59 protein-coding genes, 2 tRNA genes and 1 riboswitch (1 of these 62 only partly in view) are annotated in these 54,756 nt (G+C 70.4%); of the genes, 26 read left to right on the plus strand and 35 right to left on the minus strand.

What is annotated here, in order from left to right; translation table 11 throughout:
• The first annotated feature begins 177 nt into the window (after positions 1-177).
• Complete coding sequence (locus ACQ0O7_RS12290) at positions 178-441, plus strand: Uma2 family endonuclease (RefSeq protein WP_430782143.1); 264 nt, start codon at positions 178-180, stop codon at positions 439-441.
• 256 nt (positions 442-697) lie between these two features.
• On the opposite strand, the gene ACQ0O7_RS12295 is transcribed toward ACQ0O7_RS12290, so the two are convergent.
• The 3 genes from ACQ0O7_RS12295 to ACQ0O7_RS12305 form a co-directional block, all read right to left on the minus strand.
• Positions 698-771: transfer RNA gene (locus ACQ0O7_RS12295), tRNA-Ile, on the minus strand.
• A 228-nt stretch (positions 772-999) separates the two neighbouring features.
• Complete coding sequence (locus ACQ0O7_RS12300; protein ID WP_430782144.1) at positions 1,000-2,265, minus strand: NAD(P)/FAD-dependent oxidoreductase; 1,266 nt, start codon at positions 2,263-2,265, stop codon at positions 1,000-1,002.
• A gap of 130 nt (positions 2,266-2,395) precedes the next feature.
• Positions 2,396-2,468 (minus strand) — tRNA-Asn (locus tag ACQ0O7_RS12305).
• A gap of 206 nt (positions 2,469-2,674) precedes the next feature.
• On the opposite strand from ACQ0O7_RS12305, the gene ACQ0O7_RS12310 reads away from it, so the two are divergent.
• Positions 2,675-2,977 carry a hypothetical protein gene (locus ACQ0O7_RS12310; protein WP_430782145.1) on the plus strand — a complete coding sequence of 101 codons (303 nt, stop codon included), beginning with the start codon at positions 2,675-2,677 and terminating at the stop codon, positions 2,975-2,977.
• Between the two features lie 104 nt (positions 2,978-3,081).
• Here ACQ0O7_RS12310 and ACQ0O7_RS12315 read toward each other — a convergent pair whose 3' ends face one another.
• The 8 genes from ACQ0O7_RS12315 to ACQ0O7_RS12350 all read right to left on the minus strand — a co-directional run bounded on the left by ACQ0O7_RS12315 (position 3,082) and on the right by ACQ0O7_RS12350 (position 12,749).
• Positions 3,082-3,981 (minus strand): sugar phosphate isomerase/epimerase family protein, encoded by a 900-nt coding sequence (locus ACQ0O7_RS12315; RefSeq protein ID WP_430782146.1) that lies wholly within the window; start codon positions 3,979-3,981, stop codon positions 3,082-3,084.
• 408 nt (positions 3,982-4,389) lie between these two features.
• On the minus strand, positions 4,390-5,517 hold the full coding sequence (locus ACQ0O7_RS12320) for a YihY/virulence factor BrkB family protein (RefSeq protein ID WP_430782147.1): 1,128 nt from the start codon (positions 5,515-5,517) through the stop codon (positions 4,390-4,392).
• Between the two features lie 118 nt (positions 5,518-5,635).
• Entirely contained in the window at positions 5,636-6,409 is a 774-nt protein-coding gene (locus tag ACQ0O7_RS12325; RefSeq protein ID WP_430782148.1) for an ABC transporter permease, read from the minus strand.
• A 10-nt stretch (positions 6,410-6,419) separates the two neighbouring features.
• Positions 6,420-7,178, minus strand: coding sequence for an ABC transporter permease (locus tag ACQ0O7_RS12330; protein WP_430782149.1), 759 nt, complete (start codon positions 7,176-7,178; stop codon positions 6,420-6,422).
• 1 nt (position 7,179) lies between these two features.
• Positions 7,180-8,103 carry an ABC transporter ATP-binding protein gene (locus tag ACQ0O7_RS12335; protein WP_430782150.1) on the minus strand — a complete coding sequence of 308 codons (924 nt, stop codon included), beginning with the start codon at positions 8,101-8,103 and terminating at the stop codon, positions 7,180-7,182.
• 38 nt (positions 8,104-8,141) lie between these two features.
• Complete coding sequence (locus ACQ0O7_RS12340) at positions 8,142-8,666, minus strand: hypothetical protein (protein ID WP_430782151.1); 525 nt, start codon at positions 8,664-8,666, stop codon at positions 8,142-8,144.
• On the minus strand, positions 8,663-11,494 hold the full coding sequence (dnaG, locus tag ACQ0O7_RS12345) for a DNA primase (RefSeq protein WP_430782152.1): 2,832 nt from the start codon (positions 11,492-11,494) through the stop codon (positions 8,663-8,665). The genes ACQ0O7_RS12340 and dnaG overlap by 4 nt, the downstream gene beginning before the upstream one ends.
• Positions 11,495-11,537: 43 nt before the next feature.
• Positions 11,538-12,749: a deoxyguanosinetriphosphate triphosphohydrolase gene (locus tag ACQ0O7_RS12350; protein ID WP_430782153.1), complete on the minus strand. Its 1,212-nt coding sequence runs from the start codon at positions 12,747-12,749 to the stop codon at positions 11,538-11,540.
• A 97-nt stretch (positions 12,750-12,846) separates the two neighbouring features.
• Between ACQ0O7_RS12350 and ACQ0O7_RS12355 the strand changes: the two genes are divergently transcribed.
• The 7 genes from ACQ0O7_RS12355 to ACQ0O7_RS12385 all read left to right on the plus strand — a co-directional run bounded on the left by ACQ0O7_RS12355 (position 12,847) and on the right by ACQ0O7_RS12385 (position 18,191).
• The gene (locus ACQ0O7_RS12355; RefSeq protein WP_430782154.1) at positions 12,847-13,353 is read left to right on the plus strand and encodes a DUF4388 domain-containing protein; all 507 of its coding nucleotides are present in this window, start codon (positions 12,847-12,849) and stop codon (positions 13,351-13,353) included.
• 99 nt (positions 13,354-13,452) lie between these two features.
• A complete protein-coding gene (locus tag ACQ0O7_RS12360) occupies positions 13,453-13,836 on the plus strand; it encodes a hypothetical protein (protein WP_430782155.1) in 384 nt (127 codons plus the stop codon).
• 23 nt (positions 13,837-13,859) lie between these two features.
• Positions 13,860-14,885 carry a DUF4388 domain-containing protein gene (locus ACQ0O7_RS12365; RefSeq protein ID WP_430782156.1) on the plus strand — a complete coding sequence of 342 codons (1,026 nt, stop codon included), beginning with the start codon at positions 13,860-13,862 and terminating at the stop codon, positions 14,883-14,885.
• Positions 14,886-14,923: 38 nt separating this feature from the next.
• On the plus strand, positions 14,924-15,412 hold the full coding sequence (locus ACQ0O7_RS12370) for a roadblock/LC7 domain-containing protein (RefSeq protein ID WP_430782157.1): 489 nt from the start codon (positions 14,924-14,926) through the stop codon (positions 15,410-15,412).
• Between the two features lie 53 nt (positions 15,413-15,465).
• The gene (locus ACQ0O7_RS12375; protein WP_430782158.1) at positions 15,466-15,837 is read left to right on the plus strand and encodes a hypothetical protein; all 372 of its coding nucleotides are present in this window, start codon (positions 15,466-15,468) and stop codon (positions 15,835-15,837) included.
• Positions 15,838-15,962: 125 nt separating this feature from the next.
• Positions 15,963-17,042: a DUF2786 domain-containing protein gene (locus ACQ0O7_RS12380; RefSeq protein WP_430782159.1), complete on the plus strand. Its 1,080-nt coding sequence runs from the start codon at positions 15,963-15,965 to the stop codon at positions 17,040-17,042.
• A gap of 54 nt (positions 17,043-17,096) precedes the next feature.
• On the plus strand, positions 17,097-18,191 hold the full coding sequence (locus tag ACQ0O7_RS12385; protein WP_430782160.1) for an MFS transporter: 1,095 nt from the start codon (positions 17,097-17,099) through the stop codon (positions 18,189-18,191).
• On the opposite strand, the gene ACQ0O7_RS12390 is transcribed toward ACQ0O7_RS12385, so the two are convergent.
• The gene (locus ACQ0O7_RS12390) at positions 18,188-19,075 is read right to left on the minus strand and encodes a hypothetical protein (protein ID WP_430782161.1); all 888 of its coding nucleotides are present in this window, start codon (positions 19,073-19,075) and stop codon (positions 18,188-18,190) included. The genes ACQ0O7_RS12385 and ACQ0O7_RS12390 overlap by 4 nt on opposite strands.
• A 102-nt stretch (positions 19,076-19,177) precedes the next feature.
• Between ACQ0O7_RS12390 and ACQ0O7_RS12395 the strand changes: the two genes are divergently transcribed.
• Positions 19,178-20,254, plus strand: coding sequence for an SPFH domain-containing protein (locus ACQ0O7_RS12395; protein ID WP_430782162.1), 1,077 nt, complete (start codon positions 19,178-19,180; stop codon positions 20,252-20,254).
• A complete protein-coding gene (locus ACQ0O7_RS12400) occupies positions 20,251-21,309 on the plus strand; it encodes a hypothetical protein (RefSeq protein WP_430782163.1) in 1,059 nt (352 codons plus the stop codon). Before ACQ0O7_RS12395 ends, ACQ0O7_RS12400 begins: the two co-directional genes overlap by 4 nt.
• Positions 21,310-21,366: 57 nt before the next feature.
• On the opposite strand, the gene dusB is transcribed toward ACQ0O7_RS12400, so the two are convergent.
• Both dusB and ACQ0O7_RS12410 read right to left on the minus strand, forming a co-directional pair.
• On the minus strand, positions 21,367-22,485 hold the full coding sequence (gene dusB, locus ACQ0O7_RS12405; protein WP_430782242.1) for a tRNA dihydrouridine synthase DusB: 1,119 nt from the start codon (positions 22,483-22,485) through the stop codon (positions 21,367-21,369).
• 62 nt (positions 22,486-22,547) lie between these two features.
• On the minus strand, positions 22,548-22,940 hold the full coding sequence (locus ACQ0O7_RS12410) for a hypothetical protein (RefSeq protein ID WP_430782164.1): 393 nt from the start codon (positions 22,938-22,940) through the stop codon (positions 22,548-22,550).
• 140 nt (positions 22,941-23,080) lie between these two features.
• Between ACQ0O7_RS12410 and ACQ0O7_RS12415 the strand changes: the two genes are divergently transcribed.
• Positions 23,081-23,569 (plus strand): XdhC family protein, encoded by a 489-nt coding sequence (locus tag ACQ0O7_RS12415; protein ID WP_430782165.1) that lies wholly within the window; start codon positions 23,081-23,083, stop codon positions 23,567-23,569.
• Between the two features lie 22 nt (positions 23,570-23,591).
• Here ACQ0O7_RS12415 and ACQ0O7_RS12420 read toward each other — a convergent pair whose 3' ends face one another.
• The 4 genes from ACQ0O7_RS12420 to ACQ0O7_RS12435 form a co-directional block, all read right to left on the minus strand.
• A complete protein-coding gene (locus tag ACQ0O7_RS12420) occupies positions 23,592-23,972 on the minus strand; it encodes a hypothetical protein (RefSeq protein ID WP_430782166.1) in 381 nt (126 codons plus the stop codon).
• Between the two features lie 38 nt (positions 23,973-24,010).
• A complete protein-coding gene (locus tag ACQ0O7_RS12425) occupies positions 24,011-25,390 on the minus strand; it encodes a glycine--tRNA ligase (protein WP_430782167.1) in 1,380 nt (459 codons plus the stop codon).
• A 69-nt stretch (positions 25,391-25,459) separates the two neighbouring features.
• The gene (locus ACQ0O7_RS12430) at positions 25,460-25,951 is read right to left on the minus strand and encodes a hypothetical protein (RefSeq protein WP_430782168.1); all 492 of its coding nucleotides are present in this window, start codon (positions 25,949-25,951) and stop codon (positions 25,460-25,462) included.
• Positions 25,952-25,968: 17 nt separating this feature from the next.
• Positions 25,969-26,310: an antibiotic biosynthesis monooxygenase family protein gene (locus ACQ0O7_RS12435; protein WP_430782169.1), complete on the minus strand. Its 342-nt coding sequence runs from the start codon at positions 26,308-26,310 to the stop codon at positions 25,969-25,971.
• 34 nt (positions 26,311-26,344) lie between these two features.
• Here ACQ0O7_RS12435 and ACQ0O7_RS12440 point away from each other — a divergent pair, with 34 nt between their 5' ends.
• The 7 genes from ACQ0O7_RS12440 to ACQ0O7_RS12470 are packed head-to-tail and all read left to right on the plus strand — an operon-like array spanning position 26,345 to position 30,595.
• Positions 26,345-26,596, plus strand: a complete 252-nt coding sequence (locus ACQ0O7_RS12440; protein ID WP_430782170.1) for a DUF6703 family protein — start codon at positions 26,345-26,347, stop codon at positions 26,594-26,596.
• Between the two features lie 49 nt (positions 26,597-26,645).
• The gene (locus ACQ0O7_RS12445; protein WP_430782171.1) at positions 26,646-27,581 is read left to right on the plus strand and encodes a metal ABC transporter substrate-binding protein; all 936 of its coding nucleotides are present in this window, start codon (positions 26,646-26,648) and stop codon (positions 27,579-27,581) included.
• A gap of 5 nt (positions 27,582-27,586) precedes the next feature.
• Positions 27,587-28,372, plus strand: a complete 786-nt coding sequence (locus tag ACQ0O7_RS12450) for a metal ABC transporter ATP-binding protein (protein ID WP_430782172.1) — start codon at positions 27,587-27,589, stop codon at positions 28,370-28,372.
• On the plus strand, positions 28,372-29,238 hold the full coding sequence (locus tag ACQ0O7_RS12455) for a metal ABC transporter permease (protein ID WP_430782173.1): 867 nt from the start codon (positions 28,372-28,374) through the stop codon (positions 29,236-29,238). The genes ACQ0O7_RS12450 and ACQ0O7_RS12455 overlap by 1 nt, the downstream gene beginning before the upstream one ends.
• A 30-nt stretch (positions 29,239-29,268) precedes the next feature.
• Positions 29,269-29,571, plus strand: a complete 303-nt coding sequence (locus tag ACQ0O7_RS12460) for an ArsR/SmtB family transcription factor (RefSeq protein WP_093621506.1) — start codon at positions 29,269-29,271, stop codon at positions 29,569-29,571.
• Entirely contained in the window at positions 29,568-29,969 is a 402-nt protein-coding gene (locus ACQ0O7_RS12465; protein ID WP_430782174.1) for a Fur family transcriptional regulator, read from the plus strand. The genes ACQ0O7_RS12460 and ACQ0O7_RS12465 overlap by 4 nt, the downstream gene beginning before the upstream one ends.
• A gap of 17 nt (positions 29,970-29,986) precedes the next feature.
• Entirely contained in the window at positions 29,987-30,595 is a 609-nt protein-coding gene (locus ACQ0O7_RS12470) for a hypothetical protein (protein WP_430782175.1), read from the plus strand.
• Here the strand turns inward: ACQ0O7_RS12470 and ACQ0O7_RS12475 are convergent.
• Positions 30,575-31,084 carry a DUF6328 family protein gene (locus tag ACQ0O7_RS12475; protein WP_430782176.1) on the minus strand — a complete coding sequence of 170 codons (510 nt, stop codon included), beginning with the start codon at positions 31,082-31,084 and terminating at the stop codon, positions 30,575-30,577. The two genes, ACQ0O7_RS12470 and ACQ0O7_RS12475, sit on opposite strands and share 21 nt — an antisense overlap.
• Positions 31,085-31,115: 31 nt before the next feature.
• On the minus strand, positions 31,116-31,931 hold the full coding sequence (locus ACQ0O7_RS12480) for an alpha/beta fold hydrolase (protein WP_430782243.1): 816 nt from the start codon (positions 31,929-31,931) through the stop codon (positions 31,116-31,118).
• 140 nt (positions 31,932-32,071) lie between these two features.
• Positions 32,072-32,176, plus strand: a riboswitch (TPP riboswitch).
• A 74-nt stretch (positions 32,177-32,250) separates the two neighbouring features.
• Between ACQ0O7_RS12480 and ACQ0O7_RS12485 the strand changes: the two genes are divergently transcribed.
• The 4 genes from ACQ0O7_RS12485 to ACQ0O7_RS12500 are packed head-to-tail and all read left to right on the plus strand — an operon-like array spanning position 32,251 to position 35,580.
• Positions 32,251-32,838: an ECF transporter S component gene (locus tag ACQ0O7_RS12485; RefSeq protein WP_430782177.1), complete on the plus strand. Its 588-nt coding sequence runs from the start codon at positions 32,251-32,253 to the stop codon at positions 32,836-32,838.
• 2 nt (positions 32,839-32,840) lie between these two features.
• A complete protein-coding gene (locus tag ACQ0O7_RS12490) occupies positions 32,841-34,271 on the plus strand; it encodes an ABC transporter ATP-binding protein (protein ID WP_430782178.1) in 1,431 nt (476 codons plus the stop codon).
• The gene (locus tag ACQ0O7_RS12495; protein WP_430782179.1) at positions 34,268-35,071 is read left to right on the plus strand and encodes an energy-coupling factor transporter transmembrane component T family protein; all 804 of its coding nucleotides are present in this window, start codon (positions 34,268-34,270) and stop codon (positions 35,069-35,071) included. Before ACQ0O7_RS12490 ends, ACQ0O7_RS12495 begins: the two co-directional genes overlap by 4 nt.
• A gap of 29 nt (positions 35,072-35,100) precedes the next feature.
• A complete protein-coding gene (locus ACQ0O7_RS12500; protein ID WP_430782180.1) occupies positions 35,101-35,580 on the plus strand; it encodes a hypothetical protein in 480 nt (159 codons plus the stop codon).
• 304 nt (positions 35,581-35,884) lie between these two features.
• Here the strand turns inward: ACQ0O7_RS12500 and ACQ0O7_RS12505 are convergent, their stop codons facing one another.
• From ACQ0O7_RS12505 to recO, 8 genes are all read right to left on the minus strand, one after another.
• Positions 35,885-36,559, minus strand: coding sequence for an HAD family hydrolase (locus tag ACQ0O7_RS12505; RefSeq protein WP_430782181.1), 675 nt, complete (start codon positions 36,557-36,559; stop codon positions 35,885-35,887).
• A complete protein-coding gene (locus ACQ0O7_RS12510) occupies positions 36,556-36,849 on the minus strand; it encodes an MTH1187 family thiamine-binding protein (RefSeq protein WP_430782182.1) in 294 nt (97 codons plus the stop codon). The genes ACQ0O7_RS12505 and ACQ0O7_RS12510 overlap by 4 nt, the downstream gene beginning before the upstream one ends.
• 771 nt (positions 36,850-37,620) lie before the next feature.
• Complete coding sequence (locus ACQ0O7_RS12515) at positions 37,621-38,538, minus strand: methylenetetrahydrofolate reductase (RefSeq protein WP_430782183.1); 918 nt, start codon at positions 38,536-38,538, stop codon at positions 37,621-37,623.
• Positions 38,539-38,622: 84 nt separating this feature from the next.
• The gene (locus ACQ0O7_RS12520; RefSeq protein ID WP_430782184.1) at positions 38,623-39,189 is read right to left on the minus strand and encodes a hypothetical protein; all 567 of its coding nucleotides are present in this window, start codon (positions 39,187-39,189) and stop codon (positions 38,623-38,625) included.
• Positions 39,186-40,901: a PHP domain-containing protein gene (locus ACQ0O7_RS12525; protein ID WP_430782185.1), complete on the minus strand. Its 1,716-nt coding sequence runs from the start codon at positions 40,899-40,901 to the stop codon at positions 39,186-39,188. Before ACQ0O7_RS12525 ends, ACQ0O7_RS12520 begins: the two co-directional genes overlap by 4 nt.
• A gap of 173 nt (positions 40,902-41,074) precedes the next feature.
• A complete protein-coding gene (locus tag ACQ0O7_RS12530; RefSeq protein ID WP_430782186.1) occupies positions 41,075-41,608 on the minus strand; it encodes a histidine phosphatase family protein in 534 nt (177 codons plus the stop codon).
• Positions 41,605-42,387, minus strand: coding sequence for an isoprenyl transferase (locus ACQ0O7_RS12535; RefSeq protein ID WP_430782187.1), 783 nt, complete (start codon positions 42,385-42,387; stop codon positions 41,605-41,607). Before ACQ0O7_RS12535 ends, ACQ0O7_RS12530 begins: the two co-directional genes overlap by 4 nt.
• The gene (gene recO, locus ACQ0O7_RS12540) at positions 42,384-43,160 is read right to left on the minus strand and encodes a DNA repair protein RecO (RefSeq protein ID WP_430782188.1); all 777 of its coding nucleotides are present in this window, start codon (positions 43,158-43,160) and stop codon (positions 42,384-42,386) included. The genes ACQ0O7_RS12535 and recO overlap by 4 nt, the downstream gene beginning before the upstream one ends.
• Before the next feature lie 144 nt (positions 43,161-43,304).
• Here recO and ACQ0O7_RS12545 point away from each other — a divergent pair, with 144 nt between their 5' ends.
• Positions 43,305-44,126, plus strand: coding sequence for a DUF4097 family beta strand repeat-containing protein (locus ACQ0O7_RS12545; protein ID WP_430782189.1), 822 nt, complete (start codon positions 43,305-43,307; stop codon positions 44,124-44,126).
• On the opposite strand, the gene ACQ0O7_RS12550 is transcribed toward ACQ0O7_RS12545, so the two are convergent.
• The 7 genes from ACQ0O7_RS12550 to ACQ0O7_RS12580 all read right to left on the minus strand — a co-directional run bounded on the left by ACQ0O7_RS12550 (position 44,113) and on the right by ACQ0O7_RS12580 (position 51,908).
• Positions 44,113-45,345, minus strand: coding sequence for an acyltransferase family protein (locus tag ACQ0O7_RS12550; RefSeq protein ID WP_430782190.1), 1,233 nt, complete (start codon positions 45,343-45,345; stop codon positions 44,113-44,115). The two genes, ACQ0O7_RS12545 and ACQ0O7_RS12550, sit on opposite strands and share 14 nt — an antisense overlap.
• Before the next feature lie 83 nt (positions 45,346-45,428).
• Positions 45,429-46,322: a GTPase Era gene (era, locus tag ACQ0O7_RS12555; protein ID WP_430782244.1), complete on the minus strand. Its 894-nt coding sequence runs from the start codon at positions 46,320-46,322 to the stop codon at positions 45,429-45,431.
• 629 nt (positions 46,323-46,951) lie between these two features.
• The gene (locus tag ACQ0O7_RS12560; RefSeq protein WP_430782191.1) at positions 46,952-47,299 is read right to left on the minus strand and encodes a cytidine deaminase; all 348 of its coding nucleotides are present in this window, start codon (positions 47,297-47,299) and stop codon (positions 46,952-46,954) included.
• Positions 47,292-48,641 carry a hemolysin family protein gene (locus ACQ0O7_RS12565; protein WP_430782192.1) on the minus strand — a complete coding sequence of 450 codons (1,350 nt, stop codon included), beginning with the start codon at positions 48,639-48,641 and terminating at the stop codon, positions 47,292-47,294. The genes ACQ0O7_RS12560 and ACQ0O7_RS12565 overlap by 8 nt, the downstream gene beginning before the upstream one ends.
• A 2-nt stretch (positions 48,642-48,643) precedes the next feature.
• Positions 48,644-49,114, minus strand: a complete 471-nt coding sequence (gene ybeY / locus ACQ0O7_RS12570) for an rRNA maturation RNase YbeY (protein WP_430782193.1) — start codon at positions 49,112-49,114, stop codon at positions 48,644-48,646.
• A gap of 24 nt (positions 49,115-49,138) precedes the next feature.
• Positions 49,139-50,218, minus strand: coding sequence for a PhoH family protein (locus tag ACQ0O7_RS12575; RefSeq protein WP_430782194.1), 1,080 nt, complete (start codon positions 50,216-50,218; stop codon positions 49,139-49,141).
• A gap of 307 nt (positions 50,219-50,525) precedes the next feature.
• Positions 50,526-51,908 carry a serine hydrolase domain-containing protein gene (locus tag ACQ0O7_RS12580; protein ID WP_430782195.1) on the minus strand — a complete coding sequence of 461 codons (1,383 nt, stop codon included), beginning with the start codon at positions 51,906-51,908 and terminating at the stop codon, positions 50,526-50,528.
• Positions 51,909-52,034: 126 nt separating this feature from the next.
• On the opposite strand from ACQ0O7_RS12580, the gene ACQ0O7_RS12585 reads away from it, so the two are divergent.
• Positions 52,035-54,431: a beta-glucosidase family protein gene (locus tag ACQ0O7_RS12585; RefSeq protein WP_430782196.1), complete on the plus strand. Its 2,397-nt coding sequence runs from the start codon at positions 52,035-52,037 to the stop codon at positions 54,429-54,431.
• 22 nt (positions 54,432-54,453) lie between these two features.
• Positions 54,454-54,756, plus strand: the 5' end (the start) of a protein-coding gene (locus tag ACQ0O7_RS12590; protein WP_430782197.1) for a class I SAM-dependent methyltransferase. The gene runs 486 nt beyond the window's last position; 303 of the gene's 789 nt are visible here — the first part of the coding sequence; its start codon is at positions 54,454-54,456; the stop codon falls past the right edge of the window.

The following is a 54,756-nucleotide window of genomic DNA, read 5'->3' on the forward strand; positions in this document are numbered from 1 at the left end:
CCACGAGGTCTCCGGTGGTCTCCGGTTTTGCTTGGTCGCTAAACCAACTACCGGAGACCTCGCCGTCTATCGATCAACGACGCGCGTGATCTCCCTCAACCCGCCACCGCCGACTTCGATACACGGCCTAGCCCCGCCATCGTGCCGCTCCGCTCTGATGGTGAGCCCGCGCCGAACATGAGCCACCAGCGTCTCTCCCGCCGGCTAGCGAACGCGCTGGACGAAGGAGCCGAGCCCGCCGGGTTCTTCGTATACGAGGCGATCAACGTCCGGCTGGATACCGGCCGCGTCGTCATTCCCGATCTGGCCGTGGTGGACCCAGACGAAGAGGCGGTCACGGCAGACGCTTCCCGGGTGCTCCTGATCGGCGAGATCGTGCCGCCGAGAAACGCCACCATGGACCGCGTGCTCAAGATGCAGCTCTACGCCGGTAGTCGCTGAGCAGATCGAGATCGGTGCTGCCCGGCGACAGGTCGACATGCCAGCCGGCCAGGTGCTCGAACGCCACCACCAGCCAGCCGCCCACCTCGAAGTGCCACAGAACCGCGGGAGCACGTGATCCGGCTTTACTTCACGGTGCGGGCATCACGAAGACGTACACAAGCGAAAGGCCCCGGCCAAGGGGAGACCGCGACCGGGCCGCCTGCCGCCACCACCGTGACGTGGGGTCTGGGGGTCGCCCCCAGGTTGGTAACGGTGGGCCGGGCGGGACTCGAACCCGCGACCGAGGGATTATGAGTCCCCTGCTCTAACCCACTGAGCTACCGGCCCGTACCGGCGGCGATACTATCCCGTGCTCGGCTCCCAAGCCTAGCGATCTATCGCTGCACCAGGGATTTCGGGCAGAAGGACGATCCGCGGCCGGGGATCTCCGACCATGCCGGGTGGTTGGAGATCCTCTACCCGGAGGGTTTCCTCGTCACCGGGACCGTCCTGGGTGGTGAACTCAGCGTAGTTCTCCGGGTTGACATCGCTCATCGAAAACCCCTAAAACGGTCGTTAAATGCCGACTCGTGCGCCCAGTGACGCGAGGACCGCTCCAGCCGTACGCCACCCTCCGGCCATCGCTCCCTGGATCGACGGACTGTCGCGATGGTCACCCGCCACGAAGAGGCCGTCGCCGAGGTTGACGGGCTGGCGGAGCCGCGCCTGGGGTGGGCGGGCGGCCGGCAGCGCCTGCGGGATGTTGATCACTTCGAGGAGTTCCCAGTCGTCGGTGGGCCGGCCGTAGATCCGGGACAGTTCGACCCGCATGACGGTTTCGGAGGCGCTGGACGGGGCGGATGTCCCGACGACGCTGGCGGCGATGAGGCTCTTGCCGGCGGGGGCGTATTCGGGGGCCGCGTTGCTCATCACCACGGTGTTGGCGATGATCTCGCGCCGGTCGCCGTCGAGCAGCAGGATCGGCTCGTCGATGGGGGCCCGGTCGGCGCCGAAGTAGAACGTGGTGAGGCTGTGCACGTCCGGCCGTGGCATCCGGCCGGGCAGCAGGGCGGCGGCTCCGAGCGGGTCGGTGGCGACGATCACGGCGCGGCAGCGCACTTCGCCACCTTCGGTGACGACCATTCCGGGTCCGACCGATAACGTACGGGCACCGATGAGCAGCTGTGGGAACGGCAGGGGTCCGGCGATCGCGGCGGGCAGCGCGGCCATGCCGGCGGCGGGCACGCCGATGCGCCCGCGGGCGAACGAGCGCAGCACCATGGCGGCGACGTGACTGGACGTCTCCAGGGAGCGGTCGGCGAAGACTCCGGAGAAGAACGGCCGGAGCGCCTCTTCGATGATCCGGTGGGAGAGCCCGGCGGCGCGCAGCATGTCCTGGGTGGTGGTTTCCGGGGCTTCCAGCAGCCGGGTGACCGGCATGGTGGCGCAGCGGGTGGCGAGGGCGGCGAATTTGAGCCGGTCGCTGAGGGTGCCGATCCCGGACATCAGGGTTTTCGGGGTGGTGAGGGGTTCCCGGAGCGGGTTCTCCAGCCGGTGCAGTTCGCCGCCGCGCCGGACGAGGACACCGGAGGTGAACCAGCGCATGTCGAGCGCGTCCACGTCGACGAGTGCCGACAGCCGCGGGTAGGCGGTGTTGAGGACCTGGAAGCCCCGGTCCAGATGCCATCCGTCGATGACGTCGGTGGCGACGCGCCCGCCGAGCCGGTCGGAGGCTTCGACGAGGAGCCATTCGACTCCGGCGCGATCGAGCCGGCGCGCGGCTGACAGTCCGGCGAGCCCGCCGCCGACGATGACGACGTCCACTTCTACCGGCTGCGACATGTCCACCTCACAGAATGCAATCAGGGCGATTCACAGCGTAACCAGACGCTCGCACCCTCGGTGCTGAAAGAGCTGCCCCGTGGAGGAAAACAGAAAACCCCAGGCCTGAGGCCTGGGGTTTGACGGTCTGCTCCCCGAATTGGACTCGAACCAATAACCTGCCGGTTAACAGCCGGCTGCTCTGCCAATTGAGCTATCGGGGATAGTCTCACCGCTTGCCACCCGGTCTCCCTGGCGACGTGGAACAGCCTACATGACCACCGGGACACCTCACCAACGGGATACCCCCGAACCCACCGGGGGTCTCACACCGGGGCCGAAAACGCCGATGGAGTGAGTATCCAACCGGCAGGATGGGTATGCCCCGAGCAGACGCACGTGCGTCGAACTGACGGAAGGAGCCGCCAACATGCGCGGAAAGCTTATGTTCTTCACCGGTCTCGCGGCGGGCTTCGTCCTGGGCAGCCGCGCCGGCCGGGAGAAGTACGAGGAGATCCGGGCCACCGCTCAGAAGGCCTGGCAGCACCCGACGGTGCAGGAGGCCGCCGGAGTGGCTCAGGCGCAGGCCAACAAGCTCTACACCGAGGGCAAGGACAAGCTGCAGTCGTCGAAGCTCGGCGAGAAGATCAACTCGACCGGCAGCGGCGCGGACGACACCACGGACGAGCTGACCACCCCGGGCACTGCCAAGAGCACCGGCACCACGTACTGACATCGCCCGGTTTTCGGCGCCGCTCCGGTCTCCGGGGCGGCGCCGGAGCGTTTCCGGGGCGGCGCCGGAGCGTTTCCGGGGGCGGCTGGAGGGACGGGGAGGGATCAGGGGACGGCCGGGCAGGGTTCCTGCTCCGGCACCAGCCCGAGGCCGGTCAGTTCGTCCAGGACGTACGCCAGCGCCTCGCACCGTGACTCGTCCCCGCCGTCGACGTCGACGTCGACGTACTCGGTCCGGGCGGTGTCGGCGGCCAGCAGATGGCGCAGCACGGGCTGCCAGCCGGCCGCCGGGTCGGCTATCCGGGCGGTTATCACCGACAGGCCGGCGTCGGTGAGGCGGTCGATGCCGGCTTCCGGGGTGGGCCAGTCGCGGAGCACCGTGGCCAGGTCCAGGCAGATGCCGAGGCGGTCCTTGTCGACGCGGCTGAGTGCGGCGACGATCTGCTCGGGGCTGTCCAGGACCTGGCCGGGGCCGGGCTGGAAGCCGGCCCGGACGGCGCGGCCGACCCGCCAGGCCAGGTCGGCGAGGCCGCCGGAGAGCCGGGACAGGTGGCGGGCGCCGTCGCGCTGCCGGTCCTCGTCCCAGTCGCCGGCGCGGCCGAGGCCGCCGGTGGTGAGCGCGCCGCGGACCTCCTCGGCGGGGAGCAGGTCGACGAGGACGCGGGCGAGGTCGAGGGTGTGCCGCAGGCGGGCCGGCTCACTCCAGTCCGGGGGCACCTGCTCGCCGCCGCCCCCGGGGGCGCCGCTCAACGTGACGACTTCGAGGCCGCGGGCGTCGAGTTCGGCACGAAGCCGGGTGCGGGCGCGTATCCCGGCGGCGAGGGCGGCGGCGAGACGGTACGGCAGCCGGAGCGCGACACTCAGCGGTCCACTGCCGAAGTGACCACGCAGAACGGTGTTGGCGGCGTCGAGTCGTTCGACGGCCGCGGTCACGTCTTCGGCGTGGTCTAGGCTGATTCCGCAGCTGAGGTGCACGGTCCGGCCGGAGGGATGTCGAAGCCGCATCAATATCCTCCCCGGACGAGGTCTCCCGTGCAGGTGCACGTGCATTCGCACGCGCTGACGCCTCCAGTATGGACCATGTCGAAGCTGTCACCGGAACGGCCGAGCACGTGCCTTCGGGGTGCCATCGACGCCTCCATCCGCGGATCGCATGTCCTCGGGTACGAGCCTGCGGCGTACGACGGATCAGCGACACACCTTGCGTGCGACGCGGCCACCAGGGACAACATGATCGAAAGCGGCCCGGACCATCGATCCTTGTTGATGCACGTGCCCCTGGTGACCAGCGAGTAGCCCTTTCTGGACGGTCACGAACAGGCAACTTCGGTCAGCCTCGATGTTCAGACTATGCATAAATGGACATGCAATCGTCGGCTGCTCGTGCGTACGCCGCGTGCCGAAGCACGCTGGTCAGTGCTGACTGAGACCGTGCTCGCTACCCTTCTTCAACTTCCGGGTGTCCCGCAGCTCCAGGAACGGCTCGTCGTCGGCCGGGTGGCCGGCCGCGATCGCCCGCCCCCGCTCCAGCTCGGCATCCAGCTCGGCGCCCAGCAGGATCGCCATGTTGGAGATCCAGAGCCAGACCAGGAACGCGATGACACCACCGAGCGTGCCGTACGTCTTGTCATAGTTCGCGAAGTTGGCCAGGTAGATCGCGAACCCGGCCGACGCGGCCACCCACAGCAGCACCGCGAAGATCCCACCCGGCGTGATCCAGCGGAACCCACCGGTCTTGGCGTTCGGCGAGGCCCAGTAGAGCAGCGCGAACATCAGGCTCACCAGGATCACCAGCACCGGCCACTTGGCGATGTTCCACACCGTGACCGCCACCCCGCCGAAGCCGAGCCGCTCGCCGACCACCCGGGACAGCTCACCGGTGAAGATCACGATGGTCGCCGACAGGATCAGCATCAGGCCGATCGCCGCGGTGACACCCACCCGGATCGGCAGCGTCTTCCAGATCGGCCGGCCCTCCGGCACGTCGTAGACGGCGTTCGAGGCCCGCATGAACGCCGCCACATAACCGGACGCCGACCAGAACGCCACCACCAGACCGATGATCGCCGCGAACCCGGCCGCACCGGAGTCACCCACCTGGGTCAGCACCGTGTCGACCAGGGTGCGCAGCTGCGCGTTCGGGGTGAGGTCGTTGACCGCCTCGGTCACGGTGTTCTTGCCGTCGGTGCCGAGCAGGCCGAGCAGCGAGATCAGCACCACCACGGCCGGGAAGATCGACAGCACGCCGTAGTACGTCAGAGCCGCCGCCCAGTCCGAGATGTTGTCCTCGTCGAACTGCTTGAAGGTCCGCTTGACCGCCGCGAAGATCCCCTTACCCCGCAGCTGGGAGGGCTTGTCCGGCCCGGCGTCCGGCCCCGGCGCGCCCAGATCCCGCTCCCGCTCCTCCGGAGTCCGGGAGGTGGCCGCCGCGGCCACGTCGTAGTCGGCCGACCCCTGACGGCGCGCCGAATCGGCCGCCCCGGAGCCGGAGGAAGCCGAATCGTGCGACGGCTGGTCGTCAGCCTTGTGTCGAAGTCTCATGGCGGTGTCCCCTCCGGGCGGATGCTGATCCCAGCCGATCTACGCACCCGTGACCTGCGCAGACGACCTGAGAGAAGGGTTCCCGCCCCGGGCTCCGGCTAATCTCCCCGGAAAGAGGTCACTTGCAGAGCAGCCGCTCCATCCGCCGGCCCGCCACGAACAACCCGGCCGCCGTCAGGGCCAGCAGATAGACCACGTCGAGCACCTGGATCAGGCCCGGCTCGCCCAGGGTGACACCCCGGATCAGATCAACCGCCCGGTACAGCGGGGTGACCTCGACCAGCCAGCGCAGCACGTGCGGATAGGCGGTGGCCGGGACGAACGTACCGGAGAACAGGAACAGCGCGAACTGCCCGGCCACGATCAGGTCGAAGTCCTGCCAACTCCGGATCAGCGTGGAGATCGTCATGCCCAGCGCACCGAAGGCGAAGCCCACCAGGACGCTGGCCGGCAGCGCGAGCAGCGCCCGCGCGGCGGTGGTCAGATCCATCGCCACCATGATCACCAGGAAGGCCGCCGAGTAGACCGCACCCCGGAGCATCGCCCAGCTCAGCTCACCCAGGGCGATCTCGATCGGGCGGACCGGGGTGGCGAGGATCCCCTCGTACAACCGCCAGAATTTCATCTTGCCGAAGAAGTTGAACGTCGTCTCGGACAGCGCCCCGCTCATCGCCGACGCGGCCAGCATCGCCGGGGCGACGAACTCGGCATAACCCACCACCCGGCCGCCGGGCAGCGGAACGTCGCCGACCAGCGCGCCCACCCCGACCCCGATGGAGAACAGGTAGAGCACCGGCTCCAACAGCCCGCCCAGCACGACCAGAAGATAGACACTGCGCAGCGCCGCCACGTTGCGCCCGGCGACCGCCGCCGAGCGCTGGACCACGGACATCGTCAGCACGTCACACCGCCAGCCTGCGGCGGTACCGCCAGAGCGCCAGCGCCCACCCGGCGACACCCCAGAGCGCCAGATAGAGCACCTGACCGGCGGCGCCGGCACCGGGATCGAGGCCGAGCGTCGCAGCCCGGGTCAGGTCCACCGCGTGCGACAGCGGCAACGCGTAGGCCACCCAGCGCAACACCTCCGGCAACGACTCCACCGGGAAGAACACCCCGGAGAACAGCGACATCGGCAGCACGACGAAGCGCAGCACGATCGGCAGATAGGTGTCGCTCGGGATGCTCGCCGTGTAGGCCGCGACCGGACCGGCCACCGCCAGCCCGACCAGCACCGCGATCAACGGCACGGTCAGCGACCAGGCCGAGCGCAGCGTGCCGAACGCCAGCGCCACCAGCAGGAACGCGACCACGCTCAGCAGCACCCGGAACATCATGAAAGCCAGGTGCCCGGCAAGCACGTCGGCGATCCGCAGCGGAGCGGCCACTTGCGCGAAATATCCCCGCACCCACTCGAAACAGCTCATCACCGGCCACGACGACTCGCCGACCGCGGTCTGCAGGGCGGTGGAGGCGATCAGGCCGGGCACCATCCACTCCAGGTACGGGTGGCCCTCCACCCCGCCGGTGACGTAGGCGCCGACTCCGACCCCGAACCCGAGCATCGTGAGCAGCGGCAGCACCAGCGAGGACAGCGTGCTGGACCGCCAGGTGCGGCGGTAGTTGACCAGGTGGTACTCGAAGACGGGCAGCATCGCGATCATCTCAGTCCACCAGCGTCCGGCCGGTGAGACGCAGGAACACGTCCTCCAGGCTGCTGCGGCGGACCAGCGCGCCGGACGGGCTCAGCGACCGCCGGTGCACCTCGGCCAGCGCGCCGTCCCCGTCACCCACGTAGAGCAGCACCCGGTCCGGCAGCACCTCCAGGCGCTCGGCGACCCCGGCGAGCTTCTCCGCATACGCCCCCTGATCCTCGGTGTCGAACCGCAGCTCGACCACCTCACGTGTCGAAAACCGCTCGATCAGGGCGCGGGGTGAGCCCTCGGCCACGATCCGGCCGCCGTCCATCACCACCAGACGGTCGCAGAGCTGCTCCGCCTCATCCATGTAGTGCGTGGTCAGCACCAGCGTCACACCCTGCTGCTTGAGCCGGAACAGCCGCTCCCAGACCAGATGACGGGCCTGCGGGTCGAGACCGGTGGTCGGCTCGTCGAGCAGCACCAGATCCGGCTCGTTGATCATCGCGCGGGCGATGGTCAACCGCCGTTTCATCCCACCGGACAACGGCTCCACCCGGCTGCCGGCCCGCTCCCCCAGCTGGACGAAGTCGAGCAGCTCCAGCGCACGCTCCCGGGCCGTCCGGCGGGAGACCCCGAAGAAGCGGGCGTACGTCGTCAGGTTCTCCAGGACCGTCAACTCGGGATCGAGATTGTCCAGCTGCGGGCAGACACCGAGCCGGGCCCGGATCCGCGGGCCGTCCCGCCGGGGGTCCAGCCCCAGGATGCGCAGCACCCCGTCGGTCGGTGGGGAGACACAACCGATCATGCGCATGGTGGAGCTCTTGCCCGCCCCGTTCGGCCCGAGGAACCCGAAGGCCTCACCCGGGCGCACGTCGACATCGATGCCGTCGACGGCGGTGAAGTCACCGAACCGCTTGATCAGCCCACGGGCGTGAATGAGAGAGTCCACGCCGCCGACCCTACGGAGCGGGTACGACAGAAATCCGGTCAGTCGGCCGGTTCGGTCGAGGACCGGGCGGCACCCACCAGCTCATCGGTCGCCACCACGATCGACTCCTGGTTCACCGGGGTCCCCGAGTCGTACCGAACCGCCCAGGTCAGCCCGTCACGCCCACTGACCCGGCGGCCGACCACCCGCACCGCCCCCTCGGGCAGCTCGTGATGTGTGGTGTACGCCACCGACCGGGTCACCCGGGCCCGCACCTGATCCGGCAACTCCCCCGGCTCCAGCAGCAGGAACGACACCACCGGCCCGTCCACCAGCACGGTGTAGCCATCCCGGTCCTCGGCCACCTCGGCCGGGGTGATCCGCAGCTCCCGCCCGGACCACGCCGCCTTGTGGATCTCGTGCCAGCCCAGCCGCTGCGCACCGGGCAGCCAGAGACCGTGATTGGTGGCCACGACGACATCAGCCGTCTCGGCCACCGCGGACCACGCCACCACCCGTTCCTCCGGCCCCAGCGGGGGCCTGGACGCGGCCGGGAGTCTGGGTCGCCGCCGGAAGAGCCTCACATCTCACCTGCCGCCTGACTACGCAGGGCACGCGCCTGCTGTTCGAGGGAGAAAAGCTCACCGGCCAGCGCGAGGTACTGATCCTTGTGCGCCACCGGATTGAGCCGTTGCACCTTGGACTTGAGATCACGGATCCGGGTGGCCAGCGCCCCACCCTGCAACCGGGCCAGAGTCACCTGCACATAGCGCGGATCCACCGACCCGTCCACGTAGAGCGGCTCCACCGCCAGCTCGCTGACCAGCATCTGCCCGCCCATGTCGGCGCAGGAGTCCCGGACCTTCTCGATCCAGACCACCCCGCCGGTCGCCGACTGCACCCCACCGGCCTGGGCGATCGCCTCCCGGACCGACTGCAGCACCACGTCGCCGTAGTTCTCCGCGCCGACCGCGTCGAACATCGGCCCGGCCAGCACCGGCTCCTGCAACGCCAGCTTCAGCGCCTCCCGCTCGACCAGCCGCTGCGGCGAGTCGGCGGCCCCCCGCGATCGTGGGGCCTGCTGCTGGGCGGCCTCACCCCGCAACGCGTTGTTCACCGCCCGCTGCACCGGCTCCAGGTCCATGCCCAGGTCACCGGCGAGCTTGCGGGCGTACTCCGGGCGCTTCTCCCGGTCCTTGATCTTGGCCACCAGTGGCGCCGCCTTGCGCATCGCCTCCACCCGGCCCTCGACCGAGTCCAGGTCGAACCGGCCGATGGTGTGCCGCAGCGCGAAGTCGACGAGCGGCTCCCGGCCGGCGATCATGTCACGCACCGCCAGGTCACCCCGGGCCAGCCGCAGATCACACGGATCCATGCCGCCGGGCGAGACCGCGATGAACGTACGCCCGACGAACCGCTGATCCTCCTCGAACGCCCGCAACGCCGCCTTCTGCCCGGCCGCGTCCCCGTCGAAGGTGTAGATGATCTCGCCGGTGAAACTGTCGCTGTCCATCAGCAGCCGCCGCAGCACCTGGATGTGATCCACCCCGAACGCCGTGCCACAGGTCGCCACCGCGGTCGGCTCCCCGGCCTCGTGACAGGCCATCACATCGGTGTAGCCCTCCACGATCACCGCCCGGCCCCGCTTGGCGATCTCCCGCTTGGCGTGGTCCAGGCCGTACAGCACGTGCGACTTCTTGTAGATCGGCGTCTCCGGGGTGTTCAGGTATTTCGGGCCGTCGTCGTCGTCGAACAGCTTCCGCGCGCCGAACCCGATCACGTCACCGGTCACGTCCTTGATCGGCCAGAGCAGCCGCCGCCGGAACCGGTCGATCAGCGACCCGGACCGGGCGTGCTTGGACAGCCCCGCGGTGACCAGTTCCTCGGCGGTGAACCCCTTCAGCCGCAGATGCTTGCTCAGCGCGTCCCAGCTGTCCGGGGCGAAACCGCACTGGTACCGCTCCGCCGCGTCCCGCCCGAACCCGCGCTCGGCCAGGAACTCCCGGGCCTTGCGCGCCCCCGGCGTGCCCAGCTGCTCCCGGTAGAACTCGACGGCGGTGGCGTGCGCGGCCAGCAGCCGCTGCTTCTGCCCCGCCTGCGGCCGAGGCCCGGACGGCTTGCTGTCGTCGGTGTCGTACCGCAGCTGGATCCCGGCCTTGCCGGCCAGCCGCTCCACCGACTCGATGAACGTCAGATGCTCCGCGTCCATCAGGAACTTGATCGCGTCCCCACCCTGACCACACCCGTGGCAGTTGCCGGTGAGGATGTTGTCCTCGAGCACGAACGCGTGCGTGCCGTCGACGACGGGGCAGAAGACCTCCTCGACCTCGCCGTGGTCCTCGATCGCCTCGACGACCCAGCCCCGGCGCTCGTACTTCTTGCGGGCCGCCAGGAAACGATCACGATGTGCCGTGATCAGGAAGAATTCCTCGGGAATGTCCGAGCCCATGAGGGTGAGGCGGTAGACCGGGGTGGTGTAACCGGTCTCCCCGTTCGGCCGTTGCGCGTCCGGAAAACCGGTGCGGACGTACTCGCGGATCCCGTAGGTACCGATGCCGATCCGGGTGCAGAGGTCCCGGACGTACTCCAGGTTCTCCCGGCGAGCCGAGTTCAGCGAGATGCAGCCGTCCGCGGCCACATCGCCGTCGGCCGCGAAGTACCCGGCCAGCCAGCCGTACAGGTATGAGAGCGACTCGCCGAGCGGCGGCTTGTCGGTCTTGAAGTACGCGGGCATGTCGGTGACCGTGATCCGGTCGTCACTGACATAGGTGGCATTGAGCGGGAACCACTTGAGAAGGTCCCGGTCCTTGTTCCCATAGAGCAGCGCGACACTGCCGCGGTTGAACACTGTGCCGTCACCGAAGACGATGCCGCGCGCGACACCGAACGGGGACGGGCTGAGCGTGTGCCCACCGTCACGGGTCGTCAGGGCACGGGGGAAGACATGCGCCAGCCGGTCGCCGGGCCGCAGGTCGGTGGTGACGCGCTCGATGCGCTTCCCCTCCGTGCGCCCCCGGACGAACCATCGGTGGTTGCCGGTCGCCCGGATCACCTTCTTCTGCCCGTTCCGAGACAGTTTCAGGTGTAGGAGTGGTTGTTCCCCGAACGAGAGGAACGGCGCCTCCACGAAACGGCCGTGTGTCGTGATGACACGGTGCCGTCCACCGGCGAGATCCCGGATCTCCCGGATCCCCTGATCGGTGATGACCCGCGTCTCGCCCGCCAGACAGAAATACACATTTCTGGCTGGTGACACGTTGAACGACGGAGTCTTCTCGTCGTGGAAGGGGCACAGCCCCTTCATGTTGCCGCCGCCGGCCGACCGGAGTGTCACCGTCTCGCTGATCACGTCGACGATCGAGGTCCGGTCGCGGACCACGGCGATGTCCTCGTCCTTGACCCTGCCCGCCACGGCATACATCCTGCCTCGTCCGGCCGGGGACCCGCCAGCAGGGTCAGTGGCGTTTCCCGATCAGCTCCCGGTGCCAGGTCACCGCGGCCGGGTCGGTCAGTGACGCCACCTGGTCGATCACCACCCGCAGGGCCGCCGCGTCGTCCGCCGCCGCCGCGTGCAGTGGGCGGAAGAGCGGGTCCAACCTCTCCGGGGTACGGGTGAGGACCTCCACCAGCTCGGTCAGGATCGTGCGCTGCTGCTCGTACCAGCTCTCGGCGGCCCGGGAGCGCATCACGTACCGGAAGGCCATGCCCTTGAGCAGCGCGCACTGATCCCGGACGGTCCGTGGCACGATCAGGTCGGCCTGGTAGCGGCGCAGCGGTTCGGTGCCGTGGTGGCTCTGGGTGGCGCCGACCGCGGAGGCCACGAACCGGCCGGTCAGCACACTGGTCAGGCGTTTCAGGGCGACCAGGGAGTGGTAGCCGCCGTCGTATCCGGCGACCGCGGTGACGGCCGGGTCGGCGAGCAGCTGGTCGAGGGCGTGGCACAGGTCGTCGCGGGATTCGCCGGAGTAGGTGGCGGCCACGTCGGCACAGAGTTCGGCGCGTTCACCGGCGTCGTTCAGCAGGTCACGGAAGGTGATGTAACCGCCGTGCACGCCGTCCTCGACGTCGTGCACCGAGTAGGCGACGTCGTCGGCCCAGTCCATCACCTGGGCCTCCAGGCACCGGCGTTCGTCGGTGCGGCCGTCGCGCAGCCAGGTGAAGACCGGGCGGTCGTCGTCGTACACCCCGAACTTGCGTTGCCCCGGCCTGCGGAACCACGGGTATTTGGCGCAGGCGTCCAGGGCGGCCCGGGTCAGGTTGAGGCCGGCGCCGGGCACCTTGGCCTCCAGCCGGGTGAGCACCCGCAAGGTCTGCGCGTTGCCCTCGAAGCCGCCGCAGGGTCCGGCCACCGCGTCCAGGGCCGACTCTCCGTTGTGCCCGAACGGCGGGTGGCCCAGGTCGTGGGCGAGGCCGGCGACGTCCACCACGTCCGGGTCGCAGCCGAGGCGGGCGCCCATCTCCCGGGAGATCTGGGCCACCTCCAGGGAGTGGGTGAGCCGGGTGCGCAGGAAGTCGTCGGATCCGGCGGTGTGCACCTGGGTCTTGGCGGCGAGGCGGCGGAACGCGGCGGAGTGCAGCACCCGGGCGCGGTCGCGCTGGTACGGGGTGCGGCCGTACCCGCTGTCCTTGGCGGGTTCCGCGGTCCATCTCTGAGCGTCGGCCGTCATGATCTCCACACTAGGGTCCCGAGTGGGTGACACGGGGACGGACGGCGCACCGGCCGTGCGACGACACCACTCGATACGTGTCCCAGGATGACGATCCGTGATTCCTGGTTCACCGGCGACCGCTTCGATGCGGCGCCTGCTCACCGAACTGGGCGAGTCGGGTCGGACCGGCGCGCTGCACGTCGGTGGCACCCCGGGCGGGGTGCTGTATCTGATCGCCGGCCGCATCGCGTACGCCGAATCGCCCGCCTGTCCCGGGCTCGGTGAGCGCCTGGTCTCCTCGGGCCGGCTCGCCCCGCAGACGTGGCGGGCCGTGTACGCGGAGGGTCGCGGCAGCCACCGGGTCGGCCGGGTGCTGCTGCGGGACGGCCGGCTGGGCCGCAACGAGCTGGCCCTGCGGGTGATGGCGGTCATCGTGGACGCCACCCATGTGCTTCTGCAACAGGCCGACGCGCCGGCCCGGTTCGCACCCGGGGAGCGGCACTGGCTCGGTGAGGTGGGCGGCGTGGAATTCGGCGCGCTGGGTCATCTGACCGCCGCGCGGCTGCGTGCCGTGCCCGGTCCACGGCGACCCCGGGGACGGGTTACGGCCACTCGACCATGACGCACACCACGTGCGACTTGTAGCCGCACGGTCACCGGAGGATGGCCCACGGTGGCGGACGGGAAGCGTCCGACCGGTACCGAAACGCTGAGGAGTGAAGTGCCCGGCGTCGATCACTGTCTACAGGAGGCCATGACGATCCCCGGCGCGGTCGGGGCCAGCATCGTCGACTACACCACGGGCTTTCCGGTCGCCACGACCGGAGCCGCACCCAACTCCGACCACGAGGCCACGGCCGCCGGTACGGCCGAGGTGGTCCAGGCCGCGACCAGCCGTTCGCTGTTCGTCTCGGCGATACCGCACGACCTGCTCGAAGACCTGATCATCACGACCGCCGGGGGTTACCACCTCCTGCGGCTGGTCCAGACCGAGTTCGACAGCCGCCTGGTGCTCTACGTGTGGCTGGACCGGGTTCGCGGCAACCTCGCCGTGGCCCGCCGCAAGATGCAGCGCCTGGCCGACGAACTGGTCGCGCAGAGGTGACCGTGACCACGAAGGAGCTTTCGGTGGCCCCGACGACGACCGCAGCGCCCGGAGACCTGCTCCTGCAGGCCTCCGGTGCGCGGCAGACCGGAGCGCTGATGGTCGGTGGCCATCCCGGCGGTGCGGTCTACGTCGTCGAGGGCCGGGTCATGTACGCCGAGTCACCGGCCGCGCCCGGGGTGGGCGAACTGCTCACGTCGTCCGGGCGGCTGGCCGGGCGTACCTGGCAGCAGGCGCTCGACATCGGCGGCTCGACCGCCCGGGTCGGCCGGCTCCTGGTCGAACAGGGCCACCTCACCCAGGGTGAACTCGAACTGTGTGTGCTCGGTTCCACCTATGACGCGGCGTACTTCGTGCTGGCCGAGTCGTCCGCGCCGGCCGAGTTCCGGGCCGGGGCCACCCACTGGCTGGGCCAGGTGGTGCACATCGACGCCGCCGCCGTCGACCGGGAGGTACGCCGGCGGGTCCACCTGCTCGACGAGATCTTCCCCAACCCGCTGATCGACGTGTCGCCGGTCATCCCGGTGGCCCGGCCGCCCCGGGAGCGGGTCACCATCACCGCACCCCAGTGGGAGCTGCTGGTCCACGCGGACGGCCAGCGCACCCCCGCCGACCTGGCCCAGCTGCTCGGCCGGGCCGGGTACGCGATCATCCAGGAACTACGCCGGATGGCCGCGGCCGGGTTGATCGAACAGCCCGAGATCCGGGCCGTGGACCCGCACGAGTTCGTCCGGCTGCCACTGCCCCGGGGCAGTGCGGCGCCGGTCGCACGGCCCGCCCCGGCGCCCGCCCCGGTCAGCCCGGTGGTGGGCGTACCGCCGGTGGTGTCCGCTCCGGAACCGGCGGCCCGGATCCCCCCGCCCGGCGGTGACCCACCGCCCACGCCGGGCGCGGACCACAACGCCGGGAGCAACCGGCCGCGGCTGGCCCGCCGGAAACCCGGCGCGAAGCTGCCGAAAGAGATGGCGGGCGAGAGCCCGCAGGTGCATCAGGGCACCGACGAGGTCCTGCTCAAGCGCATACGCACCGCATTGAGGGCTCTGCGGTGACGCGCGCACCCCCGACCAGTTAGAAGGAGCGAGGAGAAGTGACGGTGGATCCGGCGGTACTCGAGGAACTCGGTCGCCTGCGCAGCAGGGTGCCGGAGCTGGCCGGCAGCGTCCTCGCCACCGCCGACGGGCTGGTCGTCGCGCACGACTCGCACGGCATCGAGCCGGACACCCTGGCCGCGCTGGCCGCGGCCCACCTGGCCCTGGCGCGCCGGTTCGCGCACGCCGTCAACCACGGCGACCTGCGGGAATCGGTGGTCGAATGCGACGGGGGCTACATCACGTCCTACACGGCGGGGCCGAACGCGCTGCTCACCGTGGTGACCTCGGGTGACGCCAACCTGGCCATGGTCCATCTCGAGGCCCGCCGGTGCGTACGCCGGCTGGTCCGGATCCTCGCCCTGGAGACCGCGCCCCAGATGCGCCCGGAGATCCCCACACAGACCGGACCGTCGACTCCGCTGGCCCGGCGGACCCCGATGGCCACCCTGCCGAACGTGGTCCGCCGCCGGCAGGCGACCGGCTGATCCGCCATCGGCTGACTTTCCATCCCACCCATCACAACGGAGGAACGATTCCCATGCCCGATATGGACACCGCACTCAAAGAGATCATGGAGATCGACGGCTGCATCGGCGTCGCCCTGGTGGACCACACCAGCGGCATGGCCCTCGGCACCCTCGGCGGCGGCAAGGAGCTGGACCTGACGGTCGCGGCGGCCGGCAACACCGACGTGGTCCGGGCCAAGCTGCGCGCGATGGAGATGCTCAACCTGTCCGAGAAGATCGAGGACATCCTGATCACCCTGGACACCCAGTACCACATGATCAGGCCGCTGACCAGCCGTTCCGGCAAGGGCCTGTTCCTGTACGTGGCACTGCGCCGCGACCGCGCGAACCTGGCGATGGCCCGGCACCAGCTCCGCCGCATCGAGAACGACCTCGACGTCTAGGTACTGGCGTGATCGCCACCCCTGGCGGGGAGGGCCCGCACCGCCCTCCCCGCCCCGAGTCGGCGGATCTAAAGCCAGAGGTCCTGTTGCAGGGGCCGTGACCTCGGGAACTACCATCTCTGTTCATGAGCGCCCGGGACATCATCGACAGGGTGCGGTCCGGTTCCCTCGACCACGAGGACGCACTGGACATCCTGACCGGCACGGCCTCCGCCGAGGTGGACTCGGCGTTGAGCGGGGTGCTGGGGAGCGAGTTCGAGCGGCTCTTCGGCAACGGCTGGCAGCCGGTCGAGTTGCACCGGGCGGTCGCCCGGCGGGGCAACCCGATCCAGGCGCGCCTGGTCGCTGACGCGGCCGGGGACTATCTGCGGGGGCGGTCACCCGTCGACGAGCGGTGGCGGACGCAGGCCGAGTCACTGCGTACCGCGGGGGAAGGCCGTAAGCCGGACCGGATCGCCGTGCTGGACGCCTCGCTGGGGTTGCTGGCCGAGATGCGGCGGCTGCCGGCGATCGAGATTCTGATCCCGCCGCCGGGCACCCCGTTGAAGAAGGTGCCGCATCATGCGGACGAGCGGATCCTGAACCGGGTGCGGGCGCTGCTGGCCAAGGCGGAGGGCACCGAGTTCCCGGCCGAGGCGGAGACGTACAGCGCGAAGGCGCAGGAGCTGATCGCCCGGTACCGGATCGAGGAGATCACCGCGCCGGACGTGGACATGACCCCGTTCGCGCGGCGGATCGGGGTGGACCACCCGTACGAGAGTGAGAAGGCCGGCCTGCTGGACGCGGTGGCGCAGGCCAACACGTGCCGCACGGTGTGGTCGCAGGAGCTGGGGTTCAGCACGGTCTTCGGGTTCGACGCCGACATCGACGCGGTCGAGCTGCTGTATACGTCGTTGCTGGTGCAGGCGAACCGGGCGATGGTGCGGGACGAGAAGAACGTACGAAAGGCGCGGTTGAAGGCTTTTCGCCGGTCGTTCCTGGTCTCCTACGGGATCCGGATCGGTGAGCGGCTGCGGCAGGTGGTCGAGCAGGAGATGAGCGGGCACGGTGATCTGCTGCCGGTGCTGCGCAGCCGCGAGACCCAGGTGGTGAAGGCCCTGGACAAGGCGTTCCCGCGGACGGTCCGGGTGCGCGGCAGCCGGGTGGACAGCCTGGAGGGCTGGGAGTCCGGGCGGGCCGCCGCCGACGAGGCGCAATTGCGTTGACCGGGGGTGCAGACTGGGGGCATGCACCCGATTTGACGCTGACACCTCTATGCGGTGCACGCGCTCCAGGAGAGCGTGCTCCTCTACCCGGTCTACGCGCTGCTGTTCGCCGACGCCGGGCTCACCACCGGCGAGATCTCGTCGCTGTTCGCCGTCTGGTCGGTGGTCTCGTTCGTCGCCGAGGTGCCCAGTGGCGCGCTCGCCGACGTGTGGTCCCGTAAGCGGCTCTACGCGCTCGGGCAGGTCGTCACCGCCGCCGGTTACGGGCTGTGGCTGCTCTGGCCGTCGTTCGGCGGCTTTCTCGCGGGTTTCGTCCTGTGGGGTCTGGGTGGCGCGTTCGCGTCCGGCTCGCTGGAGGCGCTGGTCTACGACCGTCTCGGTGACGGGACCGCCTACAACCGGCTCATCGGCCGGGCCCGAACGGTGGGCCTGCTGGCCATGCTCGCGGCCACCCTGCTGGCCACCCCCGCCTATCTGACCGGCGGTTACCTGCTGGTCGGGGCGGTCAGCGTCGCGACGGTCACCGCGGGCGGCCTGCTCGCGCTCCGCCTGCCCGATCAACCGCTTGCCGGTACGGGTGAGGCCGGTGACAGTTATCCCCGCATGCTCCGGGCCGGGCTTCGGGCGGCGGCGGGCAGTCGCCGGATGCTGCTGGTGGCGATGGCGGTGCCCGGGTTCAGCGCCCTCGACGAGTACCTTCCCCTGCTGGCCCGGCAGATGGGCGTGAGCACCCCGGCGGTGCCGCTGCTGTTCGCGGTGACCGCCCTGGCGATGGCCGCCGGGAGTGCGCTGGCCGGCCGGTTCTCCCCGGTCTCGCCACGTCCGCTGGCGGTGGCGCTGACCCTGGCCGCGGCGCTGACCGCGGGTGGCGCGCTGGTGCCGCACCCGGCCGGCATGATGGTGGTGTCGGCGGCGTTCGGCCTGCTCCAGTTCGCGATGGTGCACGCCGAGACGCGTCTGCAGGATGCGATCACCGGCCCGGCGCGGGCGACCGCCCTGTCGGTGGCCGGGTTCGGCGCCGAGGTGTTCGCGGTGCTGTTGTACGCCGCGTTCGCCCTGCCCCTGGCGATGCCGGCACTGTTCGTGGCGGCGGCGGTCCCGCTGTTGGGCACCGCCCTGCTCACCCCGCGACGTCGAGCGGGCCGCTAGACCGCCATCCCCCTGCTCCAGTCGTCGATGACCGACCAGATCGCCTGGTGGCGATCCTGTTCCGGGGTGGTTGCCGGGTCACGCCAGAAGTTCTCCCGCATCTTCCGGCCCCGCTCGTAGAACCCGCCGTGAGCGGGACGGATCACGGCGGCCTCGTCCGCCCGCCCGTCCCGTTCCAGGAGGATGGACAGCGTCAGCCGCAGGATCTCCTGTCTCGTCACCGGGTACCGGGCGGGGTCATCCCGGATACGTTCCCGAAGCAGTTCCTCAGCCTCGGCGGTTCGCCCCCTGACCTGCAACATCAGGGCCAGTGGCGAGAGCGCGTAGGCTTCGTCCGGGTAGGCTCGCAGCAGTTCCTCGGCGTCGTCGTAGCGGCTGTGCGAGGTCAGGCTCTTGATCGTCGAGTTCGGCCATCGATAGAAGTAGGGCTTGGGGTTACCGATCCGGATCGCCTCCCGGAAGTGGGTCATCGCCTCGTCGAACCGCCCGACGTCGGCCAGCACCGAGGCGCAGCGCTCCAGCTCCTCCGGGTCGCCCGGGAACCGGGTGACCAGAGCCTCCTGGAAGCAGGCGGCCTCCAGCCTGCTCTCCTCGGTCAGCCCGTAGGCCTCGTGGGCGAGGTGCGTCAGCTGGCTCCGCGGGGCGGTGGCGGCCAGATGCCGCCGCAGCTCGGCCAGCTCACCGGCTCGGCCGTAGTAGCCGAGCAGGGAGGTCAACAACCCCCAGGGCCGGGCATCGCCCTCCGCCAACCGCTGCCGCAACAACGGTTCGCCCTGCTCCTCCGCCGCCATCACGTCCCATCGACCGTCCGCCCGGGGATCCCGGACCGGTGGGGCCGGCGGGGGCTTGTCGGGTGAGAAGAGCTTCTTCAGGCGATCCAGCATTCGCGTGATCCTATGCGGTGCCCGCTTTTACCTGGTGGGCATCGGTCTGGAGGCCGATTGGTACGGTCGGACACGCACCGATGATCTACGTGAGGAGCCGGCATGAGCCTCTGGGACAAACTCAAGGGTGAGCTGGTCGACATCATCGAATGGCTCGATGACAGCCGGGACACCATCGTCTGGCGGTTCCCGCGCTACCAGAACGAGATCAAGATGGGCGCCAAGCTCGTCGTGCGTGAGTCGCAGACCGCCGTGTTCGTCAACGAGGGGCGGGTGGCCGACTGGTTCGCACCCGGCACCCACACGCTGACCACGCAGAACATGCCGATCATGACGACCCTGAAGAACTGGCGGCACGGCTTCGACTCGCCGTGGAAGGCCGAGGTGTATTTCGTCAACACCCGGCTGTTCACCGACATGAAGTGGGGCACGCAGAACCCGGTGATGGTCCGTGACCCGGAGTTCGGGGCGGTCCGGCTGCGGGCGTTCGGCAGCTTCGCGATGAAGGTCTCCGACCCGGGCCGGCTGCTCAGCGAACTGGTCGGCACCGACCCGCAGTTCCGGACCGCCGAAGTGCACGACTTCCTGCGGCAGCTGGTGGTCAGCCACCTGGGCAGCGCTCTCGCCACCGCGAACGTGCCGATGCTCGATCTGGCCTCCAAGCAGCTGTCCATCGGCAAGACCCTGTCCGAGGTGCTGACCGTCGAGCTGGCGTCCAGCGGTATCGCCATCCCCAAGTTCGTCATCGAGAACATCTCGGTGCCGCCCGAGGTGGAGAAGGCCCTGGACAAACGCACCTCGATGGGGGTGGTCGGCAACCTGGACGCGTACACCAGGTTCCAGACCGCCGAAGCCATCGGCAACGCCACCGGGGGCACCGGCGACGCCATCGGCCTCGGCCTCGGCATGGCCGCCGGCCAGCGGGCCGCCCAGTCGCTCAACCAGCCGGCCGCCGCCGTCCCGCCGCCGCTGCCGGCCGGCGACTGGTTCGCCGCCATCGGCGGTCAGCAGCAGGGGCCGTTCGACGTGGCCACCCTGACCTCGCACGCCACCTCCGGCAGCCTGGACCGCAACACCCTGGTCTGGCGGGCCGGCATGGCCGCCTGGACCCCGGCCGGCCAGGTCACCGAGCTGAGCAGCGTGTTCGCGTCGGTTCCGCCACCCCTGCCGCCGCAGTGACGCAGTACCCCTGCTCCTCGTGCGGAGCCAACGTCGAGTTCGCCCCCGGCACGACAGTCCTCAAATGCCCCTACTGCGGTGCCGAGACGGCGATCGCCGCCCCCGAACGGGCGGTCCGCGAGCACGCGTTCGAGCCGTTCGTCCGGCTGCCGCGCAAACCGATCGCCACCCTGGCCCCGCACACGTTCACCTGCCAGGGCTGCGGCGCGATCACCCAGAGTGACAAGATCTCGGATCGGTGCGGGTTCTGCTCCGCGCCACTGGTCGCCGACGTCAGCTCCGGCGACCAGGTGATCCCGGAGGCGGTGCTGCCGTTCGCCGTCGACCGGCCGGCCCTGCGGGAAGCGCTCCGGCAGTGGGCGTCGTCGCGCTGGTTCGCGCCGAACAGTCTGAAGAAGGTCACCGAGGCCGAATCGGCGCACAGCTCCTACCTGCCGCACTGGACGTACGACGCCGGAACGGTCTCGCACTACACCGGTCAGCGCGGCGAGCACTACTGGGTGACCGAGACGTATCAGGAGAACGGCGAGACCCGGACCCGGCAGGTACGCAAGACGCGCTGGTACCCGGCGAGCGGCCGGGTGTCCCGGTTCTTCGACGACGTGCTGATCGTCGGCACCGCTCGGGTGATGCCCGACCACCTGCACAAACTGGAGCCGTGGCCGCTGCTGGAGGCGCAGCCGTACCGGCCGGAGTTCCTGGCCGGGCACGAGACCCTGCGCTACGAGGTCGAACCCGAGACCGGCATGGAACACGCCAAGGCCCGGATGGCGCCGGTGATCGAACGCGACTGCCGTCACGACATCGGCGGCGACGAGCAGCGGGTCCACTCGGTCTCCACCTCGTACCACGATGTCACGTTCAAGCTGATGCTGCTGCCGATCTGGATCATGGCCTACCTGCACGCCGGGCGGACGTTCAACGTGGTGGTGAACGGGCGTACCGGCTCGGTGGCCGGCGAACGGCCGTACAGCGCGGTGAAGATCGCCTTCGCGGTGTTCCTCGCCCTGCTGGCCGTCGCGGCGGCGATCGTCGCCTACCAGATGAACCGCTAGTTCGTGTGCCGATCTGTGGCTCGATTCGAGCCACAGATCGGCACCCTAACTGACCTCTCAGCCGCCCGACTCGTCGGTCTCGGCGCCCTCGGGCACGGTGTCGTCGTCCCGGCTGTCCAGCCAGCCGTGCGGCAGCGTCACCTTGCCCGGGGCGTTCACCCGGCCACGCGGCTGCCCCAGCGCGTCCGCCGGGAACGGGATCGACGGGTCCAGCTTGGCCAGCAGATCGTCCAGCTCGGCCAGCGACGAGATCATCGCCAGGCTGCGGCGCAGGTCACCGCCGACCGGGAAACCCTTCAGGTACCACGCGACGTGCTTGCGGAAGTCGGCACAGCCGTGCTTCTCGTCCTCCAGGGCCTCCACCAGCAACTGCGCGTGCCGGGCCAGGATCTTGCTGACCTCACCCAGCGTCGGCAGCACCGGCTGGTAGGCCGAACCCTGCGTGAACGCGGCCTCCAGATCGGCGAACAGCCACGGACGGCCCAGACAGCCCCGGCCCACCACCACGCCGTCACAACCGGTGTGCTCGACCATCCGCAGGGCGTCCGAGCCCTCCCAGATGTCACCGTTGCCCAGCACCGGGACGTCCAGCGCCTGCTTCAGGGTGGCGATCGCGTCCCAGTCGGCCTTGCCCGAATAGCGCTGCTCGGCGGTCCGCGCGTGCAACGCCACGGCGGCCACCCCCGCCTCCTGGGCGGCGAGACCCGCTTCCACGTACGTCAGGTGGTCGTCGTCGATGCCCTTGCGCATCTTGATCGTGACCGGGATGCCGAACGGTTTCGCCGCCGCCACCGCCTGGCTCACGATCCGCCCGAACAGCCGGCGCCGCCACGGCAGGGCCGACCCCCCACCGCGCCGCGTCACCTTCGGCACCGGGCACCCGAAGTTCAGATCGATGTGATCGGCCAGGTCGTCCTCGCCGACCATCCGGACGGCGGCCGCTGTCACCTCCGGGTCCACCCCGTAGAGCTGCAGGCTGCGGAACCCCTCGTCCTCCGCGAACGCGATCATCTTCAGCGTCTTCGGAATCCGCTCCACCAGCGCCCGGGTGGTGATCATCTCGCAGACGTACACACCACCGCCCTGCTCCCGGCAGAGCCGCCGAAAGGCCACGTTGGTGATCCCCGCCATCGGAGCGAGAACAACGGGCGGTCGTACGGCGTGGTCGCCGAGCATGAGCGGTGCAGTCACACCCCTAAGCGTGACACGCCCCGCCCGGCGACCACGAATCGCCCGCTCTACCGAGCGCCCTCACGATCGATGAGCGTGTGGAGCAGACCGATGATCTGCTCGTCCCGCTCCGTGGAGCTGTGCTTCTCAAGGGTGAGAGTGGCCAGCACCACGCCGTGCTCCTTGTGCATCGCGGTGTGCCGGTCGAGGGTCGCCAGCACCTTCTCGAACAGTGCGGTGTGCTGGTCGAGGATCTCGGTGTGCTGGTTGAGGGTCTCGGTGTGCTGGTTCAGCGTTGCGGTGTGCTCCGACTGAGTCGTCGCGAGAGCCCGCAGGAGCCCGGTCTGGACCCGCAGTTTCTCGCCGAAGTCGGCCAGATCCCGGTCCACCATGGCGCGGAGCCTTGCTTCTTCGTCCATGCGCTTCTCCAGTCGGGTGACGCGCTCTTCCAGGGTGGCCATCGTGCCTCCGTGCGATGAAGGGTAGTCGCTCGGCCGGCCGGCATTGAGCTTTTGCAGGCTCCAACTATAGGCTCTGCGCAAGTTCGTACCAGTCACCTGGTCGTGTGCATTTCTCGCGAAGTTCTGGCAGAGTCGGGAACGTGACTGAGCAGGGGAGCCCGCGGCGGCTGATCGCCGTTTTCGCGACGCCGGTGGCCGAGATGTTGTTCCGGTTCGGGACCGAGTTGGGGTTTCAGACCACCCTGGTGGAGCCGGATCCGAGTCGGCTGGGCGGGACTCCGCGACCGCACGGCGACACCTTCGTCGGGGATCTGGTGGCGGCCCGGCCGGACGAGCACACCGACATCCTGCTCACCGACCACCACCGGCCCGAGGCCGAGATCGGGGCGATCCTCAAGGAGGCGCTGGCCGGCGGGTCACGCTGGATCGGCATCCTGGGCAATCCGCGCGCCGAGGGCCCGCACGTGGCGGCGCTGCGCGCGCTGGAGGTGCCGGACGAGGAGATCGCCCGGGTGCACCGGCCGGTCGGGCTGAACATCGGATCCCGTACCCCCGCGGAGATCGCCCTGGCCACGCTCGCCGGGCTGATCGCCGACCGCAACGACCGGCCCGGCGGGTTCGGCTTCTGAGGTTTCGGCGGGTGACGACGCCTCAGTCGCGACGGTTGAACGCCGACCACAGGTTGACGGCGATGATCGCCAGGCCGGCGATGCTGAAGCCGGCGATGGTGAGCGGGGATTCCGTGTCGGCCAGCATGAACCCGCCGAAGATCAGGATGCCGACGCCGCCGATCGCCCCGGCCACCGCGAACACTCTCTCGCGCCGCTCGGCCGCGCCGCTCCCGCCACGGCCGAAGGCCCGCGTCAGCACGGCGACGACGATGAACAGACCGGCGCCGGCGAACATCAGGAAGGGCCATTCGAAACCGCCGTCGGTCATCATGGTCACGGTGCCGAAGATCAGGATCGCCAGGGCGCCGACGGCCATGAGGACGGCGTACGGCCTGCTGGGCCGCACATCGAAACGGGGCATGGCCGTGACCATGCCCCGCATCGATCGATCGAAAACCGTCAGCAGCCGGGCAGGCGCTTGATCAGGTAGTCCTCGATCTGGTCGAGGGAGACCCGCTCCTGCTTCATGGTGTCGCGGTCGCGCACCGTCACCGCGTTGTCGGTGAGGGTGTCGAAGTCGACGGTGACGCAGAACGGGGTGCCGATCTCGTCCTGGCGACGGTACCGGCGGCCGATGGCCTGCGAGTCGTCGAACTCGACCACCCAGCGCTTGCGCAGGTTCGCCGACAGCTCCTTGGCCTTGGGCGACAGCTCCGGGTTACGCGACAGCGGCAGCACGGCCACCTTGACCGGGGCCAGGCGCGGGTCGAACCGCATCACGGTGCGCTTGTCGACGCCGCCCTTGGTGTTGGGCGCCTCGTCCTCGTCGTAGGCCTCCAGCAGGAAGGCCAGCACGGCGCGGGTGAGACCGGCGGCCGGCTCGATCACGTACGGCACCCAGCGCTCGCCCTTCTCCTGGTCGAAGAAGGACAGGTCGACGCCGGAGTGCTTGGAGTGCGTCGACAGGTCGAAGTCGGTGCGGTTGGCGATGCCCTCGAGCTCGGCGAATTCGGTGCCGCCGAACTGGAAGCGGTACTCGATGTCGACGGTCCGCTTCGAGTAGTGCGAGAGCTTCTCCTTGGCGTGCTCGTAGAAGCGCATGTTGTTCTCGGAGAGGCCGAGGTCGCGGTACCAGTTCCAGCGCTCCTGCAGCCAGTACTCGTGCCATTCCTCATCACTGCCCGGCGGGACGAAGAACTCCATCTCCATCTGCTCGAACTCGCGGGTCCGGAAGATGAAGTTGCCGGGGGTGATCTCGTTGCGGAAGCTCTTGCCGACCTGGGCGATGCCGAACGGCGGCTTCTTGCGGGCCGCGGTGGCCACGTTGTTGTAGTTGACGAAGATGCCCTGGGCGGTCTCCGGGCGCAGGTAGTGCAGGCCGTCGGCGCTCTCGGTGGGGCCGAGGTAGGTCTTCATCAGGCCGTTGAACATCTTCGGCTCGGTGAAGGTGCCCTTGTTGCCGCAGTTCGGGCAGTTCAGCTCCTGGAGCGACTCGGGGAGCTTGCCGTGCTTCGCCTCGTACGCCTCCTCCAGGTGGTCGGCCCGGAACCGCTTGTGGCAGGACTGGCACTCGGTCAGCGGGTCGACGAAGGCGTCCAGGTGGCCGGAGGCGGCCCACACGTCGCGGGACAGGATGACGGCCGAGTCCAGGCCGACGATGTCGTCGCGCTGCTGGACCATGGTGCGCCACCACTGCCGGCGGACGTTCTCCTTCAGCTCCACACCGAGCGGACCGTAGTCCCAGGCCGAGCGGGTGCCTCCGTAGATCTCGCTGGAGGGGAAGACGAAGCCGCGGCGTTTGGCCAGGCTGACGACGCTGTCGATACGGTCGGCAGGCATGTGAATCTCCTCCTGCGCCGGCTGGGTGTCGGCGGGGAAATCAGTTGTTTATCAGGACGAACGACGAGATTACTCGCCGAGTCCGCACACCTCGAATTTGCCCGTCGACGTGTTCTGGGTGAGGTCGGCGGCGACCCGGTCCCGCTCGCCGTCGGCATAGACGAGCTCGACCGGCACCGAGATCGACACCCCGAGGGTCAACTCACCCACCTGGTACGACGTGATGGGCTCGGTCTCCTCCATCCGCTCGGCGAAGTCGGCCTGGGTCTCGTCGAGCCGGGCGCTCTCGCACAGCTGGCGGTAGGCGCCGTCGAAGTCGCGGGCCTGGAGGTCGCTGAGGTAGCGGCTGACCACCACGCCGGCCTGCTCGTCGAGGGACCGGCTGAAGGCGGTGAGGAATCCACCGCCGGCGATGGTGCCGGCGCCGCAGACCAGCACCACGATGCCGGCGACGACGCCGATCGTGGTGCCGAGCCGCTTGCCGCGCCCCTCGACCGGTGGCGCCGGGAACGGCGGGTGCACACCCGGGCCCGGCGGCGGTGGGGGCGGAGGAAGACTCATGTTCCTAAGCCTAGTGTTCAGCGCCAGGGTTCGGCCGCCCGGTCGCTGCCGGTGACCACCACTTCGCCGCCGGGCTCGGCGGACGCCAGGGTCTCGAAGGCGGACGGCTCGTCCAGGGAGAGCGCGAGCAGCGGGGTGGCGTGCACCTTCACGTCGAAGGCGCCGAGCGCGCGCCGGTAGGCTCCGACGGACTCCCACTCGGTGACGAGGGTCCAGCCGGCCGGGTCCTCCAGGGCGCGGGTGAGCCGGCCGGAGCGGTAGCCGGAGGTGGCGGCCAGCGCGGCGAGCGCGGCGTGCGCCTGCTCACGGAAGCCGTCCTGCGTCTCCGGCGGGACCGAGAAGCGGTTGAGCACCAGCATGTGTCGAGCCTACGCATACGCGACAGGAGCCTCAGTGACCCCACCGCCCTTTCTGCGCCGGCTGTCGCGTGTGAATCCCACCACCGCGTTCGTGGTGGCGCTGGTGCTGCTGCTGGCCGGCCTGTTCTTGCCCGGGATCGTCGGCGCGCTGCTGTTGTTCGTGCTGGCCGGAGCGCTCGGCACGCTCACCTTCACGACTTGGCCGGTGCAGCCGCCGATCACCCGGGCGGTCCGTCTGGTGCTGCTCACCATGCTGGTGGTGGCCGCGGTGTCGAAGGCGTTGTGAATTCATGCGGCTTTGACAATCATTGTCATTATCGACGACAGTTGCTGGCATGATGCGCCGCCTCGCCCTTCCCGCCGCCGCCCTGCTGCTGACCACCGCCCTCGCGGGTTGTGGTGACTCGGCCAACGGGGACGACGGCAAGCTGAACGTCGTCACCGCGTTCTACCCCCTCCAGTTCGTCAGCGAGCGGATCGGCGGCGAGGCGGTCCGCGTCTCCACCCTCACCAAGCCGGGCGCCGAGCCGCACGACGTCGAGCTGACCGCCAGCCAGGTCGGCGAGGTGGCCGGCGCGGGCCTGATCGTCTACCTGGGCGGCTTCCAGCCGGCCGTGGACGACGCGGTCGAGCAGAACGGTGCGGACCGGGCCTTCGACGCGTCCGGAGTCGTCGAGATGATCCCGGCGGCCGAGGCCGACGACCACGCCGAGGAGGAGCACGGGGCGGAGGAGGAGCACGCCGGCGAGCACGGCCCGAACGACCCGCACGTCTGGCTGGACCCGGAGCGGCTGGCCACCATCGGCGACAAGCTGGCCGAGCGTCTCGGCCAGGCCGACCCGGACCACGCGGCCGACTTCACCGCCCGCGCCGCCGCCCTGCGCACCGAGCTGACCACCCTGGACGGCGAGTTCAAGACCGGGCTGGCCGACTGCACCCGCCGGGAGCTGGTGACCAGCCACACCGCGTTCGGCTACCTGGCGAACCGGTACGAGCTGGCCCAGATCGGCATCACCGGCATCGACCCGGAGACCGAGCCGTCGCCGCAGCGCCTGGCCGCGGTCGCCGCCGAGGCCAAGGAGCACGGCACCACCACGATCTTCTTCGAGACCCTGGTCAGCCCCAAGGTCGCCGAGACGATCGCGCAGGAGGTGGGTGCCGAGACCGCGGTTCTCGACCCCCTGGAGGGGCTGACCGACCCGTCGGCGGATTATTTCTCGGTGATGCGTGCCAACCTGACCGCACTGAAGCTGGGTCTGGAGTGTAGGTAACCACCATGAGTGTTGTCGTCGAGGTCGAACATCTCGCCGCCGGTTACGACGGCCGCGAGATCCTGCGGGACGTGTCACTGAGGGTCACCGCAGGCGACGTGGTCGCGGTCCTCGGCGCCAACGGTTCCGGCAAATCCACCCTCATCCGTACGATCCTCGGCCTCGTCCCCACCCTGCGCGGTGAGATCGCCCTGTTCGGGACCCCGCGCCGGCGTTTCCGGCAGTGGGAGCGGATCGGGTACGTACCCCAGCGGCTCGGTGCCGGCAGTGGGGTGCCGGCCACCGTCGGTGAGGTCGTCGCGTCGGGTCGCCTGGCCCGGCGCGGTGTCCTCCGGCTTCCGGCGAAGGCCGATCGGGCCGCGGTCCGGGACGCCCTGACCGCGGTCGGCCTGCTGGACCGGATCGACGACCCGGTGGCCACCCTCTCCGGCGGGCAGCAGCAGCGCACCCTGATCGCCCGCGCGCTGGCCGGCAAGCCGGACCTGCTGGTACTGGACGAGCCGAACGCCGGGGTGGACGCGGCCAGCCAGGAGGCGTTCGCCGGGGCGCTGACCCGGTTCGCCGCGGGCGGCGGCACGATCCTGCTGATCCTGCACGAGCTGGGCCCACTGCGGCCGCTGATCGGGCGGGCCGTGGTCGTGCACGACGGGCGGATCGTGCACGAGGGGGTCCCGCCGGAGCCGGCCGGGCACCACGCCGAGCCGGATCACGAGCACCTGCACCCGCACGCCGACGAGGCCAAGCCGGCGATCTGCGAGTGGGCGCCGACCGAGGGGACGAAGGCGTACTGATGGAACTTCTCGCACTCCCCTTCATGCAGCGCGCGCTGATCGCCGCGCTGATCATCGGGCTGGCCGCGCCCGCGCTCGGCGTCTACCTGGTGCAGCGGCGGCTGTCGCTGATCGGTGACGGGATCGGGCACGTGGCCCTCACCGGCGTCGGGGTCGGCCTGCTCACCGGCACCTCCCCGGTGCTGACCGCGGTGCTGGTGAGCATCGTGGGCGCGGTCGGCGTGGAGCTGATCCGGGAGCGTGGCCGTACCTCCGGGGATCTGGCCCTGGCCCTGCTCTTCTACGGCGGCATCGCCGGCGGGGTGCTGCTGGTGGGCCTCTCCGACGACAGCAGCACCAGCCTGATGCAGTACCTGTTCGGTTCGCTGCTGACCACCTCGGCGCAGGACCTGTGGGTGATCGGCGGGCTGGGCGCGCTGGTGGTGACCGCGATGCTGGTGTTCCGGCCGGCGCTGTTCGCGCTCTGCAACGACGAGGAGTACGCGAAGGTCAGCGGCCTGCCGGTACGGACCCTGAACATCCTGCTGGCGGTGACCACCGCGCTGACGGTGACCATCGCCATGCGTACCGTCGGGCTGTTGCTGGTGTCGGCCCTGATGGTGGTGCCGATCGCCGCGGCGCAGCAGGTGACCCGCGGGTTCCGGAGCACGATGACGCTGGGGATGCTGATCGGGGTGGGCGCCGCCGGGGGCGGGGTGCTGCTGTCGGCCGAGGCGGACACCGCGCCCGGCGCGACCACGGTGCTGCTGGCGCTGGCCGTCTTCGTGGCCACCGCGGTCGGCGGGTCCGCGCTGCGGCGGCTGCGGCAGCGGCGCGCGGACGCCCCGGTGACCTCGGAACCGCCGGATGTCGTGCTGCATGTCTGACATCCGGATGGCTGTACGGTGGTCGCAACGATGACGACGACCACCGGCTACGAAGCGTACGAATCGGCGGGGGCGCTGCTGCGCGCGCTCTCCGCGCCGATCCGTGTGGCCATCGTGGTCGAGCTCGGTGTCGGCGAGCGCTGTGTGCACGATCTCGTGGAGAAACTCGGCGCCCCACAGCCCTTGGTCTCCCAGCACCTGCGGGTGCTGCGCGGAGCCGGCGTGGTGCGGGGTGTCCGCCGGGGCCGGGAGATCGCATACTCCCTGGTGGACGAACACGTCGCCCACATCGTCGCCGACGCCGTGAGCCACGCCAGGGAGAGCCGACAGTGAACTCCGATACCACGATCCGCAACACCAAGCAGCGCAGCGCGGTCAGTGCCGTGCTCGCCGAGACCGAGGGTTTCCACAGCGCCCAGGACCTGCACGCGATGCTGCGGGAGCGGGGCGAGCGGGTCGGCCTGACCACCGTCTACCGGACGCTGCAGGGGCTGGCCGACGCGGGCGAGATCGACGTGATGCGCCCGCCCGGCGGGGAGCACCTCTACCGCCGGTGCAGCCAGGGCCACCATCACCACCTGGTGTGCCGGTCGTGCGGCCGGACCGTGGAGGTGGCCGGCCCGGCGGTGGAGTCGTGGGCCGACAAGGTGGCCGGTCAGCACGGCTTCGTCGACATCTCGCACACCATGGAGATCTTCGGGACCTGCCCGGAGTGCGCCGCGAAGCGCTGAGTGCGACGCTTCGGGGTGTGAAGCTCTACGCCGACCGGGTTCCCGTCGCCCTGCGCCAGCTCCTCACCGACATCTTCGTGGTCATCTGGGTCTACGTGTGGATCCGGGTGGCGATCGGGATCCACGACACGGTGCAGCAACTCGCCGTACCCGGGCAGAAACTGGAGAGCGCCGGCAGCGGCATCGCCGACAACCTGGCCGACGCGGGCGGCAAGGTGGGCCGGGTCCCGATCGTCGGTGACGAGCTGACCAGCCCGTTCACCAATGCCGCCGACGCGGCCCGGTCGATCGCCGAGGCCGGCCAGGATCAGCAGGAGTTCGTGGCCCAGCTGGCGCTGATCCTGCCGGCGATCGCGTTGTCCGTACCGCTGGCCCTGGTGCTCTTCGTGTGGCTGCCGTTGCGCCTGCGCTGGATCCGCCGGGCCGGGGTGGCCGCGGCGGTCCGGAACCAGCCGGCCGGGCAGGACCTGCTGGCGTTGCGGGCCCTGGCCTCGCAGCCGCTGACCGAACTGGCGAGGCTGGGCCCGGACATCGCGCAGAGCTGGCGCTCCGGCGACCCGGCGGCGGTCACCGCCCTGGCCGACCTGGAGCTGCGCCGGCTCGGGTTACGACACCGCGGCCGCTGAGTCGTCGTCGGCGTCGTCGTCGCCCCACTCGCGGTGCGCGAACGGCAGGATGGCCCAGTAGGTGAGGAACCAGGCGCCGGTGACCACGGTCAGCGGGATCGCCCACTTCCAGTCCAGCAGGTAGTCGGTGATCAGCAGGACGCTGCTGACCATCGCGACCAGCATGCAGGCCAGGCCGCCGGTGGCCATCTTGTGCGCGTACTTGACCAGCTCGGGTTTACGGCCCTGCCGGAACAGCGCGCGGTGGAACGCCACCGGGGAGATGATCAGCGCGGTGGCGAACGCCGCGCTGACCAGCGCCACGATGTAGACGTCCTTCTGGAAGTTCGTCACGTTGGGGAAGCCGCTGCTGAACGGCAGGGTCAACAGGAACGCGAAGAGGATCTGCACGCCGGTCTGTGCGACGCGCAGCTCCTGCAGCAGGTCCGCGAAGTTGCGGTCCCATCGCTGCTTCTCGGTCTCTCGGGGGGTGTGGGTATCGACCGCCATGACGCGCCGAATTCCCCACATCGAACCATGGTCAAACGCCGATCCGTGCCAGGACGGCGTCGGCCAGCTCACGCGGCGCCTGTTCCGGCACCCAATGGCTGACCCCGCGCATCACCACCAGCTGATAGTCGCCGCGCACCCAGTCCCGGGTGCGCAGCGCCGCGGTCCGGCCGACCACCCCGTCCTGGTCGCTCCACACATAGGTGGTCGGCACCGGCACCTCGCCCAGGTCGGCCACGTCGTCGCCGTTGAACGCCCGGTACCAGTTCAGCCCGGCGGTGAGCCGGCCCGGTTCGCGCATCGCCGCCACGTACTGTTCGGCGCGCATCCCGATCGGCCGCAGCATCGCCTTCAGCACCATCCCGTGCCGGGCCAGCAGCAGCCGCTCGGCGATCGGGGAACGGAACACCCGGAAGTACGCCAGCCGGGCGCTCTGACTGGGCCGCAGCCGGATCGCCAGGGCCAGCGCCCGCGGGTGCGGCACCGAGATCGCGGTCAGCGTCCGGACCCGCTCCGGGTGCCGGGCGGCCAGCTGCCAGCCCACCTGCGCGCCCCAGTCGTGGCCGACGACGTGCGCCCGCTCCACCCCGAGCGCGTCCAGGACGGCCACCGCGTCGGCGGTCACCGAGCCCATCGTGTACGCCGCGGCCTCGCCCGGCCGCGCCCCCGGTGAGCAGCCGCGCTGATCGAGCGCGTAGGTCCGCAGCCCGGCGGCGTGCAGCCGGGGCGCCATCAGGTCGAACTCCCGGGAGTCCTGCGGGAAGCCGTGCAGCAACAGCACCGGTTCACCGTCCACCGGACCGCCCTCATGGACGTCGAATGTCAGCCCGCGAGCTTTGACCTCGATCACGTGGTCCCCTCCTGTTCCAGTACGCCTACCTGGTGTTACGGTCATCGAAGCACATGCACCGAAGTATTTTCGCGACGGCGGAGACCTAGTGCACTCGCGCGAGCGATGCGCGGGTCGAGGTAGGTCGCGAAAACACTTCGATCCGACAGGGGAGCGCACAGCGCTGAGAGTGCGGGTGATTCCGCAGACCCTCGTACCTGATCTGGGTAATGCCAGCGCAGGAAGTTCGGTCCTCTCCAGCCGCGTCGTGTCCCGGGCACCGTCGCCCGGGGGCCACGGCGTGCGTCTCCTCCCGGTACCCGCTGGGAGGCGTTTCATGACAGACAATCCCAACCGCTGGCGCACGATAGACATCGTGGTCGCCTCCGTCATCGCCGTGGCGTTCGGCGTGATCTTCTGGGCCTGGAACACGGTCTGGTCGGTCACCGAGGGGGCGTTCGCCTTCTTCCCGCCGTCACAGACCATCCTGTACGGCGTCTGGCTGATCCCGGCCGTCCTCGGCGGCCTGATCGTCCGTAAGCCGGGCGCCGCCCTCTACACCGAACTGGTGGCGGCCATCGTGTCGGCACTGCTCGGCAACGCGTGGGGCGCCACCGTCATCCCGCAGGGCCTGGTCCAGGGCCTGGGCGCGGAGCTGGCCTTCGCGGCTCTGCGCTACCGCTCGTTCAGCCTGGTGCCGGCGCTGCTGGCCGGGGCGCTGACCGGGCTGAGCGCGTCGATCTACGACTTCTTCGTGTGGAACTCGGAGGCCGCACTGTGGTCGTACCGGGTGCCGTACGCGGCGCTCACCGTGGTCAGCGGCACGATCCTGGCCGGGCTCGGTTCGTGGGCACTGGTCCGGGCGCTGGTCCCGACCGGTGTGCTGGACCGGTTCGGCGCCGGCCGTGAGCGGGCGACCATCTAGCGATGAGTGACGTTCGGCTTCGCGGTTTCGGGTGGCGGCATGCCGGGCGCCGCGCCTGGGCGGTCCGCGGGCTGGACCTGGATGTCCGGCACGGCGAGCGGGTGCTCCTGCTGGGTCCCTCCGGGGCCGGCAAGAGCACCCTGCTCGGTGCGCTGGCCGGGCTGTTGCCGGAGGATTCCGGCGAGTCCGAGGGCACCATCGAGATCGACGGGCTGGATCCGCGGAAGGCCCGGGAGCAGGTCGGCATCGTCTTCCAGGATCCGCAGACCCAGCTGGTGATGGCCCGCAGCGGTGACGATGTGGCGTTCGGCCTGGAGAACCGGGGGATTCCGGCCGGCGACATCTGGCCGCGGGTCTCCGATGTGCTGGATCGCGTGGGTTTCCCGTACCCCATCAATCGCCCGACGGCCGCGCTCTCCGGCGGCGAAGCGCAGCGCCTGGCCCTCGCCGGCGTCCTCGCTCTGCGTCCCGGCCTGCTGCTGCTGGACGAGCCGACCGCCAATCTGGACCCGCCGGGTGCCGCGCTGATCCGTGACGCGGTCGCGCGGGCCACCGGGCCGGAGACCACCCTGATCATCGTGGAGCACCGGGTGGCGGAGGCGCTGCCGCTCGTCGACCGGGTGGTGGTGCTGGAGCCGGGCGGTGGGGTGCGGGCCGACGGCGAACCCGAGATGATCTTCGCTGCCTACGGCGACAAGCTGGCCGAGGAGGGCGTCTGGGTGCCGGGTTTCACCTTTCCCTCCTTAACCACAAGATCAACTGCTACCGCCGATTTGGTACGCGCGGAGCACGCCACCGTCACCGGGCGCCTCGCTCCCGTTTCGTTGCACGCCTCAGCCGGTGAGATCGTGGCCGTCACCGGCCCGAACGGCGCCGGCAAGTCCACCCTGGCCCTGCTGCTCGGCGGGCTGCTCGCCCCCAGCGGCGGCCGGATCTCGGCGTTCGGCGACAAGCGGCCACCGCATCGCTGGCGGGCCGCGACTCTGGCCGGCCGGATCGGCTCGGTCTTCCAGAACCCGGAACACCAGTTCGTCACCGCCCGCGTCGCCGACGAACTCGCCCTCGGCCCACGGCGGCTCGGCCACTCCCCCGCCGAGGCCGGCCGGATCGTCGACGGCCTGCTCCAGCGTCTGCGCCTGGACCGGCTGGCCGAGGCCAACCCGTACACCCTCTCCGGCGGGGAGGCCCGGCGGCTCAGCGTCGCCACCGCCCTGGCCACCGCACCGCGGCTGCTGGTGCTCGACGAGCCCACCTTCGGCCAGGACCGCCGCACCTGGCGGGAACTCGCCGACCTGCTGGCCGGCCTCCGCGACGACGGGCACGGCATCGTCGCGGTCACCCACGACGAGATGTTCGTCCACACCCTCGCCGACCGGACCGTCCCACTGGGCGAACCCGCGCCCGGCCCACTCCCCCGCAGGCACCCGTCGTGACCCTCGACCTCGCACCGCTCGCCGACGGCACCGCGCCCCTGGCCCGCCGCAACCCGGTCGCCAAAGCCGGTGCCGCGCTGCTGTTCACCCTGCCGCTGATCTCCACCGTGGACCCGTTCACCCCGGCTGCCGCCCTGCTCGTCGAGCTGCTGGTGCTGCCGTTCTTCGGCGTCCGCCCCGGGGTGCTGCTCCGGCGGGCCACCCCACTGCTGCTCAGCGCGGCCGGCATCCTGGTCACGATGGTGCTGTTCGCCGCCGAACGCGGTGGCGACCTGCTCGTCGCCCTCGGCCCGGTGGACGTGACCACCGGGGTGCTGGCCACCGCCGGCGCCCTGATCCTGCGGGTCTTCGCGATCGCCCTGCCCGGCATCGTCGTCTTCGCCACCACCGACCCGACCGACCTGGCCGACGCCCTGGTCCAGAACGCCAAGGCCCCGGCCCGCTTCGCGATCGGCGCGCTGGCCGCGTTCCGCCTGGTCCCGCTGCTGGGCCAGGAGTGGCGCACCCTCAGCCTGGCCCGCCGGGCCCGCGGGGTGGACGCCGGCCGCAACCCGGTCGCCAAGTTGCGGCTCTTCACGTCGACCGCGTTCGCCCTCCTGGTCGGCGCCCTGCGCCGCGGTGTCCGGCTGGCCGTCGCGATGGACGCCCGCGGCTTCGACTCGGGCCTGCCGCGCACCCACGCCCGCCGCCAGCACTTCACCATCCAAGACACGTTTCTGCTGGTAAGCGCTTTCCTGGCGGCCTCCGCGATCATCGCCGCGGCGGTCGTCCTGGGCTTCTTCAAACCAATCGTAGGCTGATCGAATATTTTCAATTACGATCAGCCACCGTGATCGACGCGGAACTCTATGTGAAGGGCCTGGCGGAACGCCTCGCCGCCGACGGATGCCAGCTGGCCGACGAACATCTCGGCCTGGTCGGATACAAGACCCAGGTGAAAGCTCTCACCCGGCGGCACATCTTCCTGGTCGCGGCCAAGGCCGGCACCGTCGACCAGAACGTGCTCGCCGACTTCGCCGCCGACGCGGTCGCCCTCTGCGCAGCCCGGCAGGCACAGCAGGGTGGCGGCCAGTCCAGCCTGATCGTGCTGCCCGCCCTGATCGCCGAGGTCACCACCCCGGACGCGGTCGGGCTGACCCTGAGCCCACTCCAGCTCAACCACGGCGGCTTCGAGGTGCTGGCCCAGCCGGCCCTGGTCGACCTGTCCGCCGGGGTGTCCCACCGGTTCCGCGAGGTGGGCATCTTCGGCTACGCCTACAGCTCCCTGATCAAGCAGAAGCTGGCCCTCTACCTACCCGACCCCGCCTGACCGCTTCCTCCTTTTCGACCCACTCGTTCGGGACCGACCTGGCGGCGGCCTCCGACACGTGCCGACTTGCGGTCCGATCCGCGCCGCAAGTCGGCACACGAGGTGCACCGTGCCGACCCGCGGTCCGGACCACACCGCAAGTCGGCACACGAGGTGCACCGTGCCGACCCGCGGCTCGGACCAGGCCGCAAGTCGGCACACCAGACGCACCGTGCCGACCCGCGGTCCGGACCACACCGCAAGTCGGCACACCAGACGCACCGTGCCGACCCACGGTTCGGACCGCGGCGCCGGGCGGCCCGGTTCAGCCGGCCAGGGCGCGGACCGCGGCGTTCAGGTCGGAGAGGTCGGGCAGCACCACGTGGGCGCCGGCCGCGGTCAGCTCCGCCGCCGGAGTGGCGCCGGTGGCCACCCCGATCGCCACCGCGCCGTTCGCCAGAGCCGCCGTCACGTCGTGCACGGTGTCGCCGATGACCACCGGATGGAACGGTTCGCCGTACTTCGCCCCGGCCCGCTCCAGCGACCGGCGGACCAGCGTGGCGCGTACATGATCATCGGTCCCGTAGCCACCGACCTCGGCGTCGAACGACCCGGCCAGCCCGAACGCCGCCACCTTGAACCCGGCCACCTCCGGAACGTTCCCGGTGACCAGGGTCTGCACCACGTTCGGATCGTCACCCAGCCGGTCCAGCACCGCCCGCACCCCCGGCATCAGCGTGCCCTGGACGGCGAACTCGTGCCGGATCTCGGACACCAGCTCGATGTAGCGGGCGAAGAACCGCTCGTGCGTGCATCCGGTCACCCCGTGCGTGGCGAAGACCTCGGCGCAGATGTCCGTGTCGGTCCGCCCACCGAAGATCGGCGTGTCCCGCCAGGCCACCCCGGTCACCTCGGTGAACGCCGCCTTCCACGCCTTGGCCGCGACCCCACCACCGCGCAGCAGGGTGTAGTCGATGTCCCACATCACCAGGCGCCTCATTCGGCCAGCTTCCGCTCGATGAACTCGACCTTGGCGGTCAGCGCGCCGGTGACACCCGGCCGGATGTCCGCCTTGAGCGACAGGCTGACCCGCGGGGCGACCCGGGCGACGGCGTCGACGGCCTGCTTGACCACGGCCATCACCTCGTCCCATTCGCCCTCGACGGTGGTGAACATGGCATCGGTCCGGTTCGGCAGCCCCGACCCCCGAACCACACGAACCGCCTCGGCGACGGCGTCCCCCACGGAGTCCCCGACCCCGATCGGAGTGACGGAAAAGGCAACAAGCATCCCCCCATCCTCCCAGCCGATCACCCTTGAGTCGATCAATGCACGGGACTAGCCTGTACCCAGCAACTTGGTTCGAGACCAGTTTATTCAAGACGAGTTAGTACGAGACTAGAATAATCAGTCTGGGGAGGACGGTGTCCACATGGGGGTTCTGATGCGCGAAGGCAGCATCGCGGAGATCGACGCGGAGGCTTTCGCCAACGCGGCCGTCCTCCTGGGCACGTCCGGCTGGAGCGAGACGGTCAACGCGGCACTTCGCGAGATCGGCCCGATTCCGACAGGCGGAGTTGCCGCCGCTGAACACCCGCTGCCTCGTCGACACCAGCGCACTCATGCGCTTGTCGCGTCAGCCGGAGCTCACGGCCATGTGGCAGGAGCGGATCGCGGCAGGCCTGCTGACGCCGTGTCCGATGATCGAGTTGGAGATTTCTCTACACCGCCCAGTCCGTGGACCATCGCCGTGAGCTCAGGGCGATCTTCCAGACGTTCTATTCCAGGAGACCGTCACGGCCGCACTCGCCGAGGTTTCCGACATTCACCTCCGCCTTAGGGCATCCGGGGAGGCGCTGGCGGCCAGGGACGGGACGCAAGCTTCTCCAGCTCGCGAAAAGTAATAGTTCGTCGGTGTCGGGCGGGTGGCCGAGTGTGGGGGTCGGTTGCACTGCGCAGCCTTGCCGGATGCCGATTGGTGTAAGGGGGGCGAGTGCGGCGGGCACCTGGCGACCGAGGGATCGGTTGCCGGGTGCCCGTCGGGCGGTCGAAGCTGGAGGGTCAGCGGCGGTAACGGAGCATGCCGGCGATCTCGGCGGCCAGTTCGGTGCTGGCTTCGATCTCGGCCTTGCGGATGGAGACGCTCTCGACGTTGAAGCCGTAGGGCAGGCCCATGTGCTCGCAGAAGTCCATCAGGTCTCGGGCGATCGCCACGCACTGCCGGTAGGACTCGGCCAGGGGATCCTCGGCGTGCCGGATGGAGTTCTCCAGCCAGCGGGGCACGTCGACGCCGAGCCACCTGACGAACTCCAAGGTCCGCAGTGAGCCGCACAGCGACAGCGTGAAGATGATCGTCCGGGGGTCGGCGCCGCGTTCCCGGCACTCGTAGAAGTAGTCGCTGAGCAGGTTCTTCATCTCGTTGACGTGGTAGACGACCTGGCTGACGAAGAACGACGCGCCGCGCTCCTGTTTGGTCAGCATGCGCTGGTGCTCGTCGGCGCGTTCGGGGATCACCACGGCTCCGAGCGGTAGTTCGGGCCGCACCCGGGCGCGGAGTTCCTGCGCCTGGCGCAGTGTGGTGCGGACTTCTTTGCCGCCTGACGACGGGCCGACGAACACTGACATCACCTGGTCGCCGGCGCCGGTCATCCACTCGGTGAGTTCGTCTGGCGAGTATTTCCCGACACAGCGGTAGATGATCGTCGGCTGCCGCCAGCCGGTCAGGTGTTCGGCCAGGTAGCGGCCCGGGTCGAGGGTCGGCAGGTAGGGGAAGATCCGGTCGGGGCGGCGGTCGGATTCGTCGTCGATGTCGTAGAGGATCAGGCCGTCGATGTCGAGCGCGGTCAGCCGTTCCAGCGTGACCTCCGCGATCTCCTTGATCCGCTCCTCGGCGGTGTCGAGCTTCGGCGGCGTGATGCTGAAGACGAGCACGCCACTGCGCGCCTCCGCCAGGAGCTGGGGCAGGGGATGACGAGACATGCGGAAAACCCTAGGCGACCGGGTCCGTCCGGCGACTCACCGCAGGCGGCTCGTCTCAAAGGGCGAGGTTCCGCCGTACGGGTATCAATGGTCGGCACAGCAGGGCGTAGGGGTCCGGCTCTCGAACGGGACCAGTCGATCACCCGCTGCCGGGGTGGTGACCAGCACGAGTTCGCCGCCCCGGAACTGTGGGCGGACGAAGTCGCCGGTGTCCACCACGGTGCCCGGATCGGCGGTACCACCGCCCAGCACCTCGACCCTGGCGATCGCGCTGCGTTGCAGAATCTCGCTCACCGTGAGTGATCCGGTGAGCCGTTCCGCGCCGGGGAACCGAACGGCTCGCCCGGCCCGTCCACCGGCGGCCGCGGTGGCGGCTTCGGCCAGTTCCGGCACGGTGGTGATCGGCAGGGTGGTGAGCAGGCTGATCGCCACGTGCGGGTACGGCACGGCCACCAGATGGGTGCAGGCCAGCACCGGCGCCGGGCGCAGCGCGTGGATCCAGTGGTCGGCTTCGGCGAGGGTGGCGTGCCCGAGGCTGAGCCCGACGATCCGGGCCGCGCCGACGGCAACGCCACCCGCAGTGACAGCCGGCCCGACGCCGGCGCCGGCCGTGGTGGCGGTCGGCGCCGCTGCTGGACGGACTGTTGTCATCGGGGCAGGACCCAGATCGGGTTGGTGTAGAACCACAGGTCACCCCACGGATCAGCGGCGCCGGTCACATCGAGCTGGGGGCCGTGCGGGTCCACCGCGGCGCCGAGCAGACCGGGCTGGGTGCGGTTGCCGTCGGTGCCCCGAACCCGCAGATAGAACGGTCTGTCCAGGCGACTCAAGGCGTACACCAGCGAGATCCTGCCCTTGATCTTGGAGATCTCGAACGACTTGACCACGCGGGTGTCCGGGGCGGTGAAGACGTCCCGGTCCCCGGCCGGGCCGGTGACCGTGCCGACGATCACGTCGACGCGTTTGAGGCTCGGCACGAAACCGGCCCAGTTCGGCACATCCTGCAGATCGATGTCGAGCACCAGCTCGGTCGAAGTGCCCCGTTTGACCCGCAGGACACCACCGAGCGGGGTTCCCGTGGCGTCCCGGCGATCACCGGCCACCCGTACCCGCGCGTCCAGGTTCTTGATCAACCGCCCGTGATCGACCCAGACCCGGCCGGCGCGCAGACCGTCCATCACCGCCCGGTAGGAGACCGCGGAGGCCCCCACGTTGGTACGCCCGTAGTAGCCCGGCCAGAAGTCCCCCGCCGACGTGTTGATCGTGCCGGTGTAGACGGGATCGTCGTACCTGCCGTTCGTGGCGAAGTCGCTGCCCGGCCCACGCTCGGTCTGATCCAGGTAGTTGACGTTACTGTCCGAGTTGACGGTGATCCACCAGGCCTTACCCTCGGTGAGCAGGCTGTCCCAGAGCCCACCGACGGTGGCGGTCATCCAGTCGAAACCACCCCAGGTGCGGTACGACTCCAGCGGGTAGCCGGGGAACGAGGCCGCCGACGGATTGTTGTCGTAGTAGCCACGCGCGCCGCCACGACCGTTCGGGGCCGGGATGCCGGCCGCCTGATGTCCGGGCGCGCCCTCGAAGCCGACGGCCACGGTCGGGTCGGCGTCCCGCCAGTTCCGGATCTCGTGCGGCGAGTCGATGCCCCGCCGGGCCGGGTGGTTGGCGAAGAACAACGCCCCGTCGATCCGGCGCTTGCGCACCTGTTCACCGAGGAACCGGATGCCGGCGACGGCCATCGCCTCGTTCTGCTCGGCGGTGTTGGTGGCGGGCAGGAGCGAGCCGTCGTACGCGTTCTCGAACTGTTTGAGCACCGCCACCTCGTTCTTCCCCGGGTGCACGAACACCGTGGCGTGCTCGGCGGCCGGGATGTTCCACTCCAGCCCCTGGAAGGTGAGCAGATCCGGCAGTTCGGCCCGGGTCCGCACGATGTCCGGGTTGACCTTGTCCACTCCGATCTTGGCGTGGGTGGCGCTGCCGTGGTCGGTGATGACCAGCCAGTCCAGGCCGTACGCCCGCCCCTTCTGCGCCTGGTCCAGCACCCGGTACTGGGCGTCCGAGCTGTACTGCGTGTGAATATGGTGGTCGCCGGCCAGCCACCGGAAACCGCCCTTGCCGGTGCCCCCGCCGAGCGGCCCGTGGGTGTGCGGAAGCCCGGCCGCCTCGGCGGCTCCGGGGTGCGCCAGCACGGAGGCGGCGGCGCCGGCCCCAAGCAGTCCGGCCCCGAGCAGGAAGCGCCGGCGCGATCGGTCCCCGGGGGAGAGTTCGGTCTCCGGCACGCTCAGGTCGAGCGCCTCCGGGACATCAGCACCGGCCGAACCGGTCTCGTCATGGTGATGGTGATGATCGTGGCCGTGACCCATGGCCGCCACCCTCACCCGAAAAGGACAACGGCCCCTATCGATCCCGTGGCCACCCGGTGAACTGTCGATACGAACCGCCGCGTGGACACTTCCGGCGCAATCCGCACCGCACATCACCACACATCCCGACCACACATCCCGGCACCGCGCGGCGCGAGGCGGACGGGCGGGCGCTACAGGCTCAGGTCCGGTGGGGAGCCGGTGAACCGCAGCTCGGGCGGCAGGTGGGACAGGTCGTTGAAGACGATCAGGCGGGCCCGGCCGTCCGGGAACCAGCGGATCACGGTCAGCCCGGTGTTCGCCGGGATCACGTCCCGCCAGCGGTCGGCGGGTGTCGCCAGGGCGTCCCGGACGAACCACGCCACCTGGAAAGCGTGCGTGATCACCAGCTCGTGCCGGTCGGCCGGACCCGGGACCGGGCCGGTGAACCGGGAGATCATCGCCGCGGACGCCTCGGGCTCGTCGGTGGGCACCCGATCGTCCAGCTCGCCGGCCATCCGCACCGGCACGCCCGGCAGACGGCTCGCGACGAGCTGGGCGGTCCGCACGGCCCGCGCGAGCGGACTGTGGCTGACGACCGCGAACGGCACCCCGGCCAGCCGGTCACCGAGGAGTTCGGCCTGGCGTACGCCGATGGCGGTCAGTCCGGTCTGGTCGGCGAGCGCTTCGGCGTGCCGGGCGATCCAGAGATGCCGGACACCGGTCATGTGGGGCTGACCGGGTTCGGCAGGGCACCCCCGAACCGGCGGTCACGCTGGGCGTACAGCTCGCAGGCATACCACAGATGGCGGCGGTCGAAGTCCGGCCAGAGGGTGTCCAGGTAGACCATCTCGGCGTAGGCCGACTGCCACAGCAGAAAGTTGGACGTCCGCTGCTCACCGGAGGGCCGCAGGAACATGTCCACCTCGGGGATCTCCGGGTGGTACAGGTATTTCGCGATCGTCTTCTCGGTGACCTTGTCGGCTTTGAGCTTGCCGGCCGCCACGTCCCGGGCGATGGCCGCGGCCGCGTCGGCGATCTCCGCCTGGCCGCCGTAGTTGACGCAGAACTGCAGGGTGAGCGTCTTGTTGCCGCGGCTCATCTGCTCGGCGGTCTGCAGCTCGGAGATCACGCTCTTCCACAGCCGCCCGGCCCGGCCGGACCAGACCACCCGCACCCCGAGGTCGACGAGCTGGTCGCGGCGGCGGCGGATGACGTCCCGGTTGAAGCCCATCAGGAAGCGCACCTCCTCCGGCGACCGCTTCCAGTTCTCGGTGGAGAAGGCGTAGGCCGAGAGGTAGGGGATGCCCAGCTCGATGGCCCCCTCGATGGTGTCGAAGAGCGAGAACTCGCCCTGCTCGTGCCCCTTGGTCCGGGACAGGCCGCGCTCCTTGGCCCACCGGCCGTTGCCGTCCATCACGACGGCGATGTGTTTCGGCAGCGCGGCGGCCGGCAGCTGGGGCGGCCGGGCACCGGAGGGGTGCGGGGTGGGCGGGCGCGGGCTCACGAGTTCAACTCCCGTCGATCGACTAGCGGAAGCGAGCGTAGTGCCCGCTCCATGTGCCACTGCAGGTGGGCGGCGACCAGGCCGCTGCACTCCCGGCGCACCGACGGGGCCGCCGTGTCCGCGACGGTCCAGTCGCCGGAGGACAGGGCGGCCATCAGGCCGAGGGTGTCCGGGCTGGGATGGGCGGCGCCGGGTGGGCGGCAGTCCGGGCAGACCGAGCCCCCGGCCGGTACGGAGAACGCGCCGTGCCGCCCCGGGGTGCCACACACGGCGCACTCGGTGACGGCCGGCGCCCAGCCGGCGAAGGCCATGGCGCGCAGAAGGTACGCGTCGAGCACCAGCCCGCCGGAGTGCTCCCCCACCGAGAGTGCCTTGAGCGCGCCCAGGGTGAGCTGGAACAGCCGCAGCGAGGGCTCCCGCTCGACCGGGGTGAGCCGCTCGGCGGTCTCGCAGATGGCACTGGCCGCGGTGTAGCGCGGATAGTCGGTGAGGAAACTCTTGCCGAACAGGCTGACCGCCTCGACCTGGCTGACCGAGTGCAGTGGGCTGCCCACGCCCTCGGGGGAGCCGGCGAGCTGGAGGTCGATGTGCCCGAACGGCTCCAGCCGGGCGCCGAACCGGGAGCCGGTGCGGCGCACCCCGCGGGCGACCGCGCGCAACCGGCCGTGCCGGCGGGTCAGCAGGGTGACGATCCGGTCGCTCTCCCCCAGTTTCTGCGCACGGAGGACCACCGCGTCGTCGCGGTAGAGCTGTCTGCGGTATCCAGCGGGCACCCCGTCATTCTGCCCGGTCGGTACGACAGGTTTCCGGCCGGTGCCGACGGCGGTCCCCCGGGTCCGACCCTGACCCGGATCTCAGGGTCGTCTCCGGGGCCGGTCCGGTGTTGGCCGGGGTGCGCCCCGGAATAGCGTCAGCTCATGACTCGAAGAGTTGCCCTGATCCTCGCCGCCGTCTCTCTGGGTGCCCTGGCCGGCTGTGACGGCGTGGCGGGTGCCCGGATGACCTTCGAGGACGTCGAGAAGACCAAGATCACCGAGATCGCGCTGGCCGGTGGCAGCGGTGATGTGAGCGTCACCACCGAGTCCGGTGCGACCGAGACCCAGATCCGCCGGATCGTCCGGGGGATCACCAGCCCGGACACCTCCTACCAGGTGGCTGGCGGGGTGCTGACGCTGAACACCGACTGCGGGCCGGACTGCCACCTCTCCTACGAGATCACCGCGCCACCGGGAGTGGCGGTGCGCGGCGAGATGAGATCCGGTGACGTGATGCTCAGCGCGGTCGGCACCATCGACGTGAAGATGACGTCGGGGGATGTGATGATCGATCGCGCCACCGGGCCGGTCTCTCTGGAGATGACGTCCGGTGACGTGATGGTGGAGAACACCAGCGAGCCGGTCAAGGTGCGGTCCACCTCGGGTGATCTGATGGTGGTGGGTGGCGGTCCGGTCGACGTGGAGGCCCGGGCCGGCAACGTCGACGTGACGGACGGCAAGGGCCCGGTGACGGCCCGGCTCACCTCCGGCGACATCTCCCTGTCGCTGTCGGCGGCGTCGTCGGTGACCGCGTCGACCGGCAGCGGCGAGATCAGCCTGATGGTGCCGCCCGGCGACTACCGGGTCTCCGCGGTCTCCGGCAACGGCGAGGCGGTGGTGGAGAACGTCAAGAACAACCCGGCGGCCACCAACGTCCTGGAGTTGCGGTCCCGCAGCGGCGACGTGGCGGTCATCGCCGGCTGACGGCCTCGGTCCCGGCCCCGGGCACCGGCACGGCCGCCACGGGGGCGGCCGGGGCGGCCCCGGCCGCCGGGGAGGAGACGAGGGTGACCGGAGCCACCGCGATGACCGGGGTGGCTGGAGCGACCGGAGTGACTGGGGTGACCGGAGTGGCTCGGGCGACCGGAGTGGCTCGGGTCACCGGAGTGGCGGGGAGGACACTGGCCGCGCCGGCCGGGGCCGGGGAGACCGGCATCGCGACCCGGCGCCCCGGCAGCAGCACCGGGCGACGGCCGGCCGCCACGTCCTCCAGCCATCCGAAAAGCGCGATCATCAGGCCGACCAGCAGGAAGACCACCACCAGCCGCCAGGTGACCCCCACCCAGCCGGTGAGTGGCAGGGCGTGCCGCACGGCGAACTCGGTGACCGCGACGACCACCGGCACGTGCCACAGATAGATCGACAGGGCGCGCGCGTTGAGCACGGTCAGCACCCGGCTCTCCCGGACCCGTGGTGGCCGCACCCAGCCGAGCAGGATCAGGATGAAGGCGGCCGACCAGAGAGCGTTGCCGAGCGGGATGTCGTTCAGGTCGTACCCCCGCGGGCTGGGGTGGGTGACCGTCCACAGGATCGCCGGCACGGCCAGGGCCGCCGCGATGCCCAGCAGCCGCTTGCGCCCGATCCGTTCCAGATGCCCGTCGTGGTGGGCGAACCCGAGCAGCCACGCACCGCCGTAGAGGACGAGGCCCTGCACCACCGCCGGCACCGTGACGCCGGCCAGTGTGATGATCACCAAAGCGACGTACGGTGTCAGAACCGTGGCGACCGGGAATCTCCGGTAGACCGGCAGCACGATGGGCGAGAGCAGCACCATCCAGAGGAAGTCACGGAGGTACCAGACGTGACTGAGCCCCTGGATCCACCAGCCGCTCGCCACCGGCGTGTCGATCGGGAAACCCCAGAGCAGCAGTTGCGCGCTCCACGACGAGGTGCCGGTGACCAGCATGGTGGTGACCGCGATCAGGGCGATCATCCACAGTGACGGGAGCAGGCGGCGGAGACGACGCTCCACCGCCCACACTCCGAACCGGTCCACTGAGGCCGCCATCAGCGACCCGGCCAGCGCGAACATCACCGACATGGCCGGGAAGACGATGGTGAACGCGGTCCAGCCGGTGACGTGATAGGTCACCACCCGGACGGTCGCGACGGCACGCAGCAGGTCCAGGTACCGGTTTCGCATGGCACAAGGTGTTACCCGCGTACTACCAACCTGTGCAAACTATGGTGAAGAACACCATAGTCGGAGAATGTCCACGTTTCGATTTAAAAACCTAGTTTCCGGAGTTGCTTCGGGTCACGCTGCCACTCCTTGGCGACACGGACGTGCAGGTCCAGGTAGACCTTCCGGCCCAGGAGCTGCTCGATCTCGGCACGAGCGGTCGAGCCGACATCCTTGAGACGGGCCCCGCGGGTTCCGATCACAATGGACTTCTGGCTGTCCCGCTCCACGTACAGATCGGCGAAGATCTTTGTGGTCTTGCCCTCGACCAGCATCTCCTCGACGATGACGGCGATCGAGTGGGGCAGCTCGTCGCGCACCCCCTCCAGGGCCGCCTCCCGGATCAGCTCGCCGATCAGCACCTGCTCCGGCTCGTCGGTCAGCACGTCGTCCGGGTAGAGCTGCGGCGACTCCGGCAGATGACGGACCAGCACGTCGATCAGGTTGTCCACCTGGTGCCCGGACACCGCGCTGACCGGGATGATCTCCGCGAAGTCGTACAACTCGGAGACAGCGAGCAGGCGCTGCGCCAGGGTCGCCGGGTCGACCAGATCGACCTTGGTGACCACCGCGACGACCTTGGCCTTCAACTCGCTGATCTCGGTCGAGATGAACCGGTCACCGCGCCCGATCGGCTCGTCGGCCGGGAAGCAGACACCGATCACGTCGACCTCGCTCCACACCTCGCGGACCAGGTCGTTGAGGCGCTCACCGAGCAGCGTGCGGGGCCGGTGCAGACCGGGCGTGTCGACCAGCACGAGCTGGGAGTCCGGCCGGTGCAGGATGCCCCGGATGACGTGCCTGGTGGTCTGCGGTTTGTTCGAGGTGATCGCGATCTTCTGACCGATGATGGCGTTGGTCAGGGTCGACTTGCCGGCGTTCGGCCGCCCGACGAAACAGGCGAAACCGGCGCGGTACGTGTCATCCGCGGGCGCGATCGGCCGCGCCGCCTTGTGCCGGTGCTTCTTACGTTCGAAACCCTTGCCGCCGGTACGGGCCTCGCCCACCGCCTCGGGACCACCCACCGGCGGGCCCTTCGCCGCGGAGACCGGAGCCTCGGTGCTCTTGGACGTCTGGGACGTGCCCTTGGACGTCTGCGGCCGGCCGGCACCGAACCGGGCCGCCCCACGCTTCGAGTAGACCGGCTTCGCCTCACCGGTCATGGTGACCTCGATCTTGCCGGGCCCCCGCGCGCCGCCGGTGGATCCGGTTCGTGCCGGGCCGCCGCGAACGGAGCCCTCCGAACCCGCGGTGTCCCTCGCGGGATTGCCACGGCCGCCTGCTCCGGACGTACCACCGGACCGGGAAGTGGAACCACCCGCGGACCCGCCGCGTCGACGCCCACCCGGATCGGCGGCCGCCCGCTCCGCTTCCTTGCGGGCCGCACGCCGCTCCTGGCGTCGCTGCTCGTTGCGCTCACCGGCGGTGAGATGCCGATCACTCGCGGTGGAACGCTTCTCCCCCGCGCCGGCCCGCTTCTCGCCGGCGCCGGACCCCCTGCCGGAACCCGCGGTGGAAGCCTTGCCCGCGCCCTTGCCGGAACGCCGGTTCGGGGACTCGGCGGCCATCAGGCGACCGTCCCGGTCACGACGCCGGACGGGCCCGCCAGGTGGATCGGCGCGCCGGGCGCCAGATCGCGCACCGCGGCGAGACCGGCCTCCTCCAGAGCGCCCGCCTCGGTGACGACGGCCGCCGCCTCCAGCTTCGTCGCGCCGGCCGACGCGGCCTGGGCCACCGCCGCCTGCAGCGCGCTCAGGGTCAGGTGCGGCAGGCTCACCGTGGCGGCCGCGTAGGTGCGCCCGTCCTGGTCGCGGACCGCCGCCCCCTCGGCCGCGCCCACCCGGGTGCGGGAGTGCCTCGCGAGGGTCACCAGCTTGGTGTCCTCGGCGCTCAGTTCAACGGTCTGGTCAGGCATCTGCGGGTTGTCTTTCCTCGTTCTCGGCGGTGTTCTGGTCGTGCTGGCCGGTCTGGCTCTCCGGGCGCACCCGGCGCACCAGCACCGAGTCGATCCGGTTGCGGCGGCCGGTGGTGCCCTCGGCGGTCAGGTGCAGGCCCTCGACCTCGGCCTGCGCGCCGGGGATCGGCACCCGGCCCAGGGTCTGGGCGAGCAGTCCGCCGACGGTTTCGACCTCGTCGGCGGGCAGTTCGACACCGAACACCGTACCGAGGTCCTCGATCGGCAGCCGGGCGGTGACCCGGACCGCACCGTCCTCCAGGTGCTCGATCGGCGGGCGCTCCACGTCGTACTCGTCGGTGATCTCCCCGACGATCTCCTCCAGGATGTCCTCGATGGTGACCAGGCCGGCCGTGCCACCGTACTCGTCGACGACGATGACCAGGTGGTTGCGGGCGGCCTGCATCTCGGAGAGCAGGTCGTCGACGGGTTTCGACTCGGGCACGAAGTTGGCCGGGCGCATCGCGTCGGCGACCGCCTGCGCGGTGGCGGCCGGGTCGCCGTTCTGGGTGCGGCGGATCACGTCCTTGAGGTAGAGCACCCCGAGCACGTCGTCGACGCTCTCGCCGATCACCGGGATCCGGGAGAACCCGGAGCGCAGGAAGAGGAAGAGCGCCTGTTGCAGAGTCTTGGGGGCTTCGATCCACACCATTTCGGTACGGGGGACCATCACCTCGCGGGCGATCGTGTCACCCAGCCCGAACACCGAGTGGATCATCTCGCGTTCGCCGTGTTCGACGACACCGCGCTGTTCGGCCAGGTCGACCAGTTCACGCAACTCCACCTGGCTGCCGAACGGGCCTTCCGGGAACCCCTTGCCCGGGGTCACCGCGTTACCGATCAGGATCAGCAGCTTGGCCAGCGGGTTCAGCACCTTGCCGAGCCAGCGCACCAGCGGAGCGGTCGCCCGGCCCACCGCGTACGCGTGCTGCCGGCCCAGGGTGCGCGGGGCGACCCCGACCACCACGAAGCTGACCAGGGTCATCGCCCCCGCCGACACCAGGGCGGCCTGCCAGCCGACCCCCCAGGTGTCCACCGCGACCAGCGCCACCAGCGTGGTCGCGGTCAGCTCGCAGAGCAGCCGGAGCAGCAGCAGGAGGTTGACGTAGCGGACGACGTCGGAGGCGACGGCGGCGAGCGCGCCGGCACCCCGTCGCCCTTCCCGGGCCAGCTCACTGGCCCGGGCCTGGGAGACGGTCGCCAGTGCGGCGTCCGTCATCGAGGCCAGGCCGGCGAGGAGCACCAGCACGACCGCGATAGTGATCAGTTGCAGATCCGGTAGGCCGGCCGAGGCGGGGTCCATGATCAGTCGGCTTTGCGCCCGGCCCGCCAGCTCTGCAGCAGCTTGTTCTGCAGAGCGAACATCTCCCGCTCCTCCTCCGGCTCGGCATGGTCGTAGCCGAGGAGGTGCAGTGCGCCGTGCACGGTGAGCAGGTGCAGCTCGTCGGCGGTCGTGTGCCCGGCGACGGTGGCCTGTTTGGCGGCCACCTCCGGCGAGAGCACGATGTCGCCGAGCAGCGCCGGCTCACCCGTCCCGGACTCGCCCGGACCGTGGTCGACACTCCCCTCGTCCATCGGGAAGGCGAGCACGTCGGTGGGGCCGTCGCCGTCCATCCACCGGTGGTTCAGCTCGGCCATGTAGTCGATGTCGATGAGGAGAATCGACAGCTCGGCGAGCGGGTTGACCCCCATCTCGTCCAGGGCATGCCGGGCAACCGCGAGGATCGCGTCGGTGTCGACCTCGACTCCCGACTCGTTGGCGATCTCGATGGACATAGTGGTGCGATTACCCCTTGTGACTCAGCGCCGGCGGCTCGGCGCCCGGCCACCGCTGGCGGCCCGGCCCGGCACGGCGTGGACGGATTGTGCTGCCTGTTGTTCCACCGCGGCGTCGAACCGCGCGTAGGCGTCGACGATCTCGGCGACCAGACGGTGCCGCACCACGTCGGAGCTGGACAGCTCCGAGAAGTGCACGTCCTCGACATCGCGCAGGATCTCCCGCACGATCTTGAGGCCGCTGGTCGTCCCGCCGGGCAGGTCGACCTGGGTCACGTCACCGGTCACCACGATCTTCGCGCCGAACCCGAGCCGGGTCAGGAACATCTTCATCTGCTCGGGCGTGGTGTTCTGCGCCTCGTCCAGGATGATGAAGGCGTCATTGAGAGTACGGCCTCGCATGTACGCCAGGGGCGCCACCTCGATCGTCCCGGCCGCCATCAGCCGGGGGATCGTCTCCGGGTCGAGCATGTCGTGCAGGGCGTCGTAGAGCGGCCGCAGATAGGGATCGATCTTCTCGGTCAGCGAGCCCGGCAGGAAGCCGAGCCGCTCCCCCGCCTCGACCGCCGGCCGGGTCAGGATGATCCGGTTGATCTGCTTGGCCTGCAGCGCCTGCACCGCCTTGGCCATCGCCAGATAGGTCTTGCCGGTACCGGCGGGGCCGATGCCGAAGACGATCGTGTTCTGGTCGATGGCGTCGACGTAACGCTTCTGCCCCAGCGTCTTGGGCCGGATCGTGCGGCCCCGGCGGGACAGGATGTTGAGGGTGAGGACTTCGGCCGGACGCTCCGAGGTGTTCTCCTGGAGCATCCGGAGGGTGCGGCGCACGGCATCGACGCTGAGGGTCTCACCCTTCTCGATGAGCTCGATCAGCTCGGAGAAGAGACGCTCGGCGGTCGCGTTCTCCGCCGGGTCGCCGGTGATGGTGATCTCGTTGCCGCGGACGTGGATGTCGCTGTCGAGGCTGCGCTCGATGAGCCGGAGGATCTCGTCCTTGGCGCCGAGCAGGTTCACCATGATCTTCGGGTCGTTCACCGAGATCTTGGTCTGCGCCCGCACCGGGCTGGTCGAGCCAGTGCTGGATTCGTTCGGCGTACCGGTCATAGGGTGGCCCGGCGGGCCTCCGCCACCTGCTCTCTTCTTCTGGCCGCCAGGATCGGCGGCTCGCTCGAGGATCGTGCCATCCTATCCGCTCGACCCTCCCCACGCCGATGCCATTATCGCGCCATACCCCTGTGGCGACTTCCGGTCCGAGCCACACCACGCACACGGCTACCCCGGCGCGGCCACTTCCGGTCCGAGCCACACCACACACGGCTACCCCACGTGGCCACTTCCGGTCCGAGCCACACCACACACGGCTACCCCGCGTGGTGACTTGCGGTCCGATCCGCACCACAACTCACCACGGTCAGAGCGGGCCGTCGGAGGCCAGGCCGCCGTCGAAGCCCTCCTGAAGACGGGTGAAGCGGTAGGTCGCCCAGTGCATCCGGGTCACCGAGCCGGCGTCGTCCCGGGTCAGGCGCAGGCGCTCGCCGGCCTCCCGCCCGGAGACGGTACGCAGCACGTCCGGCTCCCCCGGCAACGGCTCGAAGATCGCCGGTGGCCGACCGGCCGGCGCGCCCACCGCACGCGCCTGGAGCCGGCCGTCGTGCCAGCCGAAGACGAACTCGGAGCCCTCGCTCCACCAGCGGCCGAGGACCGATCGATAGGTGACCGGCGCGGGTGGCGCGGCCCGCCACGGCCGGATCTCCGCCGGATCCAGGTCGACGGCGAGCCGCAGCAGCTCGTGGACCAGCTCGTTGGTCTCCCCGGCGGTGCCGGACGAGCCGAGCACCGCGCAGCCGAGCGCGCCCGGGTCGCCCTCGCCGCCGCGCCGGCCGTACACCCCGGCCAGGAAGCCGGGCATCGCCCCGTCGTGGCCGACGTGCATCACCCGCCTGCCGTCCGGGGCGAGGATCAGCCCGAGCCCGAACCCGGCGGCCCACAGCGTCTCGTCGGTGGTGGTGAGCGGCCAGCGCATCTCGTCGACGGTGGCGGCGGCCAGCACCCGGCCGTCCGGGTCGACGATCTCCGGGCTCGCCAGGAAGCCGGCCCACCGGGCCATGTCGCCGGCGGCGCTCCAGAGCTGGGCGGCCGGGCCCACCCCGCCCAGGTCGACCGGCGGCTCCGGGCGGGCGGCGTCGGAGTACGCGTCGACCACGTAGCCGACCACCGCCTCGGGCGGGGTGGCGACGGTGGTCCGGGTCAGGCCGAGCGGGCCGAGGATCCGGTCGGCGACGATCTCCGCCCAGGTGCCGCCGCGCAGCCGGGCGACCAGGTGGCCGAGAACCGCGAGGCCGAGGTTGGAGTAGTGGTAGCGGCGGGCGTTCGGCAGCACCCGCTCGGCCCGGTCCAGCTCGGCGACGAGACGTACCGCGTCCGGGGTGACCAGGGTGTCCCAGACGTCGCCGTGCGGTTCGCGCTGGAATCCGGCGGTGTGCGACAGCAGCCGCCGGATGGTGGCGTCGCCGTGGGCGGGCACGTCGAGGTGGGCCGAGATCGGCTGGTCCAGGTCGAGCAGTCCCTCGTCGCGGGCCTGCATGACGAGGACCGCGGTGAACGTCTTGGTGACCGAGCCGATCCGGAACCGGCTGTTCACCCCGAGCGGGTGATCGGGGTTGCCGGACTCGCCGACGGTGAGGACCCACGGCTCGCGGTCGGCGCGGTGCAGGGCGACGGCCAGCGCCGGGATCCGGCCGTCGGCCTGGGCGCGGCGGGCGGCACGTTCGTACCGGGGTGTCGGGGCGCTCACTGCCGGACCAGGGCCGAGCGGGGAGCGGGTTCGGTCACGCAGCAGTTCTCCACCCCATGGATCTTATGGTCCGGGGTGGGTCAAGATGGTCGGCGGATCCTCAGAAACGATGGTGGGAGCGCTCACTTGATCGACCTCGACGTTCTCCTCGGGCAGCTCAGCCTGGAGGAGAAGGTGTCCCTGCTCACCGGACAGGACTTCTGGTCCCTGCCGGCCGTCCCCCGGATCGGGCTGCGCTCGCTGGTGATGTCGGACGGCCCGGTCGGTGTCCGGGGCACCGGCTACACCCCCGACGACCCGTCGATCGCGCTGCCCAGCCCGACCGCGCTGGCCGCCACCTGGGATGTCGCGCTGGCCCGCCGGGCCGGCCGGCTGCTCGGCCAGGAGTCCCGGCGCAAGGGTGTGCACCTGCTGCTCGGCCCGACCGTGAACATGCACCGTACCCCGCTCGGCGGCCGGCACTTCGAGTGTTATTCGGAGGATCCGCTGCTCACCGGCGAGATCGCGGCCGGGTTCGTGACGGGTGTGCAGGAGCACAACGTGGGCACGACGGTGAAGCATCTGGTCGGCAACGACTTCGAGACCGAGCGGATGACGGTGGACGTGCGCATCCCGGAGCGGGCGCTGCGCGAGGTCTATCTGGCGCCGTTCGAGCGGGTGGTGGCGGCCGGCGGCTGGGGCGTGATGAGCGCGTACAACGGGGTGAACGGCACTCCGATGGCCGCGAACGGGCGCCTGCAGGACGAGGTCCTGAAGCGGGAGTGGGGCTTCGACGGGGTGGTGGTCTCCGACTGGCGGGCCGCCCGGGACACGGTGGCCGCCGCGCTCGGTGGACTCGACATCGCGATGCCGGCGATGGACAACCCCTGGGGCCCGGCGCTTGTCGAGGCGGTGCGGTCCGGCGCGGTCGCCGAGGAGATCATCGACGACAAGGTACGCCGGGTGCTGCTGCTCGCCGCCCGTACCGGCGCTCTCGAAGATGTTGATCTTGAAGTGCCGCCGCTCGACGAGAACGGTGACGACGTCGCCCGGGACGTCGCGGCCGGCTCGTTCGTGCTGGCCCGCAACGCCGGCGGAGTGCTCCCGCTGGAGGCCGGCGAACTGACCCGGGTCGCGGTGATCGGCGCGCTGGCCACCGACGCCCGGGTGCTCGGCGGCGGCAGCGCCCAGGTCACCCCGCCGCACGTGATCTCCCCGCTCGACGGGCTGCGCGCCGATCTGCCCGGGGTCGACGTGGCCCACGCGATCGGCGCCGACCCGCGACCGTTCCTGCCCGCCGCGCAGGGACCGGACTGGACGCCGTTCCGGTTCGCCATCGACGCCCACGAGTTCCCGGTCGACACGGCCACCATCCGCTGGATCGGCGACCCGCCCGGCGGCCTCGACGTGGCCGGGATCACCAGCCTGGAACTGCGTACCGAGATCACCCCGGACCGGGGCGGCGAGCACGTCATCGCGATCTCCGGGTTCGGCGCGTTCGAACTCACCGTCGACGGCGAGACCCTCTACCAGGGCTCGCTGCACCCGCCCGGCACCGGCCGCGCCGACCTGCTGCTGCACCCGCGCGAGGTGCGGTTCACGGTCACGCTGGAGGCCGGGATCCCGGCGCCGGTCGTGCTGCGGCAGACGTTCGAACCCGGCGCCGCACACTCGGTCTCCACCACGCTCGGTCACCGGCCGCCCGGCCCGGACGAGGAGGGACTGATCGCCGAAGCGGTCGAGCTGGCCGCCCGGTCCGAGGTCGCGGTGATCGTCGTCGGCACCACCGAGCAGGTCGAATCGGAAGGCTTCGACCGTACGTCGCTGGCCCTCCCCGGCCGTCAGGACGAACTCGTCGCCCGGGTCGCCGCCGTCAACCCGCGCACGATCGTGGTGGTCAACGCCGGTTCGCCGGTGCTGCTGCCGTGGGCCGGCGAGGTGGCCGCGATCCTGCTCACCTGGTTCCCCGGGCAGGAGGCCGGTGCCGCGCTGGCCGACGTGCTCCTCGGCGTCACCGAGCCCGGCGGGCGCCTGCCGACCACCTGGCCACGCGCGGAGAAGGACTGCCCGGTCCTCGACACCCAGCCCGTCGACGGCACGCTCAGTTACGATGAGGGGATCTTCATCGGCTACCGCGGGTGGTCGGAAAGCCCACTGTTCGCGTTCGGTTCCGGTCAGGGCTACACCGATTGGTCGTACGATCACCTCGCGTACTCCGGATCCGAAGTCACCGTGGCGGTCACCAACACCGGCTGGCGCAGCGGCCGGGAGGTCGTGCAGATCTACCTGTCCGCCGGATCCGACCCGCTGCCCGGGGCCGACGCGGTCGCCGACACCTCACCGGTGCCGCGCCCGGACCGCTGGCTGGCCGGGTTCGCCATCGCCGAAGCGGTCCCCGGAGAGACCGTCAGCGTGACCGTCCCCCTGCCGGAACGGGCCTTCCAGGTGTGGAACGACGGCTGGCAGACCGTGCCCGGCCCGTACACGGTGATCGCCGCGCACGCCCTCGACGACCCCCGCCGTTCGATCGACATCACCGTCTGACCGTCGCCCTATATTGGCGGACATGACGTCACGTGTCCGCGGTCAGGTCTTCGGTGAACAGGCCGAGAAGTACCACCGGGTCCGTCCCGGCTATCCGGAACAGCTGGTCACCGACCTGCTGGCGATGGCCGGGCCGGGCCCGGTGCTCGAAGTGGGCGCCGGCACCGGCAAGGCCACCGCCGCGTTCGCCGCACACGGCGCCGACCTCACCTGCCTGGAACCCGACCCGCGGATGGCCGCCGTCCTCCGCCGCACCGTCCCCGGCATCCGGGTCGTCGAATCCACCTTCGAACAGTGGCCGCCCGACCGCGGCTACCGGCTGCTG

This window comes from Actinoplanes sp. G11-F43 (assembly GCF_050589265.1).
Classification (GTDB): Bacteria; Actinomycetota; Actinomycetes; order Mycobacteriales; family Micromonosporaceae; genus Actinoplanes.

Bases quoted from the DNA above. Each gene is read 5' to 3' on its own strand.
- ACQ0O7_RS12390 (WP_430782161.1), bottom strand. From the start codon at position 19,075: ATGCTGGATCGCCTGAAGAAGCTCTTCTCACCCGACAAGCCCCCGCCG.
- ACQ0O7_RS12320 (WP_430782147.1), bottom strand. From the start codon at position 5,517: ATGAGACTTCGACACAAGGCTGACGACCAGCCGTCGCACGATTCGGCT.
- ACQ0O7_RS12425 (WP_430782167.1), bottom strand. From the start codon at position 25,390: ATGCCTGCCGACCGTATCGACAGCGTCGTCAGCCTGGCCAAACGCCGC.
- ACQ0O7_RS12290 (WP_430782143.1), top strand. From the start codon at position 178: ATGAGCCACCAGCGTCTCTCCCGCCGGCTAGCGAACGCGCTGGACGAA.
- ACQ0O7_RS12395 (WP_430782162.1), top strand. From the start codon at position 19,178: ATGAGCCTCTGGGACAAACTCAAGGGTGAGCTGGTCGACATCATCGAA.
- ACQ0O7_RS12530 (WP_430782186.1), bottom strand. From the start codon at position 41,608: ATGACCGGTGTCCGGCATCTCTGGATCGCCCGGCACGCCGAAGCGCTC.
- ACQ0O7_RS12455 (WP_430782173.1), top strand. From the start codon at position 28,372: ATGGAACTTCTCGCACTCCCCTTCATGCAGCGCGCGCTGATCGCCGCG.
- ACQ0O7_RS12350 (WP_430782153.1), bottom strand. From the start codon at position 12,749: ATGACGGCCGACGCTCAGAGATGGACCGCGGAACCCGCCAAGGACAGC.
- ACQ0O7_RS12545 (WP_430782189.1), top strand. From the start codon at position 43,305: ATGACTCGAAGAGTTGCCCTGATCCTCGCCGCCGTCTCTCTGGGTGCC.
- ACQ0O7_RS12560 (WP_430782191.1), bottom strand. From the start codon at position 47,299: ATGCCTGACCAGACCGTTGAACTGAGCGCCGAGGACACCAAGCTGGTG.
- ACQ0O7_RS12510 (WP_430782182.1), bottom strand. From the start codon at position 36,849: ATGCTTGTTGCCTTTTCCGTCACTCCGATCGGGGTCGGGGACTCCGTG.
- ACQ0O7_RS12310 (WP_430782145.1), top strand. From the start codon at position 2,675: ATGCGCGGAAAGCTTATGTTCTTCACCGGTCTCGCGGCGGGCTTCGTC.
- ACQ0O7_RS12435 (WP_430782169.1), bottom strand. From the start codon at position 26,310: ATGCTGGTGCTCAACCGCTTCTCGGTCCCGCCGGAGACGCAGGACGGC.
- ACQ0O7_RS12375 (WP_430782158.1), top strand. From the start codon at position 15,466: ATGCCCGATATGGACACCGCACTCAAAGAGATCATGGAGATCGACGGC.
- ACQ0O7_RS12475 (WP_430782176.1), bottom strand. From the start codon at position 31,084: ATGGCGGTCGATACCCACACCCCCCGAGAGACCGAGAAGCAGCGATGG.
- ACQ0O7_RS12490 (WP_430782178.1), top strand. From the start codon at position 32,841: ATGAGTGACGTTCGGCTTCGCGGTTTCGGGTGGCGGCATGCCGGGCGC.
- ACQ0O7_RS12515 (WP_430782183.1), bottom strand. From the start codon at position 38,538: ATGTCTCGTCATCCCCTGCCCCAGCTCCTGGCGGAGGCGCGCAGTGGC.
- ACQ0O7_RS12380 (WP_430782159.1), top strand. From the start codon at position 15,963: ATGAGCGCCCGGGACATCATCGACAGGGTGCGGTCCGGTTCCCTCGAC.
- ACQ0O7_RS12485 (WP_430782177.1), top strand. From the start codon at position 32,251: ATGACAGACAATCCCAACCGCTGGCGCACGATAGACATCGTGGTCGCC.
- ACQ0O7_RS12505 (WP_430782181.1), bottom strand. From the start codon at position 36,559: ATGAGGCGCCTGGTGATGTGGGACATCGACTACACCCTGCTGCGCGGT.
- ACQ0O7_RS12445 (WP_430782171.1), top strand. From the start codon at position 26,646: ATGATGCGCCGCCTCGCCCTTCCCGCCGCCGCCCTGCTGCTGACCACC.
- ACQ0O7_RS12420 (WP_430782166.1), bottom strand. From the start codon at position 23,972: ATGCCCCGTTTCGATGTGCGGCCCAGCAGGCCGTACGCCGTCCTCATG.
- ACQ0O7_RS12325 (WP_430782148.1), bottom strand. From the start codon at position 6,409: ATGTCCGTGGTCCAGCGCTCGGCGGCGGTCGCCGGGCGCAACGTGGCG.
- ACQ0O7_RS12520 (WP_430782184.1), bottom strand. From the start codon at position 39,189: ATGACAACAGTCCGTCCAGCAGCGGCGCCGACCGCCACCACGGCCGGC.
- ACQ0O7_RS12450 (WP_430782172.1), top strand. From the start codon at position 27,587: ATGAGTGTTGTCGTCGAGGTCGAACATCTCGCCGCCGGTTACGACGGC.
- ACQ0O7_RS12525 (WP_430782185.1), bottom strand. From the start codon at position 40,901: ATGGGTCACGGCCACGATCATCACCATCACCATGACGAGACCGGTTCG.
- ACQ0O7_RS12330 (WP_430782149.1), bottom strand. From the start codon at position 7,178: ATGATCGCGATGCTGCCCGTCTTCGAGTACCACCTGGTCAACTACCGC.
- dusB (WP_430782242.1), bottom strand. From the start codon at position 22,485: ATGCTCGGCGACCACGCCGTACGACCGCCCGTTGTTCTCGCTCCGATG.
- ACQ0O7_RS12315 (WP_430782146.1), bottom strand. From the start codon at position 3,981: ATGCGGCTTCGACATCCCTCCGGCCGGACCGTGCACCTCAGCTGCGGA.
- ACQ0O7_RS12565 (WP_430782192.1), bottom strand. From the start codon at position 48,641: ATGGACCCCGCCTCGGCCGGCCTACCGGATCTGCAACTGATCACTATC.
- ACQ0O7_RS12575 (WP_430782194.1), bottom strand. From the start codon at position 50,218: ATGACCGGTACGCCGAACGAATCCAGCACTGGCTCGACCAGCCCGGTG.
- ACQ0O7_RS12430 (WP_430782168.1), bottom strand. From the start codon at position 25,951: ATGAGTCTTCCTCCGCCCCCACCGCCGCCGGGCCCGGGTGTGCACCCG.
- ACQ0O7_RS12550 (WP_430782190.1), bottom strand. From the start codon at position 45,345: ATGCGAAACCGGTACCTGGACCTGCTGCGTGCCGTCGCGACCGTCCGG.
- ACQ0O7_RS12410 (WP_430782164.1), bottom strand. From the start codon at position 22,940: ATGGCCACCCTGGAAGAGCGCGTCACCCGACTGGAGAAGCGCATGGAC.
- ACQ0O7_RS12300 (WP_430782144.1), bottom strand. From the start codon at position 2,265: ATGTCGCAGCCGGTAGAAGTGGACGTCGTCATCGTCGGCGGCGGGCTC.
- ACQ0O7_RS12460 (WP_093621506.1), top strand. From the start codon at position 29,269: ATGACGACGACCACCGGCTACGAAGCGTACGAATCGGCGGGGGCGCTG.
- ybeY (WP_430782193.1), bottom strand. From the start codon at position 49,114: ATGTCCATCGAGATCGCCAACGAGTCGGGAGTCGAGGTCGACACCGAC.